Below are 55,607 nucleotides of genomic sequence, written 5' to 3'. Positions count from 1 at the left end.
AAAAACCTGTCTTATCAGAGATACGTGAGGCCTGTTGCATCGAACGCGTTACCAAGAGCATGGTGTATTTATCTTTCAGACCATACAAGGTTTCCTCAATCTTACCTGCAGAAATAGGATCCAAAGCTGAAGTTGGTTCATCTAAGAGGATGATTTTCGGGCTGGTTGCCAAAACACGGGCAACACAGACACGTTGCTGTTGACCTCCTGAGAGACCAATGGCCGAATCATGCAAACGATCCTTGACTTCATCCCAGATAGAAGCACGTTGCAAGGCCTTTTCTACTGCTTCATCAAGAACTTGCTTATCCTTGACCCCATTGATACGTAGTCCGTAAACAACATTTTCGTAGATAGACATAGGGAAGGGATTGGGCTGTTGGAAAACCATGCCGATCTCCTTACGCAATTCAACCGTATCGGTACGAGGGCTGTAAATGTTGTGGCCATTATAAATCACTGTCCCAGTTGTTGTCACCTCAGGGTTTAAATCTCCCATGCGGTTGATGGCCTTGAGAAGAGTTGACTTCCCTGAACCTGACGGACCAATGAGGGCGGTTATTTCCTTGGGTTGAAAAGAAAGAGAAACACTATTCAAGGCCTTCTTTTTGTTGTAATAAACGGACAGGTCTTTAACCTGCAAAATCGGTTCTGTCATGCTGTTTCCTTTCTAACCAAAGTGTCCCGTTACATAGTCATTGGTTGACTGTAACTTAGCATTTTGGAAAATATTGGATGTCTTATCATACTCAATCAAATCGCCCAAGTAGAAAAATCCAGTGTAGTCACTTGCACGGGCAGCCTGCTGCATACTGTGGGTCACGATGATGATGGTAAAGTCTTTCTTCAACTCCAGCATGGTTTCTTCAAGCTGGGCTGTCGCAATTGGATCCAAGGCTGACGCTGGCTCATCCATCAAAAGAATGTCTGGTTTAACAGAGATAGCTCGAGCGATACAGAGACGTTGTTGCTGTCCACCAGAAAGCATCAAGGCTGACTTGTGCAAATCATCTTTGACCTGGTCCCAAAGGGCAGCCTGACGGAGAGAAGTTTCCACAATTTCATCCAAGACCTTCTTATCCTTAACTCCTGCACGTTCGTGGGCAAAAGTAATGTTGCGGTAGATAGACTTGGCAAATGGATTTGGCCGTTGGAAGACCATTCCGATATGCTTGCGCATCTCATAGACATTGATTTCTGGACGGTTGACATCAATTCCTTGGTAGAGGATTTGCCCTGTTACCTTGGCAATGTCAATGGTATCATTCATCCGGTTGAGACTGCGAAGGTAGGTAGATTTCCCAGATCCAGACGGACCAATCAAGGCTGTAATTTTATTTCTTTCAAATTGCATATCGATGCCCTTAATGGATTCATTTTTACCATAGTAAACATGTAAATCCTTGGTTGAGAGGGCCACTTTTTCTTCAGGGAAGGTGATGATATGCTTTTCATCCCAGTTATATTTTGACATGGCTTCTCCTTTAGGCAGCGGTTAATTTCTTGTGTAAATAGCTTCCGAGTTTGCGTGCTCCAAAGTTAAAGATTAAGATAAAGATGAGGAGCACAGCTGCAGAACCTGCAGACACGATGGTAGCATCAGGAATGGTTCCCTCGCTATTGACTTTCCAGATGTGGACAGCCAAGGTTTCTGCTTGACGGAAGATTGAGATGGGGCTGGTAACACTGAGAATATTCCAGTTAGACCAGTCTAGGGCTGGTGCAGACTGTCCTGCCGTATAGATAAGAGCGGCAGCCTCACCAAAGATACGGCCAGATGCCAAGACAACACCCGTTACGATGCCTGGAAGAGCTTCTGGAATGACAACATGAACTACAGTCTCCCAACGTGAAATTCCAAGGGCCAGACCAGCCTCACGTTGTGTATGGTGAACATGTTTTAAACTGTCCTCAACATTTCGAGTCATCTGAGGGAGGTTAAAGACCGTCAAGGCCAAGGCACCTGAAATGATTGAAAATCCATACTCAAACTGGACTACAAAGATCAAGTAACCAAAGAGACCCACAACGACTGATGGTAGAGAAGACAAAATCTCAATACAGGTACGAATAAAATTGGTCACAGGTCCTTTTTTGGCATACTCAGCGAGGAAAACGCCAGCTCCCATAGACAGGGGAACAGAAATGATCAAGGTAATGACCAAAAGGAAGAAGGAATTGTAGAGCTGAATCCCGATACCCCCACCTGCTTGATAAGAGGAGGATTTCCCAGTCAAGAAGGTCCAAGAGATGTGCGGTAACCCTCTCACCAAGATATAGAGAATCAAAGATGCCAGAATGGTCACGATGATACCCGCGATGGTATAGAGGACAGCTGTTGCAAGTTTATCTAATTTCTTAGCGTGCATAGTTTTTCTTTCCTCTTTCTTTCGTAATCAATTTAATCACACTGTTAAAGGCCAAACTCATCAAGAGCAAGACTAAGGCCAGTGACCAGAGAACGTTATTATCAACCGTTCCCATGACGGTATTCCCAATTCCCATAGTCAAAACAGAAGTCAAAGTCGCAGCTGGTGTTGTTAGCGAGGTTGGGATAACTGCTGAGTTTCCGACCACCATCTGAATAGCAAGGGCTTCACCAAAGGCACGTGCCATTCCAAAGACTACTGCTGTGAAAATACCTGAGCGTGCTGCTTTCAAGGTCACACGCCAGATGGTTTGCCAGCGAGTCGCTCCCATAGCCAAACTCGCTTCACGATAGTGACGAGGCACAGCACGCAAACTGTCTGTTGTCATAAAAGTTACAGTTGGTAGAATCATGACAAAAAGAACGAAAATCCCTGACAAAATCCCAAAACCAGTTCCACCAAAGACGCTACGAACAAAAGGCACCACAACTTGCAAACCGATAAATCCATAGACGACTGAAGGAATACCGACGAGGAGTTCAATGGCTGGTTGCAAAATCTTTGCACCCTTTGGTGATACCTCGGTCATAAAGACTGCAGCTCCAATAGCAAAGGGTGTTGCGATGAGGGCAGATAAAATCGTCACAATAAAGGAGCCCAAAATCATTGGAAGGGCACCAAATTGTTTCCCTGAAGGATTCCAAGTTTGTCCAAAGAGGAAATCAAAGATGTTGACCCCATTGACAAAGAAGGTCGATAAGCCTTTTTGGGCTACAAAAATCAAAATCATCGCCACTATGATCACAATCAAAGAAAGACAGGCGAAGGTCAAACCTTTACCAAACTTCTCAAGACGAGAGTTCTTTGAAGGAGAGAGTAATTTTTTTGAAAGTTCTTCTTGATTCATTATTGACTCCCTTCTATCGCTGTCACTGTACCTGAAGCATCTTTTTGGACTTTCATTTCATTGATGGAAATATAGCCCATGCCCTTAACAATACCAGTTTGGGCTTCGTCTGAGAGGATGAATTTTAAAAATTCAGCTGCCAACTCATTAGGCTGACCTAGAGTGTACATGTGCTCATAAGACCACAAAGGCCAGTTGTTGGTCGTTACATTTTCAGTTGTCGGCTCATAGCCATTCAGTTTCGTGCTTTTCACTGAGTCATCCACATAGGCAAAGGCAAGATAAGAAATGGCTCCTGGAGTTTGCGAAACAATTGACTTGACCATCCCGTTAGAATCCTGCTCTTGGCTCTGCATAGCCGCCTGACCATTCATTACGACATTGTCAAAGGTTGCTCGCGAACCAGAACTTGCTGCTCGGTTGATGATTGAAATCGCCAGATCTTTGCCCCCAACTTCTTTCCAGTTGGTCACTTCACCTGTAAAGATTTTACGAAGTTGCTCAATTGTCAGATTTTCAACATCCACTTCTTTGTTCACAATCACTGCCAGACCAGCTACTGCAACCTTATGGTCCACAAGCGCTGAAGCGTCAATTCCATCTTTTTCCTCCGCAAAAACGTCAGAGTTCCCGATGTCAACTGCTCCAGACTGGACTTGGGATAGTCCTGTACCCGATCCACCACCTTGAACGTTGACTGTTTTTCCGATATTTTTTGAACCAAATTCGTCTGCTGCGGCTTCGACCAGAGGCTGAAGGGCAGTTGAACCGACGGCTGTCATGGTTTCTCCACGATCAATCCAGCTTGCACATCCAGCTAGAAAACCTGCAAGCAAAAGAGTCGCAAGAGATAGGACGAGCTTTTTTCTTTTTTTCACTGTTTTTCTCCTTGAACATAATGATGAATGTTCTGATATCTTTCAGTTCCTATCATTTCAATCAATGATGATAAGATTTCGTTTACGATTTATAGGCTGGAAGCCCCCTTGAGGACCAGTCAGTTCATCACATAATATAAGTAAAAATGAAAGACTATCAGAAAAAACTCATACTTCCAATATAACATAGAAAATCTTCTTTGACTAGCTTTTTCACTTGAATCTGAGGCCTTTTGGATAATAATTTTTCAAAACATTTCCAGTAACTTTTGCAAAGCCCAGACCGTTTCCATGAACCAGAACTTGATACCAGCCATTTGGTAGACTTTCAGCTAGCTGAACTGTTTCCCCAGCTACATATTTTACAAAATTCTCATCCTTGATTTCGACTCTTTGTTTCACTTGACTTGGTTTTAAGGCTAATCCCAGAGCAAAGCTTGGTTCGAAGCGTTTCTTCTTAAAAGTACCCAGATGAAGTCCATTTCGGGCAATTTTGAGTTTCCCTAGATCAGGTAACATCTCTGGCAAGAGATAAAGTTGGTCTCCAAAAGTTTGCAAGATACCAGCTAGATTGACCCGCAAGTGTTTTTGGGCAAATTCTTGCCACAAAGCCAGTTGCTCACGACTGAGATTGCTCTTGCTAGCCTTGAATTTAGGTGCCGGATTTTCTCCCTTAAACTGCAGGTGGGCAACAAACTGGCCTTCTCCCTTGAAATGATGAGGATACATCCGAGCCGTTTCAGGAAGGTCAATTCCTGCTACCATGCCATTCACATGATCAACTGGAAGCAGTTCAAAATCATAAGTATCCAGCAACCAGTGGACGATTTCTTCATTTTCCTCTGGTGCCCAAGTACAGGTCGAATAGACCAAACGACCACCTTCTGCAAGCATGGTCACTGCATCTTCTAAAATTTCTCTTTGGAGACTGGCACATTGGCTAGGATAATCGGTACTCCAATAATCCATGGCCTCTGGCTGCTTACGGAACATCCCTTCACCCGAGCAAGGTGCATCAAGGACAATCACATCAAAATAACCTTTAAAAACCTTGGCCAAGCGGTCAGCAGATTCATTGGTCACGACAACATTTGTCGCTCCAAATCGCTCCATATTTTCCACTAAAATCTTAGCACGCTTGCTTGAAATTTCGTTGGAAACAAGGACTCCTTGATTAGCCAGATAAGCTGCTAGTTGAGTGGATTTTCCACCTGGTGCTGCAGCCAAGTCTAAGACCTTCATACCGGGAAGGGGTTGAGCTACCTGGGCCACCATTTGGGCTGCAGGCTCTTGTGAATAAACGAGACCTGTCACATGCTCTGGAGATTTCCCAGAGACTTTACCATAATGCCCCCAAGGTGTATGGGGAATGGCATCTGCAAACGACAACTGACTTTCTTTTAAGGGATTGATCCGAAAAGCCGAAACCGCTTCTTGTTTAAAAGAGGCAAGAAAATCTCTTGCCTCATCTTCTAATATCGCTTCATATTTTTCAACAAATCCTTCTGGAAATTGCATTTAATTTTCTTTCCTTTCATAAATATAGGACTGAATTTCTTCTTGCATCTCAATTGGCACCATCATAACAGGCTGACGCGTTTTAAAATCAGCGGGCTCACCTGATACCGTAAGAAGGCGATAACCCAGACTTTCTCCTAAAATACTAGCCGCAGCGTAATCCCATGGCTGCAAGTAGGTAATATAAGTCAGAAGGCGACCCGATAAAACCTTAGCAAAACTAATGGCCGCACTGCCATATACACGGACACCCAACGCTGCTCGCCCTAAATCTGCCAAGCCCCACTCATTGCTTTCAAACATACCTGAGTTACCGGCAACTAAAAATTCTTGAAGAGGTTTCTTTTTAAAAGGCGGTAAGGGATCATTATTGCGGCAAGGAGGAAAGGTACCACCACCATGGTAACAATCACCTTTCATAACATCATAAATGACGCCAAATTTGCCCACACCATCCTCAAAATAGGCCAACATCACGGCAAAATCTTCCTGCTGAGCGACAAAGTTATTGGTACCGTCAATGGGATCAATCACCCAAACGGAACCTTGACCAACTGCAGCACGTAAACAGCCCTCTTCCGCACAAATCAAGTCCTCAGGATAGGAGGACTTGATCCGATCAACCAAGAGATCCTGAACCTCCTTATCCAGACGCGTCACCAAGTCTGTAGGTGAAGACTTTCGCTCGACCTGCAAATCTTCTTTCATGTGAGCCAAAATATAGGCAGCAGCTTCCTGCACAATCTGCTTGGCAAATTCAAATTTAGTTTCCAAGAGAAATCTTCCCTTCTCTTTTTTCTTTTGCTAATTGAACTGCATGATAGAAGGAATAACCGCTAGCCGTCTCAAATTCACGACCTAGGCGCTTTTCTTCACTTTTGCTCGGGACCACAGACTTAAATTTCTTGTAAGAATCTAGCAGTTTTTTAGCTTCTACCTTGTCTTCATAGGCAGCTTCAACATCATTAAAAAAAGAAAGCACTGAAGCAAGTTCTTCAGTGCTCCACGACAAATCTAGTGGGTAACTATACTGTTTGTTCATCTATCCAATACCAGCTCTCAATGTTGCTTCTTTTAGTTCTTGTTTACGGTAACTACGAGGGAGAAAAGCACGAATCTCATCTTCATTAAAACCGATCTGCATGCGTTTGGTGTCTATAATAATTGGGCGACGCAAAAGACTAGGATATTGCTCAATCAACTGAAGCAACTCCGATACCGAAATACTCTCTACATCAATATCCAATTTTTGAAAAATTTTTGAACGAGTTGAAATGATGTCATCAGTACCATTTTCGGTCAAGGAAAGAATGTGTTGTAATTCTTTTCTTGTTAAAGGACTGGTCATAATATTGTGCTCCTCAAAAGGAACTTTATGCGTCTCTAACCAGGCCTTTGCCTTACGACATGATGTACAGCTCGGTGATAAAAATAGTGTAATCATGCTTTTCTCTTCTTTATCTATACTTTACTATTCCTATTATACAAAAAAATAAAGCGCTTGACTAGCAATTTCTAGAAAAAAGCCTATTTTTTTCTAGAAAAATAGACTGTATGCGAACGAATTACTCAATTCCAATGAAGTTAATTCACTCCTCGTAAGAATTTTTAACTTCATCACTGTTTTATCAATGCAACACATTAAAGTATTCTACGACTTTTCAAATAAAGAAAACCAAAGAAACTTTCATAGAGTCCAAAGAAGAGAAGGAAAGCATGGAGGAAGAAGGTCTCTGGTAAAATCAAAATAACGGGATCCTTTACGGGATCAAAAAGCCAGGTATCGTCTCCCACAAAGAGAATCTGATGGAAAAGAGTAAAGAATTGCTCAAAACCAATCAACACTCCTACAAGGCCAATGACTAGAGGCAGTAGCACTAGAGCCAGGATACTTTTACGATATAGGGGCAAAAAGCCTTTTTTCACAATCTTTCTAACAAAGAAATAGAAACTTGGTAGTGTCACTAGGGCAACTAACTGAACCAAGTGGAAGAGATTCTTCACCACCGCAAAGTGGTGTAGACCTGCTGCTGATGAACGAAAATCTGGCATCTCTAAGACCTGACTAAAGGGATTGGTCAGGTAATTCATCAAGATATGAAAGTTGTACTGAATGGTTTCTGGCCTTAGATAGACTCGATTCGCTAAGTTCAGCCACTCAATTTCCAAAGGATAGAAAATCCATGCCAGATAAATGGTTAAGAGGATAGACAGTGAGAGGAGAAAGAGCATACTTCCCCAAAAGGTCAGTTTAGTTTTCATCAAAATTCCACTCCGCAAGGCTAGAAACTACATGAGTTGGTGCGATTGGCAAGTCCGCCACTTCTTCTGCTTTGGTAAAACCTGTCGTCACCAAGAGCGTTGGAATGCCATTGTCAATCCCTGCTCGGATATCTGTCAGGTAGTTATCCCCGACCATGAGCAAGTCTTCTCGATCTATACCCAGATATTCCACGGCCTTGTCCATGATGATAGCATTTGGTTTTCCGATATAAACTGGTTTTACCCGAGTTGCTACTTCAAGAAGGGTTATCAGTGAACCAGCACCTGGCAAGAGACCACGTTCCGTCGGAATATTGAGGTCTGGATTGGTTCCGATAAAGTGAGCCCCCTTTTGAATGGCTAGAGTTGCTGTCGCAAATTTTTCATAGTCGACTTGCCAGTCCAGTCCAACTACCACATAGGCAGGATTTTCCTTGTCTTCCACATAACCAGCAGCCCGAATGGCATCCTTGAGTCCTGCTTCTCCGATGACATAGACTGTCTTCTCCAATCCCAAGTCATTCATATAGTCGATGGTTGCCAAAGTCGCTGTGTAGACAGTTGATAAAGGCGTGTTGATATTAAAATTCTTAGCCAAGATCTCTTGTACACTCTCAGGAGTACGAGTTGTATTATTGGTCACAAAGAGGTAGGGAATTTCTCTTTTTTGTAACTCATGGACAAAAGCCTCACCCGCCGGAATCCGGTCTTTCCCCTTGTAAATGGTTCCGTCTAAATCAATTAAATAACCTTTATAAGCCATATCGTCCTTTCTAATTGCTTTCAATTTCTTGCCACGTAATCATAGCTTGGGCATTGATCTCGCCATCACTGATGATCTCATGCTTGCTTTCTAGTCCCTTGAGTTCATATGCTGAAGCAATCATACCACCTGGTCGCACTTCTTTGACATATTTGAGATTGATTTTCTTTGGAATATACTTGGTCAAAAAATCTGGTCCCATGACTTCAAAAATCCAATCCAGATATTTGCTATTATTGACATGACCATTCATATCCAAGTCGTAAAAACGAACATGGTAGTCTTTACTGATCGGGTCTTCTAGGTTAGCATACTTCGGCCCACGGATGAGTTTTTTATCAAACTCAGACTGGTAAGGAGCAACAATCTCTGGTTCGACAGCATGAACTTTACGACTGTCTCTGTCCATGAGAACAAAGGTTGCTACCATGCGAATGATTTCTTGACCTGCTTCATCATAGATAGTGAAACGGCGGTAGCAAAAAAGACGATTGTAAGTCAATGCTTCCGTTTCAATCGTAATCTCCTCAGCAAAGCGAGGCAAGCGAACCACGTCAATCGCATAATCTGTAATAATCCAGACTAGATTGTAACGTTCTAGCACATCCTTGTCGCTAACTCCCAGCTCAATTGACTGCATACCTGATACTTGCAAGGACAGCAAAATCACATCTGGAAGTTTGATATGACCGTTCATGTCCGCCATATCAAAAGGAATTTTCATTTTCATTTGATAAGTTAAGCCCATTGTTCTACTCCAAAATAAATCGTTCTGCTACAGTGTCTCCTAAAAAGAGACCTCTCTTTGTCATTCGGACACGATCACCATCGATCTGCATGAGTCCTTGTTGAACCAAGTCTCTGATGATTTCACCATAAAGTCCATCAAAGGACCGTCCGAATTTTTCCTCAAATCGTGCCATGGAAACCCCGGATTTTTTCCGGAGACCTAGGAACATTTCTTCTTCCATCTGCTCCCTTTGACTCAGGTGTTCTTCTGTAATCCGAGCATTTCCTGCCTCTACCGCATTGAGATAGTGGCGGATAGGACCGTGATTTTTATAGCGCACCCCGTTCACATAACCTGAAGCACCCGCACCGATACCATAATACTCGGCATTGTCCCAGTACATGAGATTGTGGCGACTTTCAAATCCAGGCTTGCAGAAATTGGAAATCTCATAATGCTCAAAACCAGCTCGCTCCAGTTCTGCGATGATGTACTCAAACATCTCCGCTTCCAGTTCCTCCTTGGGCAGGGGCAATTTCCCACGTCTCATGCGGTTCATAAAGACCGTATGGTTTTCCAAAATCAAGCTATAAAGACTCATATGAGGAATATCAAGCGAGATAGCCTTAGCTACATTGTCCTTGACCTGAGCCATAGTTTGACCTGGAAGAGCATAGATTAGGTCGATGGAGATATTGTCAAAACCAGCCAGTTTGAGGCGGTCGATATTTTCATAAATATCCTTCTCCAAGTGACTACGCCCAATCTTTTTCAGCATTTTGTCATCAAAAGTCTGGACACCTAAGGAAACACGATTGACTGCCGACTGTTTCAAAACCGCAATCTTATCCGCGTCCAAATCGCCTGGGTTGGCCTCAATGGTCAACTCTTCCAAGACAGACAAGTCCAAGTTTTTAGTCAAGCCATCTAAGAGCAGCTCTAATTGCGGAGCGGACAGAGCCGTTGGCGTCCCACCTCCAATGTAGAGGGTTCGTAACTTTTGGATATCATAAGAACGAAACTCCTTTAGCAGATGCTCCAGGTAACTATCTACTGGTTGATTCTTGATAAATACTTTTGAAAAGTCACAATAATAACAAATCTGTGTGCAAAAGGGAATATGCACATAGGCGGACGTTGGTTTTTTCTGCATAGTATTTATTATACCACAAAGACAGGCTTGCAGATAAAAATCACCATCTCCAAAAACCAGAGATGGTGATGCATTATACTTCAGTAATATCGATGATGATTTCTTCTTGGTCTTCAGCGACGTCTGGAGTTGCTGACTGTTCTTGCCATTGCTCCTTGAGATTGTTAAAGGTTTCCTTGGATGCTTCTGTCGCTTGTCGAGCACAGGTCTTGGCTTGATCAATGACACTATCAAAAGTGATTTCACCAGATTCTACTTGTTCCTTTGTTTTCAGCACAAAGTCCCTTGCCTGTTCCTTCACTTCAGTTAGTTTCTCACAAACCTGCTCTCTAGCATATTCTGGATCTTCTCTCAAATCATCTAGAAAATCCTGAGCTTGACTACAAACTTGCTTGCCCTTGTCACTTGTCAAAAACAAAGCAAGAGCTGCACCTGAAACCGTACCTAAAAGGATAGAGGATAGTTTTCCCATAAGATTTCTCCTTTTCTATTTTTTGAAAAATTTACTTGCGACACGAAGAGCGGACAAGCCTGCACCTGTCTTAATGGTCTTTGAACCAGCTGATGAGGCTTTTTTACCCAAGACACGCGCATGTTGATTGAGATCAGATACTGACTCTGACAAGTCCGCCACAGCTGTAAAAAGTGGATCAATCGTCGCAACTTTGATATTGATATCGTCTGCCAACACATTAACCTTAACCAGTAATTCATTGGTCTGATGCAAGGTAACGTTCACATCTGAACTCAATGTTTTGATGGTTTTCTCTGTCTCATCAATCATACGACCTGCTTTTTGAATCGTGATTGTCAAATAGACTAAACAGACAATCAAAGCAATCGCAACAAGAATATATGCAACTTCTAACATTTATTTTTCCTCCTCTGTATGATAGAAAGGGGCTTTCTTTCGATTTTGATAAAGTATGATAAAAATACCGAGTCCGATAAGGATAACTGATAACCATTGGGAAACTCGCAGACCAAAGAACATGAGACTATCGGTCCGCATCCCTTCGATGATCATACGGCCAAAGCCATACCAAATCAAGTAGAAAGCAGTGATATGACCACGTCTGATTTCCTTTAATTTTCGTCTAAAAATCAAAATCAAAGCAAAACCAATCAGATTCCAAATCGACTCATATAAGAAGGTCGGCTGACGGTAGCTACCATCGATGTACATCTGGTCACGAATGAAGCCCGGCAAATAATCCAGACTATCTACTGCTGCACCGTAGGCTTCTTGGTTAAAAAAGTTCCCCCAGCGTCCTAAACTCTGGGCAACCATGACGCTCGGTGCTGCAATATCTAAGAAATCCCAAGTATTGATCAGCTTTCTATCTGCAAAGATATAAAGGACAATAGCGCCCGCTATCAAACCTCCATAAATGGCCAAACCACCATTCCAGATGGCGATGATTTCACCTGGATTTTGCAGATAATAATCTAAACGAAAGAGTACGTAGTATAATCTAGCACCTAAAATAGCTACCGGAAAAGCAATCAGGATAAAATCCAAAATATCATCTGATAGAATTTTCTTTTTAGGAGCTTCTTTCATGGCAAGGTAGACAGCCAAGACCAATCCAGTCACAATACACAAAGCATACCAACGAATGGAAAAAGGGCCGATTTCAAATGCAACTGGATTAATCATCTTTCACCTCATTTTTGGAGATGAGATTAGTCAAGCGTTCTTCAAATAAACGCGTCGCATCAAATCCCATTTCTTTAGCGCGATAGTTCATGGCTGCCGCCTCAATAACAACAGAGATATTGCGTCCTGTTTTTACTGGGATGCGGATACGTGGAATCGTTACTCCAGAAACTTCTAGTTCTTCGGCATTGTTTCCTAGACGGTCAAAGGTCTTATGGGTATCATAATTTTCCAAGTAAACAGCCAACTGGACTTGTGAAGAATCTTTTACAGCACTTGCTCCGTAGAGACTCATCACGTCAATAATACCCACTCCACGAATCTCAAGCAAATGCTTCAAAATTTCAGCGGGCTCTCCCCAAAGGGTCATTTCATCCTTGGCAAAGATATCTACACGATCGTCTGCTACCAAACGGTGTCCACGTTTCACAAGCTCAAGACCCGTCTCGCTCTTACCGATACCACTATCCCCTTGGATCAAGACGCCCATGCCATAGATGTCCATCAAGACACCATGCACGCTCGTACGCTCAGCCAAACGGGAATCAAGGTAGCTAGATAACTCTCCAGATAAACGACTAGTTGATGTTCGACTGGTTAAAATCGCAATCTTACATTCTCTAGCAGCTTTCAACATTTCTTCTGGCACTACCAAGCCACGAGCAACGATGACAGCGGGTGTTTCAGGTAGAAACATTTTCTTCAAAACTTGATAACGGTTATGGGCAGGCATGGCAACCAAATAGGACCACTCCTTCATCCCTAACAGCTGAATCCGTTCTGGAGTATAGTAATCAAAATAGCCCGTCATTTCAAGACCAGGTCTCATAATGTCCGCAGTATTGATTTCCTTTTCAAGCAATTCGCCTTCACCATAGACAATATCTAGTCTGAGCTTTTCAATGACTTCTCTTACTAAAACCGACATAATTTCCTCCTTCAATCGAGTTCTCCTTACTATTATATCAAATTGTAGTTGGAAGTTTCCTTTTTTTGCAGGATTTACAGTATTTATTTAGAAATAAAAAGACTAGATTTCTCTAGCCTTTCATTTCTAATTAGAATTTTTTACGTTTACGAGCTGCTTCTGATTTACGTTTACGTTTTACAGAAGGTTTTTCATAGAATTCACGTTTGCGTGTTTCTTGAAGAGTACCAGCTTTAGTAACCGCACGTTTGAAACGACGAAGTGCATCGTCAAGAGATTCATTCTTACGTACTACTGTTTTAGACATTTTTTTCACTCCCTTCAAGTTCAAGATCTATTCTATTTTACACGCAAAATGGATAAATGTCAAGGAAAAAGCTGCCATAAACTTATATTATCTTCAATTTTAATCTTGTTAAAATTGATTAACATTTATAGATGGAAATGATATAATAGTGGCACATATTGATTAGCAAAAATTAGTATTATTTAGAAGTGAATCTATAACATGAAAAGAATCATAAAAATTTACCCTGTAGTCAGTATTTTAGTTGTAATTTGTTTATTGCTAGGAATTCTTACTACCTTTTGGGGAAGTGTAATGTATGACTTATTTGCATTTCATTCAAAGCCAATTTATTGTTGGCAATACTTTAGTGGTACATTTATGCATGGAAGTAAAGAAGCACCAGTATGGTTTATATGGTTTCATTTAGTTTTAAATACTTTAATGTTACTTCCTTTTGGTGGGCTATTGGAGTATAAAAGGGGATCAAAATATGTATTTTTAGTTTTTATTACTTCTATGGTAATATCTTCGATTGTATTCCATATATTAACACAGAATCAAGAAATTCAGGCATCGGGTATCTCTGCTATTGGCTATGCTTTTGTAATGGGTGGGGTGATGAGTATGTTTGGTATATGGAAGAATTTCAATTTAGGATTAAAACTATTTTATATCCTTTTAATCGTTCTATCTCTCACAATGCTTCTACCAAATATAACAGGCTGGATTTCGACCTTTCTTCACATGTCAGGAATTGCCAGTTATATCATGGTTTCCAGCATCAACAACTGTCTTAATAAAAATCGTATAGCATCATAAGAATAGTCAATACGATTATATCAAAGTTTACAGACATTTAAGAATTTTCTATTGGATGCCTTTTTATATGAAATATCAACAACTGTTACGGTGATTTGCAAAAAAATTTCTTTTAGCAGGATAGTGAACATTTGAAGTAAAAAGCCACTCACTCCAAAGAGCAAGTGGTTCTTGTCATTTTACTTTTCAAGCAAGCTGAGCGCTGCTGCATCCGCAATAATAGTCACATCAGGGTGGTTTTGTAGGCTACTTGCTGGTAGACTTTCAGTTACTGGGCCTGATACTGTTCCAGCAATGGCTTCTGCTTTTGACTCACCGTAAGCAAAAAGAATAATAGACTTGGCATCCAAAATATTTTTAATCCCCATTGAGATGGCTTGAGTTGGAACGTCTTCAATCTTGTCAAAGAAGCGAGCATTGGCTTCGATTGTAGACTGGTCTAGGTCTACAAGGTGTGTCTGGCTATCAAAGGCAGTTCCTGGCTCATTAAATCCGATATGTCCATTGCGACCGATTCCCAAGATTTGCAAATCAACTGGATGGTCAGCCAAAATTTGGTTGTAGCGTTCTACTTCAGCTTCAGCATTGTCCTTAATCCCACGAGGCAAGAAACTTTCTTTAAATGGTTTTTGGTTGAATAAGTGTTCTTGCATAAAGTGGCGGTAAGACTGTGGGTTGTCCCCATCAAGCCCTACATACTCATCAAGGTTCACACTGGTTAGATTTGAAAAATCAAGGTTACTCTCAACGATTTCCTTATAAAACTCAAGTGGACTGCTCCCTGTCGCAAGTCCTAATGTTTGAGCGCCATTGGCCAACTTTTCCTTCAAAATCTCAAAAGCTACTTTTCCACCTTCGACTTGATTTTCAACTTTAATAACTTTCATTTCATATCCTCCATATTTCTATATTCATTATATGGTATAGACCAATTTTTGTCAAGTGAAAACGATTTAATTTCCAAAAAAAGAGCGTCCAAACTTGAAACATGTTATAATGGATAGGATTAGAACTTAGAAAGAATGAACAGATATATGAATACAGCTGATTTTGATTTCCACTTACCTGAGGAATTGATTGCCCAAACACCCCTTAAAAAACGAGATGCCTCTAAACTCCTCATCGTAAACCGAGAAACGGGAGAGTTTCAGGATAAACACTTCCACTCTATTATTGATATGTTGGAACCAGGTGATGCCCTTGTCATGAACGACACCCGTGTTCTCCCTGCTCGCCTTTATGGTCAAAAGGAAGAAACAGGAGGCCATGTGGAACTTCTCCTTCTCAAAAATACTGCCGGTGATGAGTGGGAGGTTCTCGCCAAACCTGCCAAACGCCTCAAGGTCGGGACTCGTGTCAACTTTGGTGATGGTCGCCTCAGCGCTGTCATCACGGAAGAATTGACCCACGGAGGCCGTATTGTCCGTTTTGAATACCAAGGAATTTTTCTAGAAGTCTTGGAAAGTCTCGGTGAAATGCCACTGCCACCTTATATCCATGAAAAACTGGATGATCGCGAACGCTATCAAACCGTTTACGCCAAGGAAAGTGGCTCTGCTGCTGCACCAACTGCTGGCCTCCACTTCACCAAAGAACTGCTAGCAGAAATCCAAGCCAAGGGTGTTCATTTGGTTTATTTGACCCTCCACGTTGGTTTAGGAACATTTAGGCCTGTCTCTGTTGACAATCTGGACGAACATGAAATGCACTCAGAATTCTACCAGCTTTCTGATGAAGCAGCAGCCACTCTTCGCTCTGTCAAGGAAAATGGTGGACGCGTTATCGCTGTTGGAACCACTTCTATCCGCACACTGGAAACCATCGGTTCCAAGTTTGATGGGCAAATCCAAGCAGATTCTGGCTGGACCAATATCTTTATCAAACCTGGATACGAATGGAAGGTTGTCGATGCCTTCTCAACCAACTTCCATCTGCCAAAATCAACTCTCGTCATGCTAGTTTCTGCCTTTGCAGGTCGTGACTTAGTCTTAGATGCTTACCAGCACGCTATTCAAGAACACTACCGCTTCTTTAGTTTCGGTGATGCCATGTTTATCTATTAAAAATAGCTCCGCCATTTCTTTAGGATAGTTTATTCCTAAGAGATGGCAGGGCTATTTCTGTTTAAAGTGTAATTTCTGGGGACTCAGAAGTTAGATGGACCAGTTTGCCATGAACTCCAAAGTAGTCTTTCACCAAATCCTGTAATTCTTGCATGGCAGACTGAGCACGCGCCGCCTGTTCACCATTGATCGCTTCAATGACCAAGACAGCATCCTTCGTCTCTTCCGTCAACATGGTTCTCTGTGCCTCTCTCCAGTTGAGACAACGACAAACCGCTCCTTCATCATCGTAATAGATGATTTCTTCAGGTAAAGCAGGTGCATCGTTTTCAGCTCCTAGTGGAAAGAAAGGTTCTCCTCCCTTAGCCTGACCAAGATGAAGATTGCCTACAATCTTGTTCGCATCCTCGCCACCACAGGGAACCGCATAAGATAGAGAGACACTATTATAGATGTCTACCAAGGGATTGATGGGATTGAACTCTCTTCCCTGACTGACCCGCTTAAGTAGGGCTTCAATCGAAGAACGAGCACCCTTTTTCGTTTTGAACTTGCTGAAAGCCTGACGCCATTCTTGAATGACTTCATTTTGTGTGAAATTATCATCTGAGATATATTCCTCAGCTCGTTTAGCTCCCTTATCTAGCAAGGTTTTGAAATAGGGATCCTTGCTTTCATCAACTGTATTATCTAATCCCTTTACTACTAAAACGCTAATCTGTGCTTCTGGAAATAAGCTCCAAAATTCATTTTCAACGATAACTTTCATCTTTCACCTCTCATTATAAATAATTTCTTTTCTGGCCTTTTTTGACCATATCCCAATCACTTGTAATATTTTTTCTAACTCGAATTAATAGGTTCTCCAGTTCCCTAGCCTCTTCCCTAGAAAATCCTTTTAGGGCAGAATTCTCTGAATAGTGATGTTCAGCAAGGATAAAAGGATAAAGTGCATCTCCTTTTTCAGTAACAAACCACTCTTTATTTTTCCGATTTGTACTGGTCATTCCTTGTTTTATTAACCCCTTTTCTTCCAGTTTTTTTACTGAACGAGCAACTGTCGAACGGTCAACCTTCAGTAAATCCGACAAGGCTTCTTGAATGATTCCTGGATTCTCCTTGATTCGTACTAAATAAAGATATTGCCCACGAGCTAGTTCAATATCACGAAACTCAATATTAGCAATAGAATCTAGGGCACGGGCTATAACTCCGATTTCGCGTAATAACGACATGTTTCCACCTCTCGCATCTATGATGATAGAATAGCACATTTTTATTGCAAATGCAACAAAAAGACACTTTGAAAACAAAGCGTCTTTTTTTATTCTTCATTTTTTGAAAAGAATGTGTTATCACGAAACTTTGGATCCTTCAAACTCTGTACACTGGCATTGATAACTGCTCCGATAATCAGAATCTTTGCGATGAGAATAAACCAGAACATCATCACCACAACGATGATGGAGCTGAAAAATCGGACGTCGACTAGATGGTTGACATAGTTATTGAAATAGACAGAAAAAATATTCAACAGAAAGACAAGCGTCAGCAAAACAAAGATACTACCAGGAAAAACGTAGCGAATACAAGGGACTCTAACATTTGGAAGGAAATAGTAGAGCATGACCAAGATGGCAAAGAGCAAGGCATAAATCAAAGGGCCTGTAAAGTCCTGTAGGTAATCAAAGAAAGGACTGTCTGATTGCCAGTAAGTTTTGAGCAGGTTGAGCAACATACGACCAAACATACTCAAAAATAAGGCTAGAGTAAAAAGAATTTGCAAGCCAAAGCTGACGAGTAAACTCATCAGTTGATGGGAGATAATTCCTCGGCTCTTAGCCACTCCATAGGCCTTATTAAAAGCTTTTTGGAGGAAATCCATCGATTTCGAGAAAGTCCAAAGGGCAGACAAGACTGCAAAACTCAGCAAACCAGTCGATGGTTGAGTCAAGACTTCTCGGGCAATCTTTGCGACCACATCATAGACTGTATCCGGTACAAATTCCTTGATGGTGAGCAAAAAATTTGAAATCGGAATTTGAAAATAGGGCAAAATATTGACCACTATCATCAGCAAGGGGAAGATTGAAACCAACCAATAGTAGGCAACCGCAACGCTGGTCAGTTCACTATCGGAAGTTTGATAGAAATGTAAAAAAGCTTTCAACAAGGGCCGTTCCATCAGCTCTTTCCACCACTTTTTCATGTTGCAATCCTCCTAATACAAGTTGATTTTCTAAACTAATTTCTTCTGACTAATTCCATCATATCATAGGGTAGGGTATTTGCAGCTTCTTTTAGAGAATAATTCTCAAGATTGTTGACATTTTGCCGTAATTTCTTGGCATACTTGGCCGTAATAAATTTCTGCTCTTCGTATTCAAAGATTAACTTACGTTCTAGATAGTAACCTCTTAGCATTTCATCGATATTGTTTGGTTTAATACGATTGATAACACGTTCGACAAAGGCACCACTACCGATAATAGCTGTTTCACGCAAGCGAGACTCCTGCATAAAGCTAATCAGACTACTCTTGTAGATTCCTTTTAGGTTTTCCAAACTTTCGATAATCAACTCCGTATTCTCCAGATAGAGTTCGGATATTTGATCATAGTCAATAGCTCGAAGATGGCGTTGCTCCTTATCATTCCAACTACGGAAGGTTTGGCCAAAGGTCAGCAATTCATGCAGGAGAAAACGCAAGATACGGAGCGACACAAGGAAGTAATATGTTAGGCGAGAAGCCACCTTGCGATTGATACTCTGCTCCATATTTTTCAGATAGCGTTGATAAACTTGATAACCACGCTCTCCGATTTTCCCTTCCTCGTAGGCTTGCTCCAAACCATCACTCTCAATACTCAAAATGAGCAGTTTAAGGGCCTCCCAGTCCTCTTGAGCTCTCTTGTTTTCCTGACTAAGGATGAGGTTTTCAATCCGACCATGGTAATTATCAATAGCTGCATAAAGAGGAAGTTTGTTCTTGTGATGGTCCAGCTCTTTTTCTAATTCTGCAGCTACATCATTCAGAATCGCTATATGCATCAAATGATCCTTGCTTTCCTCTTGTTCTTCAGATAAGTGAGGGAGGACTAGTAAACCCGTTAAAAAGCTCAGCAGTGTAACGCCTGCTACAAGGAAGAGCAATAAAGGATATTCCTGCTCCAAATGACTTGGTATGAGGAGAATGGTCGCGATAGATACTGTCCCTTTGACACCAGAGAAGGTCAAAAGAAGCATATCTTTCATGTACTTATGAATTTTTTTCTTAAGTCGACGCGTCCTCACAAAGTAAAAACCAGCAATCATGACAAAGCGGATCGCAAAAAGCAAGAAGGTCAGAACGACAACTGAAATCAGTAAAAGAAGGGGATTGTAGAGAGAATTAGACAAAATTGGCTCCGCTATCAACTCTAATTCCATTCCCAAGAGAACAAAGACTGATCCATTTAGCATAAAGGTCACGGTATGCCAAACGGTCTCCGTCACGGTGTCTACCTGAGCCTCAAGGAGCGTAATTTTCTTAAAGCGACTGGCCTTCAAAATACCTGCAACCACTACTGCGATAATTCCTGAAACATGAAACTCTTCTGCGATGAAAAAGGTCATGAGCGGCAAACTTAGCTCTAGCAATAGTTCACTGGCTATATCTATCGCTCGTACACTCAGCAAAAAGCTATGCAAAAAACGATTGACCATAGCCGTCACAAAACCGACTACAAAACCACCAAGGATAGAAAGTGCTAGGGAAGTTCCAGCTTGGCTGAAAGAAAACGTTCCTGTTGTCCAAGCAGCAAGAGCCATCTGAAAGGCAACCAAACCAGAAGCGTCATTTAAGAGTCCTTCCCCTTTTAGAATATTAGAAACCCGTTTGGGAAAACGAAAACGTTCAGAAAGAGATGCGAAGGCAACCAAATCTGTTGGCCCAAGTGCCGCTCCAACTGCTAAACAGGCAGCCAAAGGAAGAGTCATCCAAAGGAAGTGAGCCATGCCCCCCAAGTTTAAGGTCGAGATAAAAATCACAGGAAAAATTAGAAAGACAACAATCCGCCAGTGCTTCAAAATGGACGTAATATCAGCTTCTTCTGCCTCCCGGAAAAGTAAGGGACCAATAACCATGGCCAGAAACAGCTCTGTATTGAGATGAAAGTCCGCATCGGGAACAAATAAACCAATCCCAATCCCCAAAAGGATTTGCACCAGAGGAAGGGGTAAAAAAGGGAGAAGTTTATTGGTCGTAGTTGAAATGATTAAGACAAATAAAAATAGAATCAAGTAAATGAGTAATTCCACACAATTCCTCCTTAATCTTTTTTACAACAAGATTCAAAAATCTCCTTTTGCTCTTGGATTTTCTGATCAATCTTAGAACAGTCTTTGTGCTCAATTTTTTTCTGGCATCGTTCCATTTCAAGAGCCACTAATTTTTTCTTAATTTTAAGCATTTTCTTGCTCATATGTGCTTCGTCGAGCACCCCGACTGCTCGCTCGTGATGCGTTGACTCGACAAAATTTTGGCGCATTGTCTCAAGCTTCTCACGAAGGTATTGTTTATCCATGTCTATACCTTTCTAATTTTTCAATCATAACTAAAAACGGTGGATTGTTAACTTGGTTGAGAGTCCGATAAATGGCAGCAGTATACTCTTGTTGGTTCAACTGGCTAACAAACTCCAAAACAGCATCCTTCTCAATATCTCCTCCCTCATGACCATAATAAATCATAATGGCAATCCGTCCCCCTTTGACAAGCAAGTGACACAGCTTTTCTAAGGCTTCGATAGTAGTCTGAGGTTGGGTGATGACGGATTTGTCAGCAGAAGGTAAATAACCCAGATTAAAAATCCCTGCCTTAGCTTCTGTCACAAATTGATCAAGTGTCTCATGACCTTGCAAGATTAACTGGGCATTTGTCATTCCAGCCTGATCCAAACGCTCTTGCGTCTTCTCCAAAGCCTGCTCCTGGATATCAAAGGCATAGACTTGCTTGGCTAGCTTGGCTAAAAAAAGGGTATCATGGCCATTGCCCATGGTCGCATCCACAACAATATCCTCTTTTGTCACAACTTCAGCTAAAAAATCATGTGCCATCTCAAGTGGTCTTTTCATTTTTAAACTCCTGTTTTACAGCCTTGCATCCTTGCACACTTCCACGACGTCTCATCTCAGTTTCAATAGCATTTAGCACTTCCCATTTATTGAGGCTCCACATAGGACCAATCAGCATATCTCTAGGCGCATCTCCTGTGATTCGATGGATGACGATATGCTTGGGAATAATTTCCAGTTGGTCACAAATGACCTTTACATACTCATCCTGACTCATCAGTTGCAAGCGTCCTTCGTGGTAATCTCGCTGCATGCGCGTATTGGTCATAAGGTGAAGCAAGTGCAGTTTAATTCCTTGAATATCATTATCGGTGACACAACGGCGAACATTTTCGACCATCATCTCATGAGTTTCCCCAGGCAAACCATTGATCAAATGGGAAACAATCTCAATCTTGGGATATTTCCTCAAGCGTTTTACTGTTTCAACATACAATTCATAAGAATGGGCACGGTTAATCAGGTCAGAGGTTGCTTCAAAAGTAGTCTGTAAGCCCAATTCTACAGTCACGTGCATACGCTCCGACAACTCAGCCAAATATTCGATTGTTTCGTCTGGTAAACAATCTGGCCGTGTTCCAATATTGATTCCAACTACACCTGGCTCGTTGATGGCCTGCTCATAACGTTCTCGGATGACTTCCACCTTTTCATGGGTGTTGGTAAAATTTTGAAAATAAACCAGATACTTTTTAACTTCTGGCCACTTGCGGTGCATAAAGTCAATTTCCTTATAAAATTGCTCACGGATAGGGGCATCCGGTGCCACGATGGCATCTCCAGAACCTGAAACCGTACAAAAAGTACACCCCCCATGAGCTACAGTTCCATCCCGATTTGGACAGTCAAATCCCGCATCAATAGGAACTTTGAAAGTCTTTTCTCCAAAAAGTTTTCGATAATAATCATTCAAGGTATTATAAGATTTCATAACTTTCATTATAACAAAAAACACCTACAATCTCAAAAGCCTGACTTTCCAACAAATTCCCTTGTTTCTCATTTCCTTTAGCGTTTTTTTATGATACAATATGGGTATGATTTTAATGAAAATAGCATCTATTTTATTATTGATATTAACCTTGGTGGTTTGCTTTATTGTCACCAAGCTTTTCGGACTTAGGAAAATAGGATTTAATTTCGCGGATCTAGCTTTTCCACTTTTGGTATTTGAGTACTACCTGATTACTGCTAAAGCCTTTACCCACAACTTTCTACCGCGACTTGGTGTTGCTCTTTCTCTCCTAGCAATTCTCCTTGTAGTCTTTTTCCTTGTCAAAAAACGAAGTTTTTATTACCCTAAATTCATCAAGTTTTTCTGGAGAGCCGGTTTTCTCCTTACCTTAGTCCTCTATATCGCTATGATTGTAGAGTTAATCATGCTCACACCCCAATAAATCCCTAGAACAACTGATTCTAGGGATTTTAATTTATGGAAATTTATGTGTCAGCTAACCCAGACACTTAACAAAGAGCCAGCATTCCTTTTATTTATAAATCTATTTTGTTAAGACCGTTTAAATTTTGCTCGTAGGCGGTCTGCTTGAGGTTTCCCAATAACCTTATCCAATAGGTGAGTGCCAAGACTCATTAAACAATAGAGTCCTCCCCCGAGACCTCCGATGAGGGCTACATAAAGGAAACTCCAGAAGCGTCCCGTTGGTTGGAAGAAAAATCCTAAAATCCACTGTAGGAAACCAACCAGAATAAACATGACCAGTGTCAAAATGGTAATTAAGATAGTTCGCTTCAAGATTATCTTTCGACGAGCACCCGTTACTTGGCAGATGTCTCGGTACATCAAGACATTTGGAATGATAAGTCCGATAGTCGTAGAAATCAAGGGACCGTAACTGTGGAAAATGGCAATAGCTGGTAACTGCAAGACTAACTTGGCAAGGGAACCATAGACAAAGTAAAGAACTGCCTTGCGATTGCGGAACATGGCCTGAAGCATAGGAGACAAAACCATATACAAGCCTAGGATAGTAGACTGCAAAACCGCAAAGACAAACAAGCCCATGGCCAGACTATCTGGCTTCCCGTAAAAGACTGTATAGAGAGGCTCCCCTACCATGACGACCCCAACTGTTGCTGGTAAAAGAAACATAAAGAGCATGGTTAGACTATCTTGAACCAGGCGAGCAGCGGCTCTCAAATCACCTTTAACATAATTTTCCGTCAAAAGTGGCAAACCGACACTTCCAATCGAGACACCGACAGAAATCAAAATCATAGTAATTTTATTAGGATTGGCAGAGAAATAAGAAAACATGACAACCAAGTCTTCATTGCTGTAGTTGGTAAACCACTTCATACTATTGATAAAGGTCATCTGGTCTAAAATCTGGAAGAGCTGGATGGCTGATCCTGTCAGGATAAAGGGAATGGCTTCCTTGATGGTATCAACCAGGAGTCGCTTACTATTGATCTTATCCCGTGTTTCAAAGACTCTTTTGAGCAAACCTTCTTGGGCAAGGAAATAAATCAAGACTGCAAAACTTGCCACCATCCCCACAAAGGCCGCAAAAGTCGATTGGGTAACGGCTGATAAGTAGTCTCCAGAACCCATCTTCATAATGAAGAAGGTCGCCAACAACATCCAGATAACACGGATCACCTGCTCTGCGATTTGGCTCATAGCATAGGGTTTCAGGTTATTCATCCCTTGGAAGAAGCCTCGGATAACACTCATAGATGGGAAAATCAAAACTGCCCAAGCCAAGCTCTGCATGATGGGAATCAGGTCTTTCCCCACACCTGATAAGTCTGCTAACCAGGGAGAAAAGAGATACAAGACCAAGGCAAAGACTAGACCCAAGCCCGTCATAAAGCTTAGGAAACTCCGAATCAAGGCAAAGCTATGCTCTTCTTCTCGCATGGTATTGTACTTAGCCACTTGTTTGGCGACCGCAACAGGTATACCCGCTGTCGAAATCAGCAAGAACCAGGCGTAAATATTGTAGCCCATGGTAAAGAGTCCATTTGCCTTGGCAGCATAAGTCCCCATCCAGATATACCAGGGAATAATATAGATAGCCCCAAGGAGGCGACTAATAAAGTTACTAGCTGTTAGCCAAGCAGTCCCTCGCAACATCTGGGCTTGCTGGTGATTGTTTTCGTTAGACATAGCTTCCTCATTCAATTTTGATAACTAGGAAAAGTTCCCTATCTTCCATTATAAACTTTTCCTTGTTACTTGTAAAATTCAGACTTGAAGTTTATAATAGAAAGTATGATTAAGATTGAAACCGCATTAGATATTTTAAAGAAAGATGGCCTTTTTCGCGAGATTATTGATCAAGGACATTACCACTACAACTACAGTGAAGTTGTTTTTGATAGCATCAGTTATGACAGCAGAAAAGTAAAAGAAGGTACTCTTTTTTTTGCAAAAGGCGCTGCCTTTAAAAAAGAATTCCTCCTATCCGCTATAAGTCAAGGCTTAGCTTGGTATGCCGCAGAAAAGGACTACGAAGTCGGTATTCCTGTTATTGTCGTGAGCGATATTAAGAAAGCCATGAGTTTGATTGCTATGGAGTTTTATGGTAATCCACAAGAGAAACTCAAAATTATCGCCTTCACTGGAACCAAGGGTAAGACAACAGCAGCCTATTTTGCCTATAACATCTTGGCTCAACACCATCGCCCAGCTATGCTGTCTACCATGAATACAACCTTAGATGGTAAGACCTTCTTTAAATCTGCCCTCACAACTCCTGAAAGCATTGATCTCTTTGATATGATGGCTCAGGCTGTTAAGAATGGTCGAACCCATCTTGTAATGGAAGTCTCTAGCCAAGCCTATCTTGTTCATCGAGTCTATGGCCTGACCTTTGATGTAGGTGTCTTTCTTAACATCACTCCTGACCATATCGGTCCGATTGAGCATCCTAGCTTTGAAGACTACTTCTATCACAAACGTCTCTTGATGAAAAATAGCCGAGCAGTTGTCATTAATAGCGACATGGACCACTTTTCTGTATTGAAAGAACAAGTGGAACATCAAGAACATGACTTCTATGGTAGCCAGTCAAGCAACCAAATCGAGAACTCCAAAGCATTTAGCTTTTCAGCTACAGGTAAACTCGCTGGTGATTATGATATTCAACTCATCGGCCACTTCAATCAAGAAAATGCAGTTGCTGCAGGACTTGCCTGTCTTCGTCTAGGTGCCAGTCTAGAGGACATCAAAAAAGGGATCGCTGCAACCCGCGTTCCTGGACGTATGGAAGTTCTCACTCAGAAAAATGGAGCCAAGGTCTTCATCGACTATGCCCACAATGGTGACAGTCTGAAAAAACTGATTTCTGTTGTTGAAACCCATCAAACTGGAAAAATCGCTCTGGTTCTCGGTTCGACTGGAAACAAGGGCGAAAGCCGTCGCAAAGACTTTGGTCTCCTCCTCAATCAACATCCTGAGATTCAAGTCTTTCTCACAGCGGATGACCCCAACTATGAAGATCCAATGGCCATTGCTGAAGAAATCAGCAGCTATATCAGTCATCCTGTTGAAAAGATTGCCGATCGTGAACAAGCCATCAAGGCAGCGATGGCCATCACAAATCAAGAACTCGATGCCGTGATTATTGCAGGCAAGGGAGCTGACTGCTACCAGATCGTCCAAGGAAAGAAAGAAGACTATCCTGGAGACGCAGCTATCGCTGAACGTTATCTATAAAAAAATCAAGGGAAACATTCCCTTGATTTTTTTAGTCTTCTTTCTTAAATGAATTTTTAAGACCTTCAACGGCACCTTCTACAGCACCTTTAGCATCTTCAACAACTTCTTTTGCTTTTGCAACTGTTTTTTCTACAGCACCTTCTGCTTCTGTCTTGCTATCGCCAGTAACTTTACCAAATCCTTCTTTGATAGCACCAGTTGCTTGATCCAATTTATTTTCAAGTGACATAGTTCTGTCTCCTTTGCTTTTAATACGATAAACGTTATCGCTTACATTTAGTTTATGCTTATTCTTTAGTAAAGTCAAACAATCTGCTCAAAATGAAGCAATTAAGGTAAATAGAAAGATAATCTCTCCTTGTCGAAATCAACAGCCAACTCATACTTCCCTTCTTCGTTTTGCACAATATAGCCTAGGACGACCAAACTATCCACAAAGATATCACAGCGTTTCTGCATCAGTTGATCTTTTTTGAGGAATTTTAACAAAAAAGTCGTCATATATTTGAGGGCATACTCAGGGTTAACATCTCCTAAAATATCATAGAGTTTCTGCTGTTTTTCTGTCAAAGGATATTGGTGCTTGACCTTGTAGAAATAGTTGGACAAGGTCATCTTTTCTCTTGCAAAGTCCGTACGTTCGACTAAAATGGCAGCATTGGTTTGATTGCGCAATTCTGTCTCAAAACTCTGCTTCAGCAAAGCATGATAAACTGGACTGTCCTCTCTGACAAAAATTTCTTGGTCAAGGGCCAGACTGTCTATTGATTCTAGAAAAGGGAGATTGAGGTAATAGCGTTTGTTTTCCCTTCGGATCAAACCTGCCTTTATATACTCTTCCATGAGTTTATCAACTGCCGCACCTGGAAACTGAGCTTTGATTTCTCGTAGAATCACATCGTCATGCTGGTCCAGATAGTCCACCAAATCTATAAAAAATGGCTGTCGAGTCAAACGAGATGGATTAAAAATCTGAATCATGAAGATTCCTTTCTTTACATTCTAATAGAGGGGATGTTGCTAGTTGACTAGGATTGGTCCCTGGTTGATTCAGGGGCACAGGAAGTTCGAGTTTCCTGTAATAGTCCCTCCAAAAATCACTAATCTCCTGCTCCCCATCCCCAAATTTCATGGGAATAGTTCCAAAAATCGGTAGGATTTCAGCGATGTACTGGGAGCAGTAAAAGCCATTCCCATCTGGATAAAACGAGCTATTATAAGGAGCACCGAGATGCTGGCAAGCCTTCTCCTTTACCAAGTCAACTTCCAGCTCTGGATAGACATAAAGATCGTAGAGATGAGTTGGTTCAAAAAAATCAGCTGGTTCTTGACAGATAACACCTGCCTGCCCACTAGCATGGAAAATCAAACCGTCCAAAAAGATGGCTACATGACTATAGTTCCCCGTAGAAGCCTGGATAGCCTGCCCCATATCTGAAAGGTCCTTCACAAAAATCAAATCACCATTTTCTAACATCTTTCTCTCCTAGAAAAAAAGGAGCCGAAACCCCTTTAGCTATAAGGAAACGTTAGTTTCCTTGTTTAAGTTATCACTCAGGCTATTACCCATTAAAACTTTCAGTCAACTGAGGCACCACTTGTTTCTTACGTGAAACAGCACTTGGAAGGAAAGCGTGATTGTTTTCAAGTTTGAAGTTGAAAGCTGCTTCTACCTTGTCCATGTTTGATCCAAGAGCCAAAATTTCTGAGTTTGAGTTGACGATGTCTGTAATCATCAAAACAAAGTCAGAGTAGCCGTTTGCTGCATTAGCTGCTTGCATTGCTGCTTCGATTTCTGCTTGGCGTTCCAAGACTTCAGCAATATCAACTGTATTGACTTGGGCAACACGAACCTTATTTCCATTGAGTTCAAAGGTCTTAGCATCGATGTCAATCAATTCTTCAGCAGATTTGCTTGCCAAGTTTGTACCAGCTTTCAGCATAGCAAGACCGTACTCTTCCAAGTTGACACCAGCTAATTCAGCCAATTCAGGCGCAATGACTTTATCGGTTGGGTGAGTTGTTGGTGATTTCAAAAGAAGAGTATCTGAAATCAAACCTGAAAGCATCAATCCTGCGATTTCTTTAGGAACTGCCACACCATGTTCTTTGAACATGCGGTAAACGATAGATGAAGCTGATCCAACTGGTTCCAAGCGCATGTAAAGTGGGCTTGCAGTTTCAAAGTTAGCCACACGGTGGTGGTCTACAACACCGTAAACTTCTACTTCAGCGATATCTGACACTGATTGTTGGAATTCATTGTGGTCAGTCAAGATGACTTGCTCTGCACCTTCTGCTTTAGCAGATGTGATGACGCGTGGTGCTTCTACACCAAAATAGTTCAAAACAAAAGCTGTTTCTTCATTAGGAGTTCCAAGTGCTACTGCTTCTGTGTCCAATCCATAAGCCTCTTTTGCAAGATAGGCAAAGGCTACAGATGACCCGATGGCATCTGAGTCTGGATTTTGGTGACCAAATACTAGAATCTTAGACATGATAATACCTCTTTAAATTTATTCATCTTATTTTAGCACTTTTTTCCTCTTTTGACAAAAGTAAGAGGAGCCAAAGGACTCCTCATTAGACATCAATATCGTTAACTAGATTTTTTTCTTGATTTTCGGATAAAAATCGTTCTTTCTGTGGACGTTTCTTTCGTTTGAGGAGAGCTTCGGCAGACATGCCTTCTTCCTTACTGGCAAAACCCTCTACATAGATGAGTTTGACTGGCAAGCGAGCTCGGGTATACTTGGCTCCCTTACCACTATTATGAACGGCAAGGCGCCTCTTCACATCCGTTGTATAGCCCGTATAGTAAGAACCGTCGCGACACTCCACCACATACATATAGGCTTTATGATCCATAGTAAATCTCTTGAATTTCTGGTGTATAGGAACCATCATCATTATGAACAATGAGTGGTGGCAAGATCTTGAAGCCACTCGTTGAGCCGTCCTTAATAGCCTCAATCAAAAGCATATTGGCTTCCTTCTCCCGTTTCGGATAGACAAATTGCAGACGCTTGGGTGCCAAATTGTGGCGTTGAAGCATGTCTAAGATATCCAAGAGCCGATCTGGACGATGGACCATGGCCAAACGGCCATTAGACTTGAGAATACTCTGAGCACTTCGGCAGATCTCTTCTAGATTAGTCGTAATTTCGTGTCTGGCCAGAAGGTAGTGTTCACTCTCGTTCAGATTGGAATGCGGATCCACCTTAAAATAAGGCGGATTACACAAGATCATATCCACCTTACTTCCCTGAATGTGGGCAGGCATATTTTTCAAATCATCACAGATGACCTGCATCTGCTCTTCCAAGCCATTCAACTGAACCGAACGCTCTGCCATATCCGCCAAGCGCTCCTGAATCTCTACAGATATTATCCGAGCCTGAGTACGTGAACTTGCAAAAAGTCCCACTGCACCATTTCCAGCACAAAAGTCCACAATTAAACCCCGTTTAGGGAAGCGAGGAAAGCGTGACAAAAGAACACTATCCACCGAATAGCTAAACACCTCTCTATTTTGAATGATCTTGATATCTGTCGAAAAGAGCTGGTTGATTCGCTCTCCTGGTTTTAATAATTGTTCTTCTTTCATACTTTTATTATAACAAATTATGTTAATATTACAAATGGTTTAGATAATCGTATTTATGGCTTCTTCTTTAAATGCTCTAATGCCTCACGCGTCCAAACAGGCATCATTCGTCCAAGTGGTGCAAAACCGTGCTTGATCCGATCATTTGAAAAACGTCTCCGTCTTGGCAATTGATGTTTTTCCTCTTCCAAGGTACGGATAGAAAGACTGGCCTTCCCAGTGTATTCGTCAAAATCCACCACCTGAACTTGGACTTCATCGCCAATTTTTAAAATGTCATAAATATTTTCAATAAATCCCGTCCGAATCTCCGAGATGTGAATCAGCCCTGTCACCCCTGTCTCTAACTCGACAAAGGCACCATAGGGCTGAATTCCTGTAATACGCCCAGTTAGCTTATCACCAATTTTCATTCTAGTCCTCAATTTCAATCGTTTCAATTACTACATCTTCAACTGGTTTGTCCATTGCGCCAGTCTCAACAGCTGCAATGGCATCCAAGACCGCAAACGATTCTGCGTCTACCAATTGCCCGAAAACAGTATGGCGGCGGTCAAGGTGAGGAGTTCCACCTTGTTCTGCATAAATCTCAGCAATTGGTTCAGGCCAACCACCACGCGAAATCTCTTTCTTAGAGTACGGCAAATGTTGGTTTTGCACGATAAAGAACTGGCTACCATTGGTATTTGGACCCGCATTGGCCATAGAAAGGGCGCCACGGATATTATAAAGTTCTTCAGAAAATTCATCTTCAAAAGCTTGTCCATAAATTGACTCACCACCCATACCAGTACCAGTTGGGTCTCCACCTTGGATCATAAAGTCCTTGATAATGCGATGGAAAATCACACCATCATAGTAACCGTCTTTTGACAGAGCAACAAAGTTAGCCACTGTTTTGGGAGCCTGTTCAGGGAAGAGCTTGATACGCAAGTCTCCGTGATTTGTCTTAATGGTCGCAAGAGGACCTTCTACTGTTTCAATTTCTACTTGTGGGAAATGCAATTCTTTTTCTACCATACCAAATCCTTCTAAGGCATCAAAAATGCCATCTTCTTCTACTGTTTTTGTAATATAATCTGCTTTTTCTTTGATCTTTTCGTGGGAAACACCCATAGCAATACTGATTCCAGCATAATCAAAGAGTTCCAAGTCATTGAGACCATCCCCAAAGACCATGACATTCTCTGGTTTCAAGCCTAAGTGCTCCACCACCTTGGCTACGCCTGTGGCTTTTGAACCTGAAATAGGCACGATATCTGATGAATGTTCATGCCAACGCACCATGCGAAGTTTACCTGAGAGACTATCTGGTAGGTGCAAATCATCCCCTTTATCCTCAAAGGTCCACATCTGGTATATTTCTGCTTTTTCATGAAAGTCAGGATCCACACCCAGGTTCGGATAAATCGGATCAATCACCTCACTGATCAGTTCTGTTCGCGTAGAGAGTTTAGCGTCATGACTACCAACCAGGCCGTATTCAATTCCCTCTTCCTTCGTCCAAGAGATATACTCCTCAACATCTGACTTCTCAATCTGATGTTGATAAATGACCTGGCCTTTTTTATCTTCGATATAGGCCCCATTCAGGGTTACAAAAAAGTCCGGTTTGAGCTCACGAATCTCTGGAACAACACCGAAAATACCACGCCCAGAGGCAATTCCTGTTAAAATTCCTTTTTCACGCAACTGTTTAAAGACAGTGGGAATTGTAGCTGGAATAAAACCTGTCTTTGACGTACGCAATGTATCATCAATATCAAAAAAGATGATTTTAATCTTCTTTGCCTTGTATTTTAATTTCGCATCCATCTCTCTACCTCTTTCAATCTAACTCTTTCCATTATACCATAAAGTAGAGAAATCCCATATCTCCAAAAAATTTGCTACCTCTTATTCTAATTCCTTGGATAAGTACAAAACCAAATCATCATTATTTTGAATAGTGGCATTCATTTCCAACGGTTGGTTTCGATACCAAACTCCCGTTCCATCTGGAATATAACCTCGTTTGATGTACAATCTCTGGGCAGGTCCATACCCTGAATGGAGCCCAACACCAAGAGTCACCTTATCCGATATGAGCTTAACTCGTTTTTCTGCTTCTTCCAGCAAGAGATTTCCAATACCTTGATTTTGAAAGGGCTCAAAGACATTGAAATCTGAAAGTTCTGGAGACATTCCAGCAAAGGGACCATGCTTGGCAATTGGTAAAATAGTGATGTACCCCGCTACTACACCCTCAAAATTAGCAACTAAAGCTTCCCTCTCTCCACTCTCCTGTTCCTTAAAGTATAGAGTTAAAATTTCCTCTCTACTTGGCCAACCTTGGCTGATAAATCCTTGAGATAGATCTTTAATGTCAGATTCTTGCATTTTTCTAATTGAACATGTCGTCTTCATAAGATGCTCCTTTAAAGCTTTCTCCTACCATTATAACACGATAATAAAAATTAAAAGAAAAAACCTAGTAAGGCAAAAGAATCTTACTAGATCAAAAGAGAGCCCTTTCTAATAGAGTCCTGTAAAGTCTGAAAAAGAGATTCATAGGACCTGATAAAAAGGCCCGTATGAAGCTGAAAAAGAGGTCCGGGGGACCTGAAAAAAAGACCCACCCGGGTCTTTTTTTTAATCTTCGTTTACGAAAGGCATCAAAGCCATTACGCGAGCGCGTTTGATAGCTGTTGTTACTTTACGTTGGTTTTTAGCTGAAGTTCCTGTTACACGACGTGGAAGGATTTTCCCACGTTCTGAAACGAAACGGCTAAGAAGCTCAGTATCTTTGTAATCAACATATTCAATTTTATTTGCTGCGATGTAATCAACTTTTTTACGGCGTTTGAATCCGCCACGACGTTGTTGAGCCATGTTTTTTCTCCTTTATAGTTTTAATTGTCCATTAGAATGGTAAATCATCATCTGAAATATCCAACGGATTGGTTGCTCCAAATGGATTTTCATCACGTGAAAAGTCAGGTACTGATTGTGTAGGTGCTGTATAACTAGCAGTTGGTGCAGAATAAGCTCCACCTGTATGTCCTTCACGCACGCTACGGCTTTCCAACATTTGGAAATTATCAGCCACGACTTCTGTTACGTAGACACGTTGTCCTTGCTGGTTATCGTAACTACGAGTCTGGATACGACCTGTGATCCCGATAAGAGAGCCTTTTTTAGCCCAGTTAGCAAGATTTTCAGCCTGTTGGCGCCACATAACGACATTGATGAAATCAGCCTCACGTTCGCCATTTTGACTCTTGAATGTACGGTTTACTGCAAGAGTAAAAGTCGCAACTGCTACATTTGATGGGGTATAACGCAACTCAGCGTCACGTGTCATACGCCCTACAAGTACAACATTGTTAATCATAGTTTACCTTCTTACGCGTCAAGTTTGACGATCATGTGACGAAGAATGTCAGCGTTGATTTTTGAAAGACGGTCAAACTCTTTAAGAGCTGCGTCATCGTTTGCTTCAACGTTAACGATGTGGTAAAGTCCTTCACGGAAATCTTGGATTTCGTATGCAAGACGACGTTTTTCCCATGATTTTGATTCAACAACAGTTGCACCGTTGTCAGTCAAGATAGAGTCAAAACGTGCTACCAAAGCGTTTTTCGCTTCTTCTTCAATGTTTGGACGAATGATATAAAGAATTTCGTATTTAGCCATTGATATGTTCCTCCTTTTGGTCTAATGACCCCTAGTCTTTGCAAGGGGTAAGTGAGGTTTGCTCACAATTAACTATTATACTAGAAAAGCTAGTAGATGGCAAGAGAAAAAAGATAAAAGTGAAAAATAACTCTATTTCTTAGAAATAACATTCTCTTTTAGTTCCAAAAATCCGGCCATCTCTTTCAAAATGAAAAATAGCAAAAAGCTGGCTAGTACTAAAATGAACCCTAAGTAAAGAAAGGCTACTACAAATCCTAGATAGTCAATCAACCATCCCGTCAGAGGAAAAATGACGATCATACTCAGGCTGAACATCATAGAGTAGACACTTAGCATGGTTGCCCGTACCTCACTTGGGAGTCGCTTTTGTAAATCGTTGTCAAAAATTGGTTGAAAGAGAGCATATAAGGCGTTACTGATCAAATAAACTAAAATATAAATCAGTGGTGTACCAAAGTAGGACAGCAAATAAGTTCCTCCCGTCAAGAGCACAAGAATTGGAAAAAGCTTTAAGGCTGAATACCTCTTTCCAATCTTACTTGCTAGATAAACTGCCCAGATATTCAAAGCACTGCCCATCAGCATGACCATCGAAATCTGCCATCCTTCTAGGTCAGGCAGTTGATTTTGATAGTAAAAATAAAACATACACATCAGTGTTCCGATGATTTGGGACAGAATCATCCAACCAAAAAGACTGGGATTTCTCTGCAACTCCTCTTTGACAGTCCAGATTATTTTTTTCATCGTCAAGCGCTCAGATTTTTGTGCTTTAACACTAGGCTCTTTTAGCATCCAAGTTAGGAAAAGAACGATTATAGAAGTAGCAATCATGACATAGTAGGTCGAGTGCAACTGATCATGGACAAAAAATCCTGCTAAAACGGTTCCCAAAGACCGAGTTCCTTCTGCTACTCCTGACATAAAACTTGAGATGGACAAGTAGCGCTCTTTTAATCCAGCTTCCACGGCCGAATCATAAACCATGGCTGCACTCGTCCCCGAATCGAAATTATAAGACAAGGCACTCACCACCATAGCAAGTGCATAAATCCAAAAATTACCTTGTCCTAGTAACATGAGAATAGACGACGCAATCCCAGCTATTCGACTTAAATACAGATTGGTTTTATAGGAATAGCGGTCAGCTAACATTCCAGAGGGAATTTCACAGATGACACTAGTGGCATGAAAAATACTTTCCAATAAGCCAATCTGCCAAAGCGACATCCCGTTTTGACTGAGAAATAGAATCCAAAAGCTGGTAATGCCCAAAAAGGCAAAAAATTCCACACCAGCCATGAGACCGATATTCTTCCGGTAATTTCGTTTAAACATAGTTTCTCCTTTAACAAGTGTATTTGTATCTTTGTGTTTGTCACTTGTTAAGCTTTACTTTACATGTCCTTCACCTCTTCCTTCAAGTATTATGGTGTTTTGAAAAAACGCCTATTACGGCGTTTTAGTTTTTTTATGGTTTAATACGATGCAACATACGTGGGAATGGAATAGCTTCACGGATATGTTTTGTTCCTGCTGCGAAGGTTACCATACGCTCGATACCGATACCAAATCCACCATGTGGTACTGTACCATATTTACGAAGGTCAAGGTAGAATTCATACTCTGTACGATCCATACCAAGTTCTTCCATCTTAGCGACAAGGGCATCGTAGTCTTCCTCACGCATAGAACCACCGATGATTTCTCCATACCCTTCTGGTGCCAGCAAGTCTGCACAAAGCACGCGCTCTGGGTTACCAGGAACTGGTTTCATGTAGAAGGCCTTGATGGCTGCTGGGTAGTTCATGACAAAGGTTGGTACACCAAAGTGGTTTGAAATCCAGGTTTCGTGTGGTGAACCAAAGTCATCTCCATGCTCCAAATGCTCGTAGTCAGCATCTTCATCATTTTCATGCTCTTGCAAAAGGTCAATGGCTTGATCGTAAGTGATGCGTTTGAACGGCTCAGCAATGTAGCGTTTCAAGAGCTCTGTATCACGTTCCAAGGTTTCCAAGGCTTGAGGCGCACGATCAAGAACACCTTGAAGAAGGGCTTTAACATACGCTTCTTGCAAGTCAAGTGACTCATCATGTGTCAAGTAAGAGTACTCCGCATCCATCATCCAGAACTCAGTCAAGTGACGGCGCGTTTTTGATTTCTCCGCACGGAATACTGGACCAAAGTCAAAGACACGGCCAAGAGCCATAGCTCCTGCTTCTAGGTAAAGCTGACCTGATTGGCTCAAGTAGGCTGGCGTTCCAAAGTAGTCAGTTTCAAAGAGTTCAGTTGAATCTTCTGCCGCATTTCCTGAAAGAATTGGGCTATCAAACTTCATGAAGCCGTTCTTATCAAAGAACTCATAAGTTGCATAAATGATAGCGTTACGGATTTGCATCACAGCCACTTGCTTACGAGAGCGGAGCCACAAGTGACGGTTGTCCATCAAGAAGTCTGTTCCGTGTTCTTTTGGTGTGATAGGGTAGTCTTGAGATTCACCAATAACTTCGATATCTGTAATATCGAGCTCATAACCAAACTTAGAACGCTCGTCTTCTTTGACAATCCCTGTCACATAAACAGAAGTTTCTTGGCTCAAGCGTTTAATGGTGTCAAATTTTTCAAGACCTACCTCTTCACCAAATTTTTCAATAAAGTTTGGTTTAAAGGCTACACCTTGGAAAAAGGCTGTCCCATCACGTAATTGCAAGAAGGCAATTTTCCCTTTTCCTGATTTGTTGGCAACCCAAGCGCCAATCGTCACTTCTTGACCAACGTAGTCTTTTACATCGATAATTGTTACACGTTTTGTCATTATTTTTCCTTTTCTATTCTTCTTTATGGCAAACTGCCTCTATGTTATTTCCATCTGGGTCAATAATAAACGCAGCATAGTATCCCACATGGTAATTTTTACGTTCGCCAGGTGCACCATTATCCTTTCCTCCAGCAGCCAAAGCTACATGATAGAAAGCATCTACTTCTTGACAAGTTCGAGCACTAAAGGCAAAATGCATCGGCTCTTGTTGACCAACATTTAGCCAAAAATCACCACCTGGATCCACATCTCGCGGTTCTGTGAAACTAACGACCTGCCCCGTATCAAATTGAAGGTGATAATTTAAAGTAGCTAAAGTAGCTTGATAGAAAGCTTTAGAAACTTCTAAATTCTTTACCTTAAGGGTAAAATGATCTATCATTATAATTCCTCCATAAACTGATGCAAACGGCGAATAGCTTCTTTCAAGGTATCCAAGTCTGTGGCATAGCTGAGACGAACATTTTCTGGTGCTCCAAATCCAGCTCCTGTAATCAAGGCAAGACCAACTTTTTCAAGGATAGCTGTTGTAAAGTCCGTCACATCGGTATAACCCTTCATCTCCATCGCTTTTTTAACATTTGGGAAAAGATAGAAGGCTCCTTGGGGCTTGACAACTTCAAATCCTGGTACTTGGCACAAGAGAGGATAAATAGTGTTCAACCGTTCCTCAAATGCTTGGCGCATGGTTTCGACAGAATCTTGCGGTCCAGTTAGGGCTTCAATGGTAGCATATTGCGATACAGCAGTCAGGTTGGAGGTTGTTTGTCCTGTTAGTTTGCTCATAGCAGCGATAATCTCAGGATTTCCCACAGCATAACCTACCCGCCAACCAGTCATGGCATAGGCCTTAGATACACCGTTAATCACTATGGTTTGCTTGCGAATAGCTTCTGACAGACTAGAGATTGGAACAAATTCGTTCCCGTTATAAACCAAACGACCATAAATATCATCTGCTAGGATAAGGACATCATGTTCAACAGCCCAATTTCCGATAGCCAAGAGTTCCTCACGAGAGTAGATCATACCGGTCGGATTGGATGGCGAATTGAGAACCAAGACCTTGGTCTTATCTGTCCGAGCCACTTCTAGCTGCTCTACTGTTACTTTAAAGTGATTGTCTTCCTTTGCCTGGACAAAGACTGGCACTCCTTCTGCCATTTTGACCTGGTCCCCATAGCTGACCCAGTATGGTGTAGGAATAATGACCTCATCACCTGGATTGACCACAGCCATAAAGAAGGTGTAGAGAGAGAACTTAGCACCAGTGGCAAAGGTAACCTCATTAGCTGCTACAGAATACCCATAATAGCGTTCAAAATAGGTATTAACAGCCGCTTTTAACTCTGGTAGGCCTGAAGCAACTGTATAAAAGGAAGCTCGTCCATCTCGAATCGCTTCTATCGCTGCATCCTGAATGTTTTCAGGAGTATGAAAATCAGGCTGACCCAAGGTTAAGAAAAGAACATCCTTTCCTTGAGCTTTTAATGCTTTGGCTCTTGCATCACTAGCTAGAGTGACGCTTTCTTCCATTTCTAGTACACGTTTGGATAGTTTCATATGCCCTCCTTATTGGATCACTGCTCCTGTTTCAAAGTCAACCAGATAGTACTGGTTTCCTGACTTAACTTCCCAAATCGGCTTATCCTGATAACGACCAAAGGTGGTTTTGTCAATGTCGCTAGCTCCTTTTTCCCTCGAAATCGTCGCTGCCTTGTCTTGAGAAATCCCCTTATCTAGCTGATAAACATAAATCTTATGTTCATTCTTTTCAATCAGTACGGCAATGGCCTCTTGCTTTTTATTATGCCCCAGAACGCTGTAATAGCCTTCTAGCCCATTATAAAAATCAACCTGGTCTGCCTGTTCCAATTCTGCATACTGCTTGGCTAGTTTTTCTCCCTCAACTCTAGCATCTTGATAGGGTTTCATGCTGAGTGATATCAGATAAAGGAAGGAAGTGGTCATGACTAGTACTACCAGAGCAATGCCGATTCCATACTGTAAAAGTAGCTTGTTTTTTGCTTTTTTCTGTCTTAGTTTCACTCGTCTATTTTACCATCTCTCCTCTTTTATTACAAGTGAAGATAGAAACATTCTAAGAATCTTTTCCTATAAAATATAAGTTCTTGTTTTTCTCTCTCATTATTGATAAAATAACCTTATGAAACAATATTTGAAAAAGAAAATTTCCGATAATCAACTAGACTTAAAAACAGCTATCGTCCTCAATAAAGCCATACGAACCTTTAAACCATATGAAGCCAAGGCCGCTAAAGAACATAGGCTAACACCCACTCAATTTTCAGTTTTGGAAACCCTCTATAGCAAGGGGGAACTACGCATTCAGGATTTGATTGAAAAAATGTTGGCCACTTCTGGAAACATGACTGTTGTCATTCGAAATATGGTTCGAGATGGATGGATTTCTAGAACTTGTGACCCGAAAGATCGTCGATCCTTTTTCCTAAAATTAACACCTGCAGGACGCAGAAAAATCGAAGAGGTTCTTCCTGACCATATCGATTCTATCTTAGAAGCACTCAGCATCTTGGAAGATGGCGAAAAGGAAGACTTAATCCGGATTTTAAAAAAATTTAAAAATTTGTGAGCAAAATTATTGCTAATTAGTATCATTTGTTGTAACATAGATGGTGACAAAAGAGTTCGCTCTTTGAATTTTAAACTAAAGGAGACAAATCATGTCTAAAAAAGTATTATTTATCGTCGGTTCACTACGCCAAGGTTCTTTCAACCACCAAATGGCCCTCGAAGCTGAAAAAGCACTTGCTGGAAAAGCGGAAGTTAGCTATCTTGATTACTCAGCTGTTCCTCTCTTCAGCCAAGATTTGGAAGTTCCAACTCATCCAGCTGTAGCTGCTGCTCGTGAAGCAGTCCTTGCTGCGGATGCGATCTGGATCTTCTCTCCAGTCTACAACTTCTCTATCCCTGGAACAGTGAAAAACTTGCTTGACTGGCTCTCGCGCGCCCTTGACTTGTCTGATACACGTGGTGCTTCTGCCCTCCAAGACAAGTTTGTTACTGTCTCATCTGTAGCCAATGCAGGTCACGAACAACTCTTTGCTATTTACAAAGACCTCTTGCCATTTATCCGTACACAAGTCGTTGGTGACTTTACAGCTGCTCGTGTCAATGACTCTGCTTGGGCAGACGGAAAATTGGTGTTACAAGAAACAACTGCTTCATCACTTGCAAAACAAGCTGACGACCTTCTTGCAGCCATCAACTAATCAAACAAAAACCAGCTCGAATGAGCTGGTTTTATGCTTGTTTCATAAAGACGAGTTCTAAGTCACTGGATAAATCAGGTTGGTAGTCAAAACCTGCAAAACTGAGCTGGCGAGCTTGTTCAACAGTTTGAACTTGCCCTTCTATCAAGGTGGTCAAAAAGGCGCCACGGGCTTTTTTTGAAATGGTTGAGTGAATCTTCAGCTGACCTGCCTTGTCCTCCATAAATTTGAAGGTCACCATCTTTTCTCTGATTTCCTTCGAAAATACGGTTTCAAACTCTGATGATAGGAGTGAAAATATCAAATCCTCATCCTGTAGTGCCTCATCGTAGGCTGGCTTCCAATGACTCTTTAAAGTCTTACCAGCAACTTTTAACTTCATCAAGAAGTCCAAACGATGAGGAGCCATGGGCGACAAGGCGGGGACAACACCGTATAAAGCCGAGGTAATCAGGACATGATCTTCAAGATAGGTTTGTTCAGCCTCGGTTAACTCATCTCGTTTGATGTGACGATACATGAGACCATCAAAGAGTTTCAAGGCTGGATAGTTTTTAGCCCTGTGATCTTTTAGAGCTTGAATATGAGCGTACTCTTCTTCTGCTTTCTCAGCAGATACTTTATAAAAAGTCTCTAATTCACTAGCTGAGTAATGCGCCAGTGAGTTAAGGACTGCCTGACTTTCTTCCCTCAAAGGGAGCGCTTCGATACAAGGAAGGTCTGTGTTCATTTCTTTTGCTGTTGGGATTAAAATTTTCATATTGTTAGTGTAGCATATTTTTTAACCACAACCAAGAATTTCATCTTAAAAACCTCGGTTCATACCGAAGTTTCTTTTACTTGACTTTAAAGGTCTTGAGATAGTTATCTTTTCCAACTAGACCTTCGAAGGATTGGCCATTTTCGAGGTAAGGGAGGTCGTCTGACACGGAAGCCTTGACCTTATAAATCTTGCCATCAACTTTAAAGAAGTAGACGGTATCCCCCTTGATAACAGCTGATTTAAGGTCTGAAACCACTCCCTTGATGTTTTCTACCGTTTCATTATCCAGCTCTAGGTCGTTTTTATTGGCATATTTGCTGAGGAGTTCATCTACTGTAGCTGCTACGATGACGTTTTGGTACTCCACTGCGTCTACCAAAGCATACTCCTTGACCAAGCCTGCGTTGTCTTTCAAGCCCATGATATAAAGAGGCTTGTCATTGAGATTAACAAGGATAGGGAAGGTAGCCTTGTAGGCCTTCTCCTGAACGGCTCCTTCAGCGGAAGCACGGGCAGATTCTTCAGTTGCTGAAGCTAGGTTGTACTTGGTGATTTCACCAGTACGCATATTTTCAAGGATAAATCCTAGATTGCTTTCGTCAGCATTGGCTGAAGTCACCCCTGTGTAGAGATAAATGTCATTTCCGATAGAAAGATAGTTATAGCCCTCCGTCGTTTGGGTAACATTTTTCTTAGAAATCAAGGCATTCCAGAAGCCATCTTTATACTTGCCGTTGTAGTTGATTTGTTCGATGGTTTCTTCTGCTGGATAGACACGATCCACCCATTCTGGGACTTCATCCAAGCTGTATTCCTTGGTTTCTCCATTGGTGGCGTCTAAGATAATAACAGACGAAGGGCGAGGGACTCCTAGACCAAACTGTTTTTGATAAACGGTTGCTACATAGAAGGGATTGCCTTCATCATCCACCTCAAAGGATGGGGTTTTAAAAATCTTGGTTGGGTACTTAATCCGAAGATGGCGTTTGACATCGCGGTTAAAATACTCAGAGTCTGAATACTTCATTGGCGTTTTTAAATCCACCAATTCCGCATTTCCTGTCACCATATCAACCTTGATATACTCGCCAATTCCCTTGGACTGATTATTAAACCATTTGATCGGGTCGGCATACTCCAAAGGTGTCACCCGATAGGGTTTGCCATCAACCGTCAGCTGAGTATAAGTATCTGCTGCTACGTACTGGGAGACCTTATCCGTCAGAGAGCCTAGATAACGGTCTCCAATCTTTTCTGCAGTGCTCCGATCTAGGATTGGAACCTTACTGGTATCACTCTTAGGAAAATCTTTAAAGTCTTTTTCTGTGATAGACACTACATTAGCATAATTTTTTGCTTGGAAAAAGCTAGAGGTTACTAGACTTACCAGACCAGCAAGGACAAAGATGATAGCTGCAGTCAGAAACAATCCTCTACTAAGTTTGGTAAAAAGGAATCCTTCTAGATTGAGATCTTTGGCAGCCTTGCCATGACGTAGGTGAACTGTCTTGAGGAGATTGGTATCCTTGCGGAAACTAAACAAAATTCCCATCACCACCAGATGCCCACAGAGAAAGAAGATGAATTCCCAACTAGTCAGATTGAAGGGTGGTAAAAAGATATACCATGTCGTTGCGATAAAAACAAGTTCAAAAATTATACGTTTCATCTGAATTCCTCCTAAATGATCCGTCCTTCCAAATGATCCAGTTCATGTTGGCAGATCTGAGCTGGAAAACCCGTCAGCGTAATGGTCTGTTCCTGCCACTTGCTATCACGATAGGAAACCGTAATCGTTTCATAACGAGTTGTTGGTCGCACCCCAGTCAAGGACAAACACCCTTCCTCTGTCTCGTAAGGTTCTTTATAGGAAAGGAGAACGGGATTAAACATGACTATGGGAACCAAGCCAAGATTAAAGATAATCACGCGCTTCTGCACGCCAATCATATTAGCCGCTAGACCGACACAGGTCTCGCGATTGGCCAGCATGGTATCCTGTAAATCTCTAGCTAGATAAAGGTCTTCCTGCCTTGCAGGTTTCGAGACCTGCGACAAAAATAAGACATCTCGGACAATTTTCTTTTCCATTCTCTTACGCTCCTTGCCATTTTACTTTATTATAGCACAAAAGCGGATAACTCCTAACTATTCTCCTCAAATGCAAAAAAAGCCATCCGAAGATGACTTTCTTTTTAAATCGCGTTCTTATCAAAACCAAGCTTGCGTTGAACAAACTTGACGATTTCGACAATGAGTATCATTGAGAAGCTTCCAGCCATGACAATTCCCCATTGTGACAAGTTCAGTTTGGTTACGTGGAAGATACCTTCAAGCGGCTCTACGACGATTGTTGCCATCAAGAGGATGAAAGATACCAAGATAGACCAGTTGAAAGTCTTAGACTTGAATGGTCCGACTGTCAAGATAGATTGGTAAACAGACTTGACGTTGTAGGCATGGAAGAGCTGAATCAAACCAAGTGTTGCAAAGGCCATGGTGAGGGCATCAGCATGAATAGCTTGATTGTCACCCACATGAACTGGATAGGCAAGAGCAAGACCATAAACGGTCAAGACGAGTGCCCCTTGGAGTACACCTTGATAGATGATGGAACTCATGACTCCACCTGAGAAGAAGCTTGATTTGCGTCCACGTGGTTTGTGGGTCATAACACCTGGCTCAGCTGGCTCAACACCGAGAGCGATAGCTGGGAAGGTATCGGTTACCAAGTTAATCCACAAGAGATGAACTGGCTGTAGGACATCCCAACCAAACAAGGTTGATAGGAAGATGGTTAATACTTCAGCAGTATTTGCAGAAAGCAGGTACTGGATGGTCTTTTGAATGTTTGAGAAGACCTTACGTCCTTCTTCAACTGCGACGATGATAGTCGCAAAGTTATCATCCGCAAGAATCATATCAGAAGCACCCTTAGAAACCTCTGTACCAGTGATTCCCATACCGATACCGATATCGGCTGTTTTCAGAGCTGGAGCGTCATTAACACCGTCACCTGTCATGGCAACGACCTTACCTTGGTTTTGCCAAGCTTTGACGATACGAACCTTGTGTTCTGGAGATACACGCGCATAAACAGAATATTGACCAACTACTTTTTCAAATTCTTCATCAGAAAGTTCGTTGAGTTCAGCACCAGTCAAGACATGGTCTTCCGAGTCATTTTCGTCGATAATTCCCAAACGTTTGGCAATAGCTTCTGCTGTGTCTTGATGGTCACCCGTAATCATGATCGGACGGATTCCCGCTTCTTTAGCGACACGAACAGCTTCTGCTGCTTCGGCACGCTCAGGGTCAATCATCCCAATCAAACCAGTAAAGATCAAGTTGTTTTCAAGCTCTTCAGAAGTGAGATTTTCTGGAATGCTATCAATAATCTTATACGCACCTGCAAGGACACGCAAGGCTTGGTGAGCCATTTCAGAGTTGTTTGTATGGATTAATTCAGTGACTTTCTCATCAATCGGAGCAACATCTCCAGCCTTATCACGAGCAACACAACGTTTCAAAAGTTGATCTGGAGCTCCCTTAACTGCCACGAGGAATGTACCATCTGGCAATGGATGAACCGTTGACATGAGTTTACGATCTGAGTCAAACGGCAATTCAGCTACACGAGGATATTTCTCTAAGAACCCTTTAACATCATAGCCCTTGTCCAAGGCATACTGGATGAAGGCTGTTTCCGTTGGATCCCCGATCAGGTTTCCTTCAGCATCAATCTTGGTATCGTTGGCCAAAACAACAGAACGAAGAAGCGGCATGTCCAAGCCAAGATCAATGTCATCAGCAGAGTCATGTAGGACTGCGTCATAGAAGACTTTCTCGACTGTCATCTTGTTCATGGTAAGCGTACCAGTCTTATCAGAAGCGATGATTTCTGTTGAACCAAGCGTTTCTACTGCTGGCAACTTACGAACGATAGAGTTTCGTTTTGCCAAAACTTGAGTACCAAGGGCAAGAACGATGGTTACGATAGCAGGGAGCCCTTCTGGGATGGCTGCAACAGCAAGCGCAACAGAAGTCATCAACTCACCAAGTGGATCTTTACCTTGAATGAAAACACCCACTACAAAAGTAACAAGGGCAATGACCAAGATAGCGTACGTCAAGACCTTAGAAAGGTTGTTCAAGTTTTGTTTGAGTGGTGTATCCGTCTCATCCGCATCTTGGAGCATGCCAGCGATATGACCAACTTCCGTGTACATACCTGTATTGACAACAACACCAAGACCACGACCATAAGTCACGTTTGAGTTTTGGAAGGCCATATTGACACGGTCACCAATACCAGCATCGGCAGCGAGCTCTACGGTCAAGTCTTTTTCAACTGGAACAGACTCACCTGTCAAAGCTGCTTCTTCGATTTTAAGAGAATTAGCTTCTAGCAAAAGTAGGTCTGCTGGCACTACGTCACCTGCTTCAAGGGCAACGATATCTCCTGGCACCAATTCTTTGGAATCAATTTCTGCCATGTGTCCATCACGAATAACGCGAGCAGCTGGACTGGACATAGATTTGAGGGCTTCGATGGCTTCTTCTGCTTTTCCTTCTTGGTAAACACCGAAGGCAGCATTGATGATAACCACGGCAAGGATAATGATGGCATCTGCGATATCTTCCCCACCAGAAGTTATGACAGACAAGATGGCTGCAGCCACCAAAATAATAATCATCAAATCCTTAAATTGCTCGATAAACTTGACTAGGAGAGATTTTTTCTCACCCTCTTCCAGTTCATTACGTCCATATTCAGCTAGGCGTTTCTGCGCTTCGCTTGACGAAAGACCTTGCTCAGTTGCTTCAACTGACTTCAAGACCTCTTCAGGACTTTGAGTATAAAACGCTTGGCGTTTTTGTTCTTTTGACATGTGTCTCCTCCTTGACATTGTGTGCAAAACAAGTTCTCTTTTAGTTTTATGACAAACAAAAAGAGACCTGTTAATCATAACAAGTCTCGCTGTTTAAGATAGTGCCGGAAAACATACTTTTCAGTATACAATTCGGAATGACGACACTATCACAGGTTTCTGCCAGCTACTCCCTTGAGTAGTACTATTATATCAAAATTTGAACAATTTTCAAGAATTAAAATCCGATGAAACACTATCTGGATCAAAAGTACGTTCACTGATAATGTATCTAGGACGGCGTTTTGTTTCCAGATAAATCTTTCCAACATATTCACCAATTACGCCCAAACTAATCAATTGAACTCCACCAAGTAGGCTAACTATTGCATAGGTACTCGCCCAGCCAGCCACGACTGTACCAGCAAACTTACTCCATACAACCCAAATAATCAATAGAAAACTAAAGAGTGACGTCAAAACACCAAGACTTGTAATCAACCTAATCGGCTTTATTGATAAACTAGTAATGCCATCCATAGCCAAACCAAGCATTTTAGACAGTGGATAATGGCTCTCACCAGCAATTCGTTCATGACGCTTATATGAAACGTAAGAATATTTAAAGCCAACTAAAGGCATTAAACCACGAAGAAAAAGATTGACTTCAGTGAATTTTTCTAATTCCTTCAAGAATCTTTTAGAAACCAATCGATAGTCGGCATGATTAAAAACAACTTCTGCTCCAAATAGGCGTAGCACTTTATAAAAACCTTCAGCTGTAATTCGTTTAAATGCAGAGTCCGTATCACGGTTATCACGTACACCGTAGACAATTTCAGAACCGCTTTTATATTCTTCAATCATTTTATCCATACAATTGATATCATCTTGTCCATCGGCATCAATGGTAATGACAATATCAGCAAACTGAATGGCCTCATACATACCTGCAAGGACACTACTTTGATGACCCCTGTTACGACTTTGTGACACACCAACTACAAAAGGGATGGATTTAGCATAAGTTTCTATCAGTTCCCAAGTCCGATCCTTACTACCATCATTGACATACATAACTTTACTATGGGGATGGATTTCTTCTTTCTTTACTAGTTGCTTAATTTTTTCAACAAACATTGGATTAGTATGTGGTAAGACTTGTTCTTCGTTGTAACATGGAACAACGATATATAAAATTGGCTTGTGTCTACTCATCTTTTTCTCCTAATATTTTTATCCCAAAAGGAAAGTTGGTTCCTCTAAACACCCTGACTATCAATTCGCAGCCCAAAATTGTCAATAAAGCTACAAAAACTGTTATTATATATTGATTAACAAAAATTCCAGTATATTTAGTAGACAATTCTTTGACTAATTTTTCTACTAACACCAGAACTATCGGCGAATGTATTCCATAATAAATCAACGTTTTTTGTCCGATTGATTTCAAAATGGAACTCTCTGGAATTGTTTTAAAAAATATAAGAACACTCCAAATTCCTGAAATAGCTGCCAAGTAAAATAAGAAATGATTCCCAATTTGCTGATAATACAAATCAACAATTTGATGGCCACTCACTCGATAGTTTAGTTTACTACTATAATTGGTAAGAATAAGTCCAATCGGTAAAAAGTAAATCGAAAAATACTTTTCTAATTGATGTAAATTATTCTTAGTCCATACTCCCAGCAAGATGAAAATCAGAGCAACAGGAACTAAATCAATATTCCAAATTAAATAATACTCCCTCTCATATACCTTCTGTCCGATATAGACTAAAACCAAGAGAGATAAGATTATTATTATCCACTGAGCCAAATTCCATTTTCTCTTTAAAATAAAATAACTGAAAACATGAGCCAAAAACATCACATTCAAAAACCATAATTGAAAATAAATATGCAAACGATCTGAAATCAGTAACTGTTTTGTAAAATGAAGAATATTGAAACTCAGAACTTGATCAGGGTACATGACAAAAAGTTGAAACAGAAAAACAAAACTATTCAGCAAGAAAAAAGGAATAACTAAACTCTTTACCTTATTTAAACAATAGCCTGAGAAGGTTTCGTATTTTCTAACATTCAAAGTAAAACCAGATAAGAAAAAGAACAACGGTATGTGGAATGAATAGAGAAGCAACTTAGCATTATTTGGAACAAAGCTACTATGTCCAATGATAACTAATATAATCGCTAAACCTTTAGACATATCTATGTAACCAATTCGATTCTTCATACTATCCTCCTGTTCCTAATTTTAATCGATAAACGCTCATATCTGAAGTTACAGATTCAACCTCCTCAAAGTAAACATCCTTCTGATAATGTTCTTTCATGATTTTTTTAACACTATCCATATTCCCTGAGGAAGTGGACCAAAAGAAGAGAATATTCTGATTGTTGATTGCAGAAGACAACAGATTATCAGGTTCTTCAACTCCGTATCTCCTCATTTGTTGATAATAATGTGGAGAAAAAGTCTGCCAATTTCCTAATGTTGTCGTATTTGTCACTAACTGATTGGTTCTTAATTTAAAAGTTGATAATGTAGGCTGAGATGATACCAAAGTGCCATATCCACCGAAAACAATAAGTTTATCCGAATTCCTCTGTACAAGATTTTGGTACTCTGAGACTACTGACGATTGAATATAGGGAAACCAATACAGTTCTTGTCCAAGCTGATTTATCCATGCTGCCCCTACTAGTATCCCCATTATTTGTATGCTAAGGAATACCTTCCTCTTATCAAATAAACGTCTTTTTTCATAAAATGATCGAGCATAAAAAAGAAATACTAATAAGAAACATACTATTAGAGGGATATATACGCGCTCTACTACCCTCTGTCTAACAAAGAGAGCTCCAATTAAAAGTAAGGGGAAAATCGGTACAAACCATCCGTATAGCTTCGTAGGCTTAAAAATCAAAAACCAACTAATCAGTATTATAGAGAAGGTTGTCAGGATACTATTCTTAAAAAAATCTGATATCATCTGAGGCAGATTAAACGAGTATTTCTCTGAAAGGGAACGAACAGACTGGATGTTTGTTAAAAGAGTATTGCTAAGGGCTTTTTTTTCAGCAAATAACCAGTAGGTTGAAACATTCAAATCATTCTCACTTACTCCCAAAGCTTCATATTCATTCGCATGTCTTTGATAATCAATAGCAGGATAATCTCTCAAATTAGTACTTAGGGTATTCCATGTCAAATATTCTTGTACGTCAGCTTTCCCTAGTGTATATAGTTTATTGGAAGCAAAAATCAGTAAAATGACGCTAAATAATAAAACAACTTCTTTTCTTTTTTTAGAAGATATCCACTCAAAAAGCAGAAAAGGGAATAACAGTAAAACAAAGCTCGATATAATTTGAGGTCGAATAGATAAACCAATGAACAATAGTGATAGTCCAAAAATGTACCTTTTGTCAAATAGTAAAAAAGTTGCTGCTGTAGCTGATAAATATGCGATAACGGAAAAAGAAAAATATTTAATAAGTATCAATTGGGCTAAAAACACTATCGGAAGCAAAAGATACAGTTTTTTCTTATAAAAAAAGATAGCATAGACGCCAAAACTAATACAATAAATACTAACTAAAAAACAAAAATAAATATTCCAATTTGTAAAAATTTGTTGTAGTAAAGCTAAACCTGAAGATAATAGAATTCCCATATAAGGTAATAACATATTCTCCCCAGATAATATAGTTTGGTTCACCATGATATCATCTACAACAGGATATTCAAAACCTCTAAATGATATATAGAGATAAAAAAATAAAAATGGCAAAAATAAAAAACTTAAGCTAAGTAGCCTATTGACCATATTTTTATTTATCATTACAAGCTCTCTTTCAAATAAATATTACCCTTCAATTCTACCACATTTCCTTCTAAAAAACTAGCTTACCTCCAATCTTATAAGCCTATATCGTTTGAATTTTCCCTTGAAAACCAGTATAATGGTAGAATACTATATGACTAGAAAGGAAGCCCGATGAACCAATCCATGTCAAATCTCAAATTGGCAGAACGTGGAGCCATTATCAGTATTTCAACCTACCTCCTCTTGTCTGCGGCAAAATTGGCAACTGGTCACCTCCTGCATTCTTCCAGTTTGGTGGCAGATGGTTTTAACAACGTATCCGATATTATCGGAAATATAGCACTCTTGATCGGGATTCGGATGGCTCGCCAACCTGCAGACCGTGATCATCGCTTTGGTCACTGGAAGATTGAAGATTTGGCTAGTTTGATTACTTCCATCATCATGTTCTATGTTGGTTTTGATGTTCTTCGGGACACCATTCAAAAAATTCTCAGTCGGGAAGAAACGGTCATTGATCCTCTGGGCGCAACTCTGGGAATCATTTCGGCAGCGGTCATGTTTGCCGTTTATCTCTATAATACTCGCCTCAGTAAGAAATCCAAATCCAAGGCTCTCAAGGCAGCTGCCAAGGACAATCTTTCCGATGCTGTGACTTCGCTTGGGACTTCCATTGCTATCCTAGCCAGCAGTTTCAATTATCCGATCGTAGATAAATTGGTCGCTATCATCATCACTTTCTTTATCTTAAAGACAGCCTATGATATCTTTATCGAATCTTCCTTCAGTCTTTCAGATGGTTTTGATGACCGGCTACTGGAAGACTACCAAAAGGCCATCATGGAAATTCCAAAGATTAGTAAAGTCAAGTCCCAAAGAGGGCGTACCTACGGTAGCAATATCTACCTTGATATCACCCTGGAGATGAATCCTGACCTATCAGTCTATGAAAGTCACGAGATTGCGGATCAAGTCGAGTCTATGCTGGAAGAACGTTTTGGGGTATTTGATACCGATGTCCATATCGAACCAGCTCCCATACCTGAGGACGAGATTTTAGACAATGTCTATAAAAAACTGCTCATGCGTGAGCAATTGATTGACCAAGGAAATCAGCTAGAAGAACTCCTTGCTGAAGACTTTCTCTATATTCGTCAGGATGGGGAGCAGATGGACAAAGAGGCTTATCGAGCCGAAAAAGAACTTAAAGCTGCGATTAAGGACATTCAGATCACTTCCATCAGTCAGAAAACAAAACTCATTTGCTATGAGCTAGATGGCATCGTCCACACTAGTATCTGGCGTCGCCATGAGACTTGGCAAAATATTTTTCACCAGGAAACAAAAAAAGAATAGAAAAATCCTGTCATTGCGACGGGATTTTTCTATTCTTCTAACTATCAAACTCACTTAGGTATTCATAGCGTTCGTATTTTTCAAGGAGTTCTTCATTTTTCTCGTTTAGCTCTTTCTGAAGCGTCGCCAGTTTGCCAAAGTCGGAGCCATTTGCCTGCATTTCTTCTTCAATGGCTGCGATACGATTTTCCAAGGCTTCAATATCGCCTTCAATGCTTGCCCACTCCTGTTTTTCTTGGTAGGTCATGCGTTTCTTGTCTTCACGGACTTTGACTACTTTTTCTTTTTCGGCCTTTTGCACTTGATTGGCCATCTCTGTTTCAAAGGCTTTTTCATCAAGGTAGTCGGTGTAATGACCAAAGAAAGGGCGGATGTTGCCATTCTCAAAGGCGAGAATCTTGGTCGCTACCTTATCCAAAAAATAACGGTCGTGGCTAACTGTCAATACAGGCCCTGAAAAGCCCTGCAAGAAATTCTCCAAAACTGTCAAAGTTGCAATGTCTAGGTCATTTGTCGGCTCGTCCAAAAGAAGAACATTTGGTTTTTCCAAAAGTAATTTGAGGAGATAAAGACGTTTTTTCTCGCCACCAGACAATTTCTCAATCAGGGTTCCATGCGTCGAACGTGGGAAGAGGAACTGCTCCAGCAACTCAGCGATGGAAGTCGTAGAACCACCACTAGTCTTAACCTCTTCTGCTACTTCCTGCAGGTAATTGATAACGCGCTTGCTCTCGTCTAAACCTTCAATTTGTTGAGAGAAATAGGCAATGCGAACCGTCTCACCGATGATCACTTGACCTTTAGTCGGCTCAAGACTTCCTGCGATGAGATTAAGCAGAGTTGACTTCCCCACACCATTATCCCCAACGATTCCGATACGGTCTTTTGCTTGCACCAAGAGATTGAAATTTTGTAATATCGGCTTGTTCTCATAAGCAAAGGAAACATCTTTAAACTCGATGACCTTCTTACCAATACGGCTAGTTTCAAAGTTCATAGTCAAGTCTGTCTCAGCAACGCCGCCTGAAATTTCCTTTTTCAAGTCGTGGAAACGATTGATACGAGCCTGCTGCTTGGTTGCACGCGCCTGCGGTTGTCTGCGCATCCAGGCTAATTCTTGCTTATAGAGTTGTTCCTTTTTGTGGAGAAGTGCTGCATCACGCTCATCTTGTTCCGCCTTGAGGCGAACATAGTCCTGATAATTTCCCTGATACTCGGTCAAGCCTGCTCGGTCCAACTCGAAAATCCGCGTTGACAGCGCATCTAGGAAATAACGATCGTGAGTGATAAAAAGGACGGTTTTCTTGGAATTTTTCAAAAAAAGGGTCAGCCACTCAATGGTCGCAATGTCCAGGTGGTTAGTTGGCTCGTCCAGCAGCAAGAGGTCGTGGTTTCCTAGGAGAACTTGCGCCAACTGAACCCGTCTTCTCAGACCACCTGACAATTCGCCAACTGGAGTCGATAAGTCCTGAATACCTAACTTGCTAAGAACGGTCTTGACCTGGCTTTCAATTTCCCAAGCTTGGAGAGAGTCCATTTCCGCCATAACCCGTTCCAAACGAGCCTGCTTGTCCTCGCTGTAGTTGAGCATGAGGAGTTCATACTCACGAATCAACTGGATTTCCTTGAGATCGCTAGATAGGACCGTATCCAAAACCGTCTTACTATCATCGAATTCTGGATCCTGGGTCAAATAGCCAATCTGATAATCATTCTTAGCCAAAAATGGACTGACATCACCATCAAAACCTGAAACTCCAGAAAGAACATCTAAAAGGGTAGTCTTACCCGTTCCATTGACACCAATCAGACCGATTCTATCCAAATCATGGATGATAAAAGAAATATCCTTAAAAACTGTCTTGTCACCAACGGATTTGCTTAGTTTTTCAACAATAAAATCACTCATTTTTTCTCCCTCAGGTAAGCATGGATGGCTTGACGGTCATTTTCCAATTCTCCATCAACAATGGCAAACTCAATCTCTGTTAAAACCTCTCCCAAGGCTGGACCTGGCTGATAACCATATTCCTTGATTAAAACACCACCGTTGATCTGGATTTCTTTCTTATCATGAATGGTTAAGCTCTGATAGGTTTTTGTGATTGCTTGTGGGTTGACTTCTTTTCCTTGAGCCTGACGAAGACTTTCAGCTTGTAGAAGGGAATCCAAGTCAAAGCGGTAACAATCGCGCTTGCTCAGCTCTCCTTCTTCTCGCAAAGCCAAAATAGTCAGCAAATCCTGAACCTGCTTGGCAAACTGGCGTGAAGTTTTCCAATGTTTCAAAAATGGCTGTGCATCTTTAATCTCCAAAGCCCACAAAAGAGCCGCCCAGGCTTGTTCAGAAGAGGCAAAGGTGAAATCAGCCTCTAAATCAAACAATTTTTGAAGTTTATCTCGACTGTCTGCCATATCAGGGAGATAATTATAAGCTTGACTCTCAATCATGGAAGACAGACCAACTCGCCAAAAAGGTGCCAGCAAGAGTTTATCAAACTCAACGAAGGTGCGCTCCACAGAAATCTTCTCCAAGAGCGGCGTCAAAGTCTTCATCGCCTCAAATGTTTCTGGCTCAAGTTCAAAACCTAGACTGGCCTGAAAGCGGAAGCCACGCATAATGCGCAGAGCATCTTCGTTGAAACGCTCACTAGCCACTCCAACTGCTCGCAAGACTTGTTTTTCCAAATCTTCTAAACCATGGAATAAGTCAATGATTTCTCCTGTCTCATCCAAGGCAAAGGCATTAACTGTGAAATCACGACGCTTGAGGTCCTCTTCTAGCGAACGCACAAAGGAAACCGCACTGGGTCTGCGATAGTCCACATAGACATCTTCGGTCCGAAAGGTCGTCACTTCATATTCCTCATCCCCATCTAAAACCAAGATAGTTCCATGTTCAATTCCGATATCGACTGTTCGCGGAAAGATCTGCTTGGTTTCCTCTGGATAGGAAGAAGTCGCAATATCCACATCGTGGATGGGACGATTGAGGAGGGCATCTCGAACAGAGCCCCCAACAAAATAGGCCTCAAAGCCTGCTTCTTTAATTTTTTCTAGTACTGGTAAAGCCTTCTGAAATTCAGAAGGCATTTGTGTTAATCTCATAATAAGTGTTCTAATCCATAGACAAGCTCATGACGCTTGACAACTTCTTTGATTCCTAAATTCACCCCTGTCATGAAGGAGCTGCGATCATAGGAGTCATGCCGGAGGGTCAATCCTTCTCCCTGATTGCCAAAGATGACTTCTTGATGAGCTACCAAGCCTGGTAGACGGACCGAATGGATGCGCATGCCTTCAAAGTCAGCACCACGAGCACCCGCAATCAATTCTTCCTCATCAGGCGCACCTTGCTGGATTGATTCCCGAACTTCCGTCATCAACTCAGCCGTTTTAATGGCTGTTCCACTCGGAGCATCTTTTTTCTTGTCATGATGGAGCTCGATAATCTCCACATTTGGGAAATATTTGGCAGCCTGCGCCGCAAATTGCATGAGCAAGACAGCTCCCAAGGCAAAGTTAGGGGCAATCAAGCCACCCAAATTTTGCTTACGAGAAAATGCTTTTAGTTCTGCAATTTCCTCACTAGTGAATCCAGTTGTTCCAACTACTGGAGCGAAGCCATTTTCAAGAGCAAATCGTGTATTTTCGTAGGCTACGGCTGGTGTGGTAAAGTCTACCCAGACATCCGCTTCAAAACCAGCCAAGTCAGCCTTATCATTGAAGACAGGAATACCCTGCCATTCTGAATCAGACTCAAAAGGATCCAAAACTGCTACTAAATCTAAGTCTGGATCAGCCAAGACCATCTGACAGGCAGCTTGGCCCATCTTTCCCTTAAATCCAGCAATAATTACTCGAATACTCATCTCTACTCCTGTCTGAGATACAAAGCCTGTAAGAACAATCTAGACGATTGGTGTATAGCTCAAGGCGATACTACCTTCTCCAAGGTGGGTCCCAATGACACTACCAAAGCTAACAATTGGGATCTCAGAATTCACATCACTCTCAATCAAAAGTTGGCGTAAATCTGCCGCCTTTTGAGGAGCGTTCCCATGAATGACTGTAATACGGTAGTCCCCATCTTTTGTCAACTCTTTGATGATTTCCACCAAACGTTTGATTGCCTTCTTTTCCGTACGAACTTTTTCGTAAACTTCAATCACCCCTTGGTCATTAAAGTAGAGGATAGGCTTGATACTGAGGAGATTTCCTAAGATGGCAGCCCCATTTGACAAACGTCCTCCCTTAACCAAGTGGTCGAGGTCATCTACTATGATAAAAGCTGAATTATCAGCAATTTGGATCCCCAACTTCTCCTGAATCTGGGCAAAATCATCGCCTTGTTCTGCCCATTCAAAAGCACTCTCCACCATAAATCCTAGAGGGGAACTTGTGATATGGGTATCTGGAAAGGCAATGGTCAAGCCATCATACTCTTCTAACATATACTGGATATTCTGATAAAAACCTGAAATCCCTGACGAAAGAAAGAGTCCCAAGACATGGGTATAACCCTCGTCTTTCAAAGAACTTAGAATCTCATCCAATTTGGCAATACTTGGTTGACTGGTTTTAGGCAATTCTGCAGACTGAGCCATTTTTTGATAAAATTCCTCAGCAGTCAGATTGACACCTTCGACATACTCATCCCCATCAATATTGACAGGAATATCCAGGATAAAAAGATTCTCTCTCTGCAGCGTCTTCTCCTCTAAATAGGCTGAAGAATCTGTAATGACAGCTAATTTCATGACTAAAACTCCAAATTGATCCCTGGAAGATCCAAGGCGATTTCTGTTACTTCATACGTCAAACGGTTGAGCATATTTAAACATGGACGTGCCAAGTTTTCAACTTCTTCTTGGTTAAATTCGCTTGGTTCGTTGACAATACGACCTTCCACATGGTTAACTTGAGAAATTGTTCCACTGATGACAAATTTGTCAAAGACAATCATGAAACTCAAGATAACGACTAAAGAAGTCACTTGGTTTTCTTGGTCATGTTGGAGCAACTGAAAGTTCACATCTACCTTAGTTTCAGGGGTTCCATTTTCATTTTCCCATTCAAAGTTACGAGCATCAAAGTGATACTGGCTAACAAATTCTTGTTCTCGTTTAAGATTCATTTTTCTCTCCCATTGCTACAATTTACTATGCAATTGTACCACATTTTTATCTTTTCATCTAGTTTTCTAGGCTTTAGTCAATACCGATTTCATCTTTAACAACAGCAGCAATCGTATCTACGTAGTAGTTAACTTCTTCTGTTGTTGGG

The 55,607-nt window shown here is 41.3% G+C and carries 64 protein-coding genes (2 of these 64 running past the window's edge); 7 read left to right on the top strand and 57 right to left on the bottom strand.

Annotated features, from left to right (window positions below; translation table 11 throughout):
- The 18 genes from pstB (GOM48_RS03430) to rpsU all read right to left on the bottom strand — a co-directional run.
- Positions 1–658 carry the 5' portion of a phosphate ABC transporter ATP-binding protein PstB gene (gene pstB, locus GOM48_RS03430; protein ID WP_000138670.1) on the bottom strand. The gene continues 101 nt to the left of window position 1, outside the view, so 658 of the gene's 759 nt are visible here — the first part of the coding sequence; it begins with the start codon at positions 656–658; its stop codon lies beyond the left edge, outside the window.
- Positions 659–670: 12 nt separating this feature from the next.
- On the bottom strand, positions 671–1,474 hold the full coding sequence (gene pstB / locus GOM48_RS03425) for a phosphate ABC transporter ATP-binding protein PstB (RefSeq protein ID WP_009730331.1): 804 nt from the start codon (positions 1,472–1,474) through the stop codon (positions 671–673).
- Positions 1,475–1,484: 10 nt separating this feature from the next.
- Positions 1,485–2,369, bottom strand: coding sequence for a phosphate ABC transporter permease PstA (gene pstA, locus GOM48_RS03420; protein WP_235098383.1), 885 nt, complete (start codon positions 2,367–2,369; stop codon positions 1,485–1,487).
- Positions 2,359–3,276 (bottom strand): phosphate ABC transporter permease subunit PstC, encoded by a 918-nt coding sequence (gene pstC / locus GOM48_RS03415; RefSeq protein ID WP_001070944.1) that lies wholly within the window; start codon positions 3,274–3,276, stop codon positions 2,359–2,361. The genes pstA and pstC overlap by 11 nt, the downstream gene beginning before the upstream one ends.
- The gene (locus tag GOM48_RS03410; protein WP_235098381.1) at positions 3,276–4,154 is read right to left on the bottom strand and encodes a phosphate ABC transporter substrate-binding protein PstS; all 879 of its coding nucleotides are present in this window, start codon (positions 4,152–4,154) and stop codon (positions 3,276–3,278) included. The genes pstC and GOM48_RS03410 overlap by 1 nt, the downstream gene beginning before the upstream one ends.
- A 213-nt stretch (positions 4,155–4,367) precedes the next feature.
- Entirely contained in the window at positions 4,368–5,672 is a 1,305-nt protein-coding gene (locus GOM48_RS03405) for an RsmF rRNA methyltransferase first C-terminal domain-containing protein (protein ID WP_235098378.1), read from the bottom strand.
- On the bottom strand, positions 5,673–6,446 hold the full coding sequence (locus GOM48_RS03400; RefSeq protein WP_235098377.1) for an inositol monophosphatase family protein: 774 nt from the start codon (positions 6,444–6,446) through the stop codon (positions 5,673–5,675).
- Positions 6,436–6,714 carry a UPF0223 family protein gene (locus tag GOM48_RS03395; RefSeq protein WP_001041963.1) on the bottom strand — a complete coding sequence of 93 codons (279 nt, stop codon included), beginning with the start codon at positions 6,712–6,714 and terminating at the stop codon, positions 6,436–6,438. The genes GOM48_RS03400 and GOM48_RS03395 overlap by 11 nt, the downstream gene beginning before the upstream one ends.
- On the bottom strand, positions 6,715–7,116 hold the full coding sequence (locus tag GOM48_RS03390; RefSeq protein WP_004246303.1) for a Spx/MgsR family RNA polymerase-binding regulatory protein: 402 nt from the start codon (positions 7,114–7,116) through the stop codon (positions 6,715–6,717). It lies immediately after the preceding gene.
- A gap of 197 nt (positions 7,117–7,313) precedes the next feature.
- The gene (locus tag GOM48_RS03385) at positions 7,314–7,934 is read right to left on the bottom strand and encodes a TIGR01906 family membrane protein (RefSeq protein WP_235098374.1); all 621 of its coding nucleotides are present in this window, start codon (positions 7,932–7,934) and stop codon (positions 7,314–7,316) included.
- Positions 7,924–8,697 (bottom strand): TIGR01457 family HAD-type hydrolase, encoded by a 774-nt coding sequence (locus GOM48_RS03380; protein WP_235098372.1) that lies wholly within the window; start codon positions 8,695–8,697, stop codon positions 7,924–7,926. The genes GOM48_RS03385 and GOM48_RS03380 overlap by 11 nt, the downstream gene beginning before the upstream one ends.
- Before the next feature lie 10 nt (positions 8,698–8,707).
- Entirely contained in the window at positions 8,708–9,445 is a 738-nt protein-coding gene (locus GOM48_RS03375; RefSeq protein ID WP_235098370.1) for an acyl-[acyl-carrier-protein] thioesterase, read from the bottom strand.
- Positions 9,446–9,449: 4 nt separating this feature from the next.
- Positions 9,450–10,580, bottom strand: coding sequence for a radical SAM family heme chaperone HemW (hemW, locus tag GOM48_RS03370; protein WP_235098368.1), 1,131 nt, complete (start codon positions 10,578–10,580; stop codon positions 9,450–9,452).
- A 73-nt stretch (positions 10,581–10,653) separates the two neighbouring features.
- The gene (locus GOM48_RS03365; protein ID WP_235098366.1) at positions 10,654–11,052 is read right to left on the bottom strand and encodes a YtxH domain-containing protein; all 399 of its coding nucleotides are present in this window, start codon (positions 11,050–11,052) and stop codon (positions 10,654–10,656) included.
- A gap of 15 nt (positions 11,053–11,067) precedes the next feature.
- Positions 11,068–11,451, bottom strand: a complete 384-nt coding sequence (locus tag GOM48_RS03360; RefSeq protein ID WP_000895033.1) for a DUF948 domain-containing protein — start codon at positions 11,449–11,451, stop codon at positions 11,068–11,070.
- Entirely contained in the window at positions 11,452–12,240 is a 789-nt protein-coding gene (gene lgt / locus GOM48_RS03355) for a prolipoprotein diacylglyceryl transferase (RefSeq protein ID WP_235098364.1), read from the bottom strand. It lies immediately after the preceding gene.
- Positions 12,233–13,168, bottom strand: a complete 936-nt coding sequence (gene hprK / locus GOM48_RS03350; protein ID WP_038805477.1) for an HPr(Ser) kinase/phosphatase — start codon at positions 13,166–13,168, stop codon at positions 12,233–12,235. Before hprK ends, lgt begins: the two co-directional genes overlap by 8 nt.
- Positions 13,169–13,298: 130 nt before the next feature.
- Entirely contained in the window at positions 13,299–13,475 is a 177-nt protein-coding gene (gene rpsU / locus GOM48_RS03345) for a 30S ribosomal protein S21 (RefSeq protein ID WP_000048054.1), read from the bottom strand.
- A 201-nt stretch (positions 13,476–13,676) separates the two neighbouring features.
- Here rpsU and GOM48_RS03340 point away from each other — a divergent pair, with 201 nt between their 5' ends.
- Complete coding sequence (locus GOM48_RS03340; protein ID WP_125394565.1) at positions 13,677–14,276, top strand: rhomboid family intramembrane serine protease; 600 nt, start codon at positions 13,677–13,679, stop codon at positions 14,274–14,276.
- A 179-nt stretch (positions 14,277–14,455) separates the two neighbouring features.
- Here the strand turns inward: GOM48_RS03340 and GOM48_RS03335 are convergent, their stop codons facing one another.
- Complete coding sequence (locus GOM48_RS03335) at positions 14,456–15,163, bottom strand: glucosamine-6-phosphate deaminase (RefSeq protein WP_101782750.1); 708 nt, start codon at positions 15,161–15,163, stop codon at positions 14,456–14,458.
- Between the two features lie 147 nt (positions 15,164–15,310).
- Here GOM48_RS03335 and queA point away from each other — a divergent pair, with 147 nt between their 5' ends.
- Positions 15,311–16,339, top strand: a complete 1,029-nt coding sequence (queA, locus tag GOM48_RS03330; protein WP_235098363.1) for a tRNA preQ1(34) S-adenosylmethionine ribosyltransferase-isomerase QueA — start codon at positions 15,311–15,313, stop codon at positions 16,337–16,339.
- A 61-nt stretch (positions 16,340–16,400) separates the two neighbouring features.
- Here queA and GOM48_RS03325 read toward each other — a convergent pair whose 3' ends face one another.
- The 7 genes from GOM48_RS03325 to GOM48_RS03295 form a co-directional block, all read right to left on the bottom strand.
- Entirely contained in the window at positions 16,401–17,108 is a 708-nt protein-coding gene (locus tag GOM48_RS03325; protein ID WP_235098361.1) for a B3/4 domain-containing protein, read from the bottom strand.
- Positions 17,109–17,121: 13 nt separating this feature from the next.
- Positions 17,122–17,574, bottom strand: coding sequence for a MarR family winged helix-turn-helix transcriptional regulator (locus GOM48_RS03320; protein WP_235098730.1), 453 nt, complete (start codon positions 17,572–17,574; stop codon positions 17,122–17,124).
- Positions 17,575–17,663: 89 nt separating this feature from the next.
- Positions 17,664–18,548 (bottom strand): YihY/virulence factor BrkB family protein, encoded by an 885-nt coding sequence (locus GOM48_RS03315; RefSeq protein WP_235098360.1) that lies wholly within the window; start codon positions 18,546–18,548, stop codon positions 17,664–17,666.
- 35 nt (positions 18,549–18,583) lie between these two features.
- Entirely contained in the window at positions 18,584–20,638 is a 2,055-nt protein-coding gene (locus GOM48_RS03310; RefSeq protein ID WP_235098359.1) for a cation:proton antiporter, read from the bottom strand.
- 11 nt (positions 20,639–20,649) lie between these two features.
- Positions 20,650–20,904 (bottom strand): hypothetical protein, encoded by a 255-nt coding sequence (locus GOM48_RS03305; RefSeq protein WP_000361100.1) that lies wholly within the window; start codon positions 20,902–20,904, stop codon positions 20,650–20,652.
- Positions 20,897–21,454, bottom strand: a complete 558-nt coding sequence (locus tag GOM48_RS03300) for a tRNA (mnm(5)s(2)U34)-methyltransferase (protein WP_198459436.1) — start codon at positions 21,452–21,454, stop codon at positions 20,897–20,899. Before GOM48_RS03300 ends, GOM48_RS03305 begins: the two co-directional genes overlap by 8 nt.
- Positions 21,438–22,394 (bottom strand): TIGR01212 family radical SAM protein, encoded by a 957-nt coding sequence (locus GOM48_RS03295; protein ID WP_049549786.1) that lies wholly within the window; start codon positions 22,392–22,394, stop codon positions 21,438–21,440. Before GOM48_RS03295 ends, GOM48_RS03300 begins: the two co-directional genes overlap by 17 nt.
- Positions 22,395–22,485: 91 nt before the next feature.
- On the opposite strand from GOM48_RS03295, the gene GOM48_RS03290 reads away from it, so the two are divergent.
- The gene (locus tag GOM48_RS03290; RefSeq protein ID WP_235098357.1) at positions 22,486–22,851 is read left to right on the top strand and encodes a DUF3397 domain-containing protein; all 366 of its coding nucleotides are present in this window, start codon (positions 22,486–22,488) and stop codon (positions 22,849–22,851) included.
- A 110-nt stretch (positions 22,852–22,961) separates the two neighbouring features.
- Here the strand turns inward: GOM48_RS03290 and GOM48_RS03285 are convergent, their stop codons facing one another.
- Positions 22,962–24,584 carry a polysaccharide biosynthesis protein gene (locus tag GOM48_RS03285; RefSeq protein WP_084948889.1) on the bottom strand — a complete coding sequence of 541 codons (1,623 nt, stop codon included), beginning with the start codon at positions 24,582–24,584 and terminating at the stop codon, positions 22,962–22,964.
- A gap of 105 nt (positions 24,585–24,689) precedes the next feature.
- On the opposite strand from GOM48_RS03285, the gene GOM48_RS03280 reads away from it, so the two are divergent.
- Entirely contained in the window at positions 24,690–26,135 is a 1,446-nt protein-coding gene (locus tag GOM48_RS03280; RefSeq protein ID WP_235098355.1) for a UDP-N-acetylmuramoyl-L-alanyl-D-glutamate--L-lysine ligase, read from the top strand.
- A gap of 31 nt (positions 26,136–26,166) precedes the next feature.
- Here GOM48_RS03280 and GOM48_RS03275 read toward each other — a convergent pair whose 3' ends face one another.
- The 17 genes from GOM48_RS03275 to GOM48_RS03195 form a co-directional block, all read right to left on the bottom strand.
- The gene (locus tag GOM48_RS03275) at positions 26,167–26,367 is read right to left on the bottom strand and encodes a CsbD family protein (RefSeq protein ID WP_000051178.1); all 201 of its coding nucleotides are present in this window, start codon (positions 26,365–26,367) and stop codon (positions 26,167–26,169) included.
- Positions 26,368–26,468: 101 nt separating this feature from the next.
- Complete coding sequence (locus GOM48_RS03270) at positions 26,469–27,119, bottom strand: DUF1803 domain-containing protein (protein WP_125457522.1); 651 nt, start codon at positions 27,117–27,119, stop codon at positions 26,469–26,471.
- Positions 27,103–27,615, bottom strand: a complete 513-nt coding sequence (locus GOM48_RS03265) for a YiiX/YebB-like N1pC/P60 family cysteine hydrolase (protein WP_235098353.1) — start codon at positions 27,613–27,615, stop codon at positions 27,103–27,105. The genes GOM48_RS03270 and GOM48_RS03265 overlap by 17 nt, the downstream gene beginning before the upstream one ends.
- Before the next feature lie 85 nt (positions 27,616–27,700).
- Positions 27,701–28,636 (bottom strand): manganese-dependent inorganic pyrophosphatase, encoded by a 936-nt coding sequence (locus tag GOM48_RS03260; RefSeq protein WP_235098352.1) that lies wholly within the window; start codon positions 28,634–28,636, stop codon positions 27,701–27,703.
- An 85-nt stretch (positions 28,637–28,721) separates the two neighbouring features.
- A complete protein-coding gene (locus GOM48_RS03255; RefSeq protein ID WP_235098350.1) occupies positions 28,722–29,006 on the bottom strand; it encodes a GIY-YIG nuclease family protein in 285 nt (94 codons plus the stop codon).
- A complete protein-coding gene (locus tag GOM48_RS03250) occupies positions 28,996–29,745 on the bottom strand; it encodes a tRNA1(Val) (adenine(37)-N6)-methyltransferase (RefSeq protein ID WP_235098348.1) in 750 nt (249 codons plus the stop codon). The genes GOM48_RS03255 and GOM48_RS03250 overlap by 11 nt, the downstream gene beginning before the upstream one ends.
- 53 nt (positions 29,746–29,798) lie before the next feature.
- Entirely contained in the window at positions 29,799–30,158 is a 360-nt protein-coding gene (locus tag GOM48_RS03245; protein ID WP_000689619.1) for a S1 RNA-binding domain-containing protein, read from the bottom strand.
- Between the two features lies 1 nt (position 30,159).
- On the bottom strand, positions 30,160–31,560 hold the full coding sequence (locus GOM48_RS03240; protein ID WP_235098346.1) for a bifunctional Cof-type HAD-IIB family hydrolase/peptidylprolyl isomerase: 1,401 nt from the start codon (positions 31,558–31,560) through the stop codon (positions 30,160–30,162).
- Between the two features lie 81 nt (positions 31,561–31,641).
- Positions 31,642–32,151, bottom strand: a complete 510-nt coding sequence (locus GOM48_RS03235; protein WP_084948899.1) for a GNAT family N-acetyltransferase — start codon at positions 32,149–32,151, stop codon at positions 31,642–31,644.
- A gap of 225 nt (positions 32,152–32,376) precedes the next feature.
- On the bottom strand, positions 32,377–32,616 hold the full coding sequence (gene rpsR / locus GOM48_RS03230) for a 30S ribosomal protein S18 (RefSeq protein ID WP_000068664.1): 240 nt from the start codon (positions 32,614–32,616) through the stop codon (positions 32,377–32,379).
- A gap of 31 nt (positions 32,617–32,647) precedes the next feature.
- Complete coding sequence (gene ssbA / locus GOM48_RS03225; RefSeq protein ID WP_000609594.1) at positions 32,648–33,118, bottom strand: single-stranded DNA-binding protein SsbA; 471 nt, start codon at positions 33,116–33,118, stop codon at positions 32,648–32,650.
- A gap of 11 nt (positions 33,119–33,129) precedes the next feature.
- Complete coding sequence (gene rpsF / locus GOM48_RS03220; RefSeq protein WP_001151782.1) at positions 33,130–33,420, bottom strand: 30S ribosomal protein S6; 291 nt, start codon at positions 33,418–33,420, stop codon at positions 33,130–33,132.
- A 132-nt stretch (positions 33,421–33,552) separates the two neighbouring features.
- On the bottom strand, positions 33,553–34,761 hold the full coding sequence (locus GOM48_RS03215; protein ID WP_084926080.1) for an MFS transporter: 1,209 nt from the start codon (positions 34,759–34,761) through the stop codon (positions 33,553–33,555).
- 133 nt (positions 34,762–34,894) lie between these two features.
- Positions 34,895–36,238, bottom strand: coding sequence for an asparagine--tRNA ligase (gene asnS / locus GOM48_RS03210; RefSeq protein WP_000167131.1), 1,344 nt, complete (start codon positions 36,236–36,238; stop codon positions 34,895–34,897).
- 13 nt (positions 36,239–36,251) lie between these two features.
- Positions 36,252–36,623: a VOC family protein gene (locus GOM48_RS03205; protein WP_132973876.1), complete on the bottom strand. Its 372-nt coding sequence runs from the start codon at positions 36,621–36,623 to the stop codon at positions 36,252–36,254.
- Positions 36,623–37,804 (bottom strand): pyridoxal phosphate-dependent aminotransferase, encoded by a 1,182-nt coding sequence (locus GOM48_RS03200; RefSeq protein ID WP_235098345.1) that lies wholly within the window; start codon positions 37,802–37,804, stop codon positions 36,623–36,625. Before GOM48_RS03200 ends, GOM48_RS03205 begins: the two co-directional genes overlap by 1 nt.
- A gap of 9 nt (positions 37,805–37,813) precedes the next feature.
- Positions 37,814–38,290 (bottom strand): DUF5590 domain-containing protein, encoded by a 477-nt coding sequence (locus GOM48_RS03195; protein ID WP_235098343.1) that lies wholly within the window; start codon positions 38,288–38,290, stop codon positions 37,814–37,816.
- A gap of 118 nt (positions 38,291–38,408) precedes the next feature.
- On the opposite strand from GOM48_RS03195, the gene GOM48_RS03190 reads away from it, so the two are divergent.
- Positions 38,409–38,855 (top strand): MarR family winged helix-turn-helix transcriptional regulator, encoded by a 447-nt coding sequence (locus tag GOM48_RS03190; RefSeq protein ID WP_235098341.1) that lies wholly within the window; start codon positions 38,409–38,411, stop codon positions 38,853–38,855.
- A gap of 91 nt (positions 38,856–38,946) precedes the next feature.
- Positions 38,947–39,495, top strand: coding sequence for an NAD(P)H-dependent oxidoreductase (locus GOM48_RS03185; RefSeq protein ID WP_235098339.1), 549 nt, complete (start codon positions 38,947–38,949; stop codon positions 39,493–39,495).
- A 31-nt stretch (positions 39,496–39,526) separates the two neighbouring features.
- On the opposite strand, the gene yaaA is transcribed toward GOM48_RS03185, so the two are convergent.
- The 7 genes from yaaA to GOM48_RS03150 form a co-directional block, all read right to left on the bottom strand.
- Positions 39,527–40,255 carry a peroxide stress protein YaaA gene (gene yaaA / locus GOM48_RS03180; RefSeq protein WP_235098337.1) on the bottom strand — a complete coding sequence of 243 codons (729 nt, stop codon included), beginning with the start codon at positions 40,253–40,255 and terminating at the stop codon, positions 39,527–39,529.
- A gap of 76 nt (positions 40,256–40,331) precedes the next feature.
- Entirely contained in the window at positions 40,332–41,927 is a 1,596-nt protein-coding gene (locus tag GOM48_RS03175; RefSeq protein ID WP_235098335.1) for a hypothetical protein, read from the bottom strand.
- Positions 41,928–41,938: 11 nt separating this feature from the next.
- A complete protein-coding gene (locus GOM48_RS03170; protein ID WP_235098333.1) occupies positions 41,939–42,349 on the bottom strand; it encodes a peptide deformylase in 411 nt (136 codons plus the stop codon).
- A 104-nt stretch (positions 42,350–42,453) separates the two neighbouring features.
- Complete coding sequence (locus tag GOM48_RS03165; RefSeq protein WP_235098331.1) at positions 42,454–45,150, bottom strand: cation-translocating P-type ATPase; 2,697 nt, start codon at positions 45,148–45,150, stop codon at positions 42,454–42,456.
- Positions 45,151–45,360: 210 nt separating this feature from the next.
- Complete coding sequence (locus GOM48_RS03160) at positions 45,361–46,347, bottom strand: glycosyltransferase family 2 protein (RefSeq protein ID WP_235098329.1); 987 nt, start codon at positions 46,345–46,347, stop codon at positions 45,361–45,363.
- Entirely contained in the window at positions 46,340–47,371 is a 1,032-nt protein-coding gene (locus GOM48_RS03155; protein ID WP_235098328.1) for an acyltransferase family protein, read from the bottom strand. Before GOM48_RS03155 ends, GOM48_RS03160 begins: the two co-directional genes overlap by 8 nt.
- 1 nt (position 47,372) lies before the next feature.
- Positions 47,373–48,983, bottom strand: coding sequence for a hypothetical protein (locus tag GOM48_RS03150; protein ID WP_235098326.1), 1,611 nt, complete (start codon positions 48,981–48,983; stop codon positions 47,373–47,375).
- Between the two features lie 156 nt (positions 48,984–49,139).
- Between GOM48_RS03150 and mntE the strand changes: the two genes are divergently transcribed.
- Positions 49,140–50,324 carry a CDF family manganese efflux transporter MntE gene (mntE, locus tag GOM48_RS03145; protein ID WP_235098324.1) on the top strand — a complete coding sequence of 395 codons (1,185 nt, stop codon included), beginning with the start codon at positions 49,140–49,142 and terminating at the stop codon, positions 50,322–50,324.
- Positions 50,325–50,361: 37 nt separating this feature from the next.
- On the opposite strand, the gene GOM48_RS03140 is transcribed toward mntE, so the two are convergent.
- The 6 genes from GOM48_RS03140 to glmM form a co-directional block, all read right to left on the bottom strand.
- Positions 50,362–52,233 carry an ABC-F family ATP-binding cassette domain-containing protein gene (locus tag GOM48_RS03140; protein WP_235098322.1) on the bottom strand — a complete coding sequence of 624 codons (1,872 nt, stop codon included), beginning with the start codon at positions 52,231–52,233 and terminating at the stop codon, positions 50,362–50,364.
- Positions 52,230–53,429 carry a CCA tRNA nucleotidyltransferase gene (locus GOM48_RS03135; protein ID WP_235098320.1) on the bottom strand — a complete coding sequence of 400 codons (1,200 nt, stop codon included), beginning with the start codon at positions 53,427–53,429 and terminating at the stop codon, positions 52,230–52,232. Before GOM48_RS03135 ends, GOM48_RS03140 begins: the two co-directional genes overlap by 4 nt.
- Positions 53,426–54,193 carry a 4-hydroxy-tetrahydrodipicolinate reductase gene (dapB, locus tag GOM48_RS03130; protein WP_235098318.1) on the bottom strand — a complete coding sequence of 256 codons (768 nt, stop codon included), beginning with the start codon at positions 54,191–54,193 and terminating at the stop codon, positions 53,426–53,428. Before dapB ends, GOM48_RS03135 begins: the two co-directional genes overlap by 4 nt.
- Before the next feature lie 39 nt (positions 54,194–54,232).
- The gene (locus GOM48_RS03125; RefSeq protein WP_235098316.1) at positions 54,233–55,081 is read right to left on the bottom strand and encodes a DegV family protein; all 849 of its coding nucleotides are present in this window, start codon (positions 55,079–55,081) and stop codon (positions 54,233–54,235) included.
- Between the two features lie 2 nt (positions 55,082–55,083).
- Positions 55,084–55,458 (bottom strand): DUF1149 family protein, encoded by a 375-nt coding sequence (locus GOM48_RS03120; RefSeq protein ID WP_173257867.1) that lies wholly within the window; start codon positions 55,456–55,458, stop codon positions 55,084–55,086.
- A gap of 73 nt (positions 55,459–55,531) precedes the next feature.
- Positions 55,532–55,607, bottom strand: partial view of a phosphoglucosamine mutase gene (gene glmM / locus GOM48_RS03115; protein WP_235098314.1) — the 3' portion only. Its footprint extends 1,277 nt past the window's final position; only the last 76 of its 1,353 coding nucleotides appear in the window; its start codon lies beyond the right edge, outside the window — the gene reads right to left on this strand; the stop codon is at positions 55,532–55,534.

The sequence above is a fragment of the Streptococcus oralis genome (assembly GCF_021497885.1).
Classification (GTDB): Bacteria; Bacillota; Bacilli; order Lactobacillales; family Streptococcaceae; genus Streptococcus; species Streptococcus oralis_BQ.
This window is presented reverse-complemented; position numbering and strand designations above follow the sequence as displayed.

What these genes read in the sequence shown, in the direction of transcription:
- pstB (WP_009730331.1), bottom strand. Translation starts at nt 1,474, where the DNA reads ATGTCAAAATATAACTGGGATGAAAAGCATATCATCACCTTCCCTGAA.
- pstA (WP_235098383.1), bottom strand. Translation starts at nt 2,369, where the DNA reads ATGCACGCTAAGAAATTAGATAAACTTGCAACAGCTGTCCTCTATACC.
- pstC (WP_001070944.1), bottom strand. Translation starts at nt 3,276, where the DNA reads ATGAATCAAGAAGAACTTTCAAAAAAATTACTCTCTCCTTCAAAGAAC.
- GOM48_RS03405 (WP_235098378.1), bottom strand. Translation starts at nt 5,672, where the DNA reads ATGCAATTTCCAGAAGGATTTGTTGAAAAATATGAAGCGATATTAGAA.
- GOM48_RS03395 (WP_001041963.1), bottom strand. Translation starts at nt 6,714, where the DNA reads ATGAACAAACAGTATAGTTACCCACTAGATTTGTCGTGGAGCACTGAA.
- GOM48_RS03390 (WP_004246303.1), bottom strand. Translation starts at nt 7,116, where the DNA reads ATGATTACACTATTTTTATCACCGAGCTGTACATCATGTCGTAAGGCA.
- GOM48_RS03385 (WP_235098374.1), bottom strand. Translation starts at nt 7,934, where the DNA reads ATGAAAACTAAACTGACCTTTTGGGGAAGTATGCTCTTTCTCCTCTCA.
- GOM48_RS03380 (WP_235098372.1), bottom strand. Translation starts at nt 8,697, where the DNA reads ATGGCTTATAAAGGTTATTTAATTGATTTAGACGGAACCATTTACAAG.
- GOM48_RS03375 (WP_235098370.1), bottom strand. Translation starts at nt 9,445, where the DNA reads ATGGGCTTAACTTATCAAATGAAAATGAAAATTCCTTTTGATATGGCG.
- hemW (WP_235098368.1), bottom strand. Translation starts at nt 10,580, where the DNA reads ATGCAGAAAAAACCAACGTCCGCCTATGTGCATATTCCCTTTTGCACA.
- GOM48_RS03365 (WP_235098366.1), bottom strand. Translation starts at nt 11,052, where the DNA reads ATGGGAAAACTATCCTCTATCCTTTTAGGTACGGTTTCAGGTGCAGCT.
- GOM48_RS03360 (WP_000895033.1), bottom strand. Translation starts at nt 11,451, where the DNA reads ATGTTAGAAGTTGCATATATTCTTGTTGCGATTGCTTTGATTGTCTGT.
- lgt (WP_235098364.1), bottom strand. Translation starts at nt 12,240, where the DNA reads ATGATTAATCCAGTTGCATTTGAAATCGGCCCTTTTTCCATTCGTTGG.
- hprK (WP_038805477.1), bottom strand. Translation starts at nt 13,168, where the DNA reads ATGTCGGTTTTAGTAAGAGAAGTCATTGAAAAGCTCAGACTAGATATT.
- rpsU (WP_000048054.1), bottom strand. Translation starts at nt 13,475, where the DNA reads ATGTCTAAAACAGTAGTACGTAAGAATGAATCTCTTGACGATGCACTT.
- GOM48_RS03340 (WP_125394565.1), top strand. Translation starts at nt 13,677, where the DNA reads ATGAAAAGAATCATAAAAATTTACCCTGTAGTCAGTATTTTAGTTGTA.
- GOM48_RS03335 (WP_101782750.1), bottom strand. Translation starts at nt 15,163, where the DNA reads ATGAAAGTTATTAAAGTTGAAAATCAAGTCGAAGGTGGAAAAGTAGCT.
- queA (WP_235098363.1), top strand. Translation starts at nt 15,311, where the DNA reads ATGAATACAGCTGATTTTGATTTCCACTTACCTGAGGAATTGATTGCC.
- GOM48_RS03325 (WP_235098361.1), bottom strand. Translation starts at nt 17,108, where the DNA reads ATGAAAGTTATCGTTGAAAATGAATTTTGGAGCTTATTTCCAGAAGCA.
- GOM48_RS03320 (WP_235098730.1), bottom strand. Translation starts at nt 17,574, where the DNA reads ATGTCGTTATTACGCGAAATCGGAGTTATAGCCCGTGCCCTAGATTCT.
- GOM48_RS03315 (WP_235098360.1), bottom strand. Translation starts at nt 18,548, where the DNA reads ATGAAAAAGTGGTGGAAAGAGCTGATGGAACGGCCCTTGTTGAAAGCT.
- GOM48_RS03305 (WP_000361100.1), bottom strand. Translation starts at nt 20,904, where the DNA reads ATGGATAAACAATACCTTCGTGAGAAGCTTGAGACAATGCGCCAAAAT.
- GOM48_RS03300 (WP_198459436.1), bottom strand. Translation starts at nt 21,454, where the DNA reads ATGAAAAGACCACTTGAGATGGCACATGATTTTTTAGCTGAAGTTGTG.
- GOM48_RS03295 (WP_049549786.1), bottom strand. Translation starts at nt 22,394, where the DNA reads ATGAAAGTTATGAAATCTTATAATACCTTGAATGATTATTATCGAAAA.
- GOM48_RS03290 (WP_235098357.1), top strand. Translation starts at nt 22,486, where the DNA reads ATGGGTATGATTTTAATGAAAATAGCATCTATTTTATTATTGATATTA.
- GOM48_RS03285 (WP_084948889.1), bottom strand. Translation starts at nt 24,584, where the DNA reads ATGTCTAACGAAAACAATCACCAGCAAGCCCAGATGTTGCGAGGGACT.
- GOM48_RS03280 (WP_235098355.1), top strand. Translation starts at nt 24,690, where the DNA reads ATGATTAAGATTGAAACCGCATTAGATATTTTAAAGAAAGATGGCCTT.
- GOM48_RS03275 (WP_000051178.1), bottom strand. Translation starts at nt 26,367, where the DNA reads ATGTCACTTGAAAATAAATTGGATCAAGCAACTGGTGCTATCAAAGAA.
- GOM48_RS03270 (WP_125457522.1), bottom strand. Translation starts at nt 27,119, where the DNA reads ATGATTCAGATTTTTAATCCATCTCGTTTGACTCGACAGCCATTTTTT.
- GOM48_RS03265 (WP_235098353.1), bottom strand. Translation starts at nt 27,615, where the DNA reads ATGTTAGAAAATGGTGATTTGATTTTTGTGAAGGACCTTTCAGATATG.
- GOM48_RS03260 (WP_235098352.1), bottom strand. Translation starts at nt 28,636, where the DNA reads ATGTCTAAGATTCTAGTATTTGGTCACCAAAATCCAGACTCAGATGCC.
- GOM48_RS03255 (WP_235098350.1), bottom strand. Translation starts at nt 29,006, where the DNA reads ATGGATCATAAAGCCTATATGTATGTGGTGGAGTGTCGCGACGGTTCT.
- GOM48_RS03250 (WP_235098348.1), bottom strand. Translation starts at nt 29,745, where the DNA reads ATGAAAGAAGAACAATTATTAAAACCAGGAGAGCGAATCAACCAGCTC.
- GOM48_RS03245 (WP_000689619.1), bottom strand. Translation starts at nt 30,158, where the DNA reads ATGAAAATTGGTGATAAGCTAACTGGGCGTATTACAGGAATTCAGCCC.
- GOM48_RS03240 (WP_235098346.1), bottom strand. Translation starts at nt 31,560, where the DNA reads ATGGATGCGAAATTAAAATACAAGGCAAAGAAGATTAAAATCATCTTT.
- GOM48_RS03235 (WP_084948899.1), bottom strand. Translation starts at nt 32,151, where the DNA reads ATGAAGACGACATGTTCAATTAGAAAAATGCAAGAATCTGACATTAAA.
- rpsR (WP_000068664.1), bottom strand. Translation starts at nt 32,616, where the DNA reads ATGGCTCAACAACGTCGTGGCGGATTCAAACGCCGTAAAAAAGTTGAT.
- ssbA (WP_000609594.1), bottom strand. Translation starts at nt 33,118, where the DNA reads ATGATTAACAATGTTGTACTTGTAGGGCGTATGACACGTGACGCTGAG.
- rpsF (WP_001151782.1), bottom strand. Translation starts at nt 33,420, where the DNA reads ATGGCTAAATACGAAATTCTTTATATCATTCGTCCAAACATTGAAGAA.
- GOM48_RS03215 (WP_084926080.1), bottom strand. Translation starts at nt 34,761, where the DNA reads ATGTTTAAACGAAATTACCGGAAGAATATCGGTCTCATGGCTGGTGTG.
- asnS (WP_000167131.1), bottom strand. Translation starts at nt 36,238, where the DNA reads ATGACAAAACGTGTAACAATTATCGATGTAAAAGACTACGTTGGTCAA.
- GOM48_RS03205 (WP_132973876.1), bottom strand. Translation starts at nt 36,623, where the DNA reads ATGATAGATCATTTTACCCTTAAGGTAAAGAATTTAGAAGTTTCTAAA.
- GOM48_RS03200 (WP_235098345.1), bottom strand. Translation starts at nt 37,804, where the DNA reads ATGAAACTATCCAAACGTGTACTAGAAATGGAAGAAAGCGTCACTCTA.
- GOM48_RS03190 (WP_235098341.1), top strand. Translation starts at nt 38,409, where the DNA reads ATGAAACAATATTTGAAAAAGAAAATTTCCGATAATCAACTAGACTTA.
- GOM48_RS03185 (WP_235098339.1), top strand. Translation starts at nt 38,947, where the DNA reads ATGTCTAAAAAAGTATTATTTATCGTCGGTTCACTACGCCAAGGTTCT.
- yaaA (WP_235098337.1), bottom strand. Translation starts at nt 40,255, where the DNA reads ATGAAAATTTTAATCCCAACAGCAAAAGAAATGAACACAGACCTTCCT.
- GOM48_RS03175 (WP_235098335.1), bottom strand. Translation starts at nt 41,927, where the DNA reads ATGAAACGTATAATTTTTGAACTTGTTTTTATCGCAACGACATGGTAT.
- GOM48_RS03170 (WP_235098333.1), bottom strand. Translation starts at nt 42,349, where the DNA reads ATGGAAAAGAAAATTGTCCGAGATGTCTTATTTTTGTCGCAGGTCTCG.
- GOM48_RS03165 (WP_235098331.1), bottom strand. Translation starts at nt 45,150, where the DNA reads ATGTCAAAAGAACAAAAACGCCAAGCGTTTTATACTCAAAGTCCTGAA.
- GOM48_RS03160 (WP_235098329.1), bottom strand. Translation starts at nt 46,347, where the DNA reads ATGAGTAGACACAAGCCAATTTTATATATCGTTGTTCCATGTTACAAC.
- GOM48_RS03155 (WP_235098328.1), bottom strand. Translation starts at nt 47,371, where the DNA reads ATGAAGAATCGAATTGGTTACATAGATATGTCTAAAGGTTTAGCGATT.
- GOM48_RS03150 (WP_235098326.1), bottom strand. Translation starts at nt 48,983, where the DNA reads ATGATAAATAAAAATATGGTCAATAGGCTACTTAGCTTAAGTTTTTTA.
- mntE (WP_235098324.1), top strand. Translation starts at nt 49,140, where the DNA reads ATGAACCAATCCATGTCAAATCTCAAATTGGCAGAACGTGGAGCCATT.
- GOM48_RS03140 (WP_235098322.1), bottom strand. Translation starts at nt 52,233, where the DNA reads ATGAGTGATTTTATTGTTGAAAAACTAAGCAAATCCGTTGGTGACAAG.
- GOM48_RS03135 (WP_235098320.1), bottom strand. Translation starts at nt 53,429, where the DNA reads ATGAGATTAACACAAATGCCTTCTGAATTTCAGAAGGCTTTACCAGTA.
- dapB (WP_235098318.1), bottom strand. Translation starts at nt 54,193, where the DNA reads ATGAGTATTCGAGTAATTATTGCTGGATTTAAGGGAAAGATGGGCCAA.
- GOM48_RS03125 (WP_235098316.1), bottom strand. Translation starts at nt 55,081, where the DNA reads ATGAAATTAGCTGTCATTACAGATTCTTCAGCCTATTTAGAGGAGAAG.
- GOM48_RS03120 (WP_173257867.1), bottom strand. Translation starts at nt 55,458, where the DNA reads ATGAATCTTAAACGAGAACAAGAATTTGTTAGCCAGTATCACTTTGAT.